We start from the raw sequence: 55259 nt of genomic DNA, 5'->3' as shown, positions 1-55259 counted from the left end.
CGCCGAGACCGAGCTCTGGCGCAACCCCGACACCCGACCCGACCCGCAGCCGCCCGACACCACCGGCCACTGGGGCACCCCACCCCAACCGACCGACGACGAAGCACCACCACCGTTCTGACGCCGCACCGATCTCACGCCGCACCGATCTCATGCCGCACCGTTCTGACGCCGCACCGTTCTGACGCCGACCTCGCTCGCCAGCCCGAGTGACACGCTTGTCATTCCGCGGCTCGTTGTGACACACTCGAGGCTGTCTCGAATTGTTCGACCGATGGGGAAGTCGCATCGAACGAGGGAGAGACGATGACTGCCGCGAACACGCTCCGACGACGTCCCGTTTCCACGACGGGGGTCGTCTGGATCCACGCGTCCCCGCGCGCCATGCGCACCCACTTGGAGTGGGCCGTCGGCAATGCCGTCGGCGACGCACTGCGCTTCGTGTGGCAGGGCCAGCCCGCCGCGCCCGGCATGGAGCGCACCGAGGTGCACTGGAACGGTCCCGCCGGCACCGGCGCCGCCATCGCGAGTGCCCTCGCCGGCTGGCGCGACGTGCGGTTCGAGGTCTCCGAGGATCCGACGCCCGGCAGCGACGGCATGCGGTGGATGCACACGCCGCAGCTCGGCATCACCGCCCGTCGCATCGACGCTGCCGGTTCCCTCGTCGTGCCCGAGGACCGCATCCGCAGCGCCATGGAGTCCGCCGGCACCGACGCGCGCGCCCTGCTGGCCGAGCTCGACGAGGCCCTGGGCGGCGCATGGGACCGCGAGCTCGAGGCCTACCGGCACGCCTCTGACGCATCGCCCGTCATCTGGCTGCACCGCGTCGGCTGACGCCTCTCGTCCGCAGACGCGCGTCGGCGGACCCACGAACGGCTGAGGGCCCCGCTGCGTACAGCGGGGCCCTCAGCATGTCGGTGTCAGACGGTCAGACCGACCGGATCGCGATGACGGCGTTGTGGCCGCCGAAGCCGAACGAGTTCGAGATCGCCAGCTGCGGTCCGTCGCCGAGCGGCATCGGCGTGCCCGAGATGCGCAGCGGCGCCTCCGGGTCCTGCTCCGTCACGTTGATCGTGGGCGGCGCGGTGCGCTCGACGAGCGCGAGCGCCGTGAACACGGCCTCGAGCGCGCCGGTACCGCCGAGCAGGTGGCCGTGGGCCGCCTTCGTCGCCGAGACCGGGATCTCGCTGATGCGGTCTCCGAAGATGCGGTGCATCGCGCGCACCTCGGCGACGTCGCCCACCGGAGTGGAGGTCGCGTGCGCGTTGATGTGCGTGACGTCGGCCGCCGTGGCGCCCGCCGCGGCGAGCGCCCTCTCGACCGCCCTGCTGGCGCCGAGGCCCTCGGGCTCCGGGGCGGTGATGTGGTACGAGTCGGCGGTCACGCCGCCGCCCGCGAGCTCGGCGTAGATCCGGGCGCCGCGCGCGAGCGCGTGCTCCTCGGTCTCGAGCACGAGCGCGGCCGCGCCCTCGGCCATGACGAAGCCGTCGCGGGTGATGTCGTAGGGGCGGGATGCGCCGGCCGGGTCGTCGTTGCGGCGCGAGAGCGCCTGCATCGACGAGAATGCCGCGAGCGTCATCGGGTGGATGGCCGACTCGCTGCCGCCGGCGATCACGACGTCGGCGAGGCCCTCCTGCAGGTGCGCGTAGGCGTGCACGAGCGCCTCGGTGCTCGACGCGCACGCCGAGGCGACGGTCTGCGCGTAGGCGCGCGCCTGGAAGTGCATCGAGACGGCCGCGGAGGGCGCGTTCGGCATGAGCATGGGCACCGTCATCGGCATGACGCGGCGCGGGCCCTTCTCGCGCAGCGTGTCCCACGCGTCGAGCAGCGTCCAGAGGCCGCCGATGCCGGTGGAGAAGTCGACGCCGAGGCGCTCGGGGTCGACGTCGGGAGAGCCCGCGTCGGCGAACGCCTCCTTGGCGGCGACGAGCGCGAACTGGCTCGAGGGGTCGAGTCGCTTGGCGACGGGTCGCTCGAGCACCGTGTCGGGGCGCACCTTGGCCTGCGCGGCGAACGTGACGGGAAGGTCGTACTTCTCGACCCAGTCGTGCTCGAGCGTGCTCGCGCCGGACTCGCCGGCCAGCAGCGCCTCCCAGCTCTCGCGGGCCGTGCCGCCGAGCGGCGACGATGCGCCGATGCCGGTGATGACGATCTTCTGCGTCATGGCTCTCCTCCAGAATGCCGCGTGCGGCCGGTCACCCGGCCGCACGCGAGTCGAAGCGAAGGCTCAGGCTGCCTGCGCGCCGGTGATGTAGTCGACCGCGTCCTGCACGGTCTTGAGGTTCTTGACCTCGTCATCCGGGATCTTGACGTCGAACTTCTCCTCGGCGTTCACGACGATCGTCATCATCGAGATCGAGTCGATGTCGAGGTCATCCGTGAACGACTTCTCGAGCTGCACGTTCTCGGTCGCGATGCCGGTCTCGTCGTTCACGAGATCGGCGAGTCCTGCGAGGACCTCGTCCTTGGTGAATGCCATCGGGTGTCTCCTTCTGTCTGGTGGACGGGTTGAAGTCTAGGGGAGGACGACGACCTGGGCGCCGTACACGAGGCCCGCGCCGAAGCCGATCTGGAGCGCGAGACCGCCCGAGAGCTCTGGCTGCTCCTCGAGGATGCGGTGCATCGCGAGCGGGATCGACGCCGCAGAGGTGTTGCCGGTCGTCGCGATGTCGCGAGCGATCACGACCGAGTCGGGCAGCTTCAGCTGCTTCGCGAACTCGTCGATGATGCGCATGTTCGCCTGATGCGGGATGAACGCGGCGAGGTCGGCCGGCTCCACGCCCGCGGCGTCGAGCGCCTCGCGCGCCTTCTTCGCCATCTCCCAGACGGCCCAGCGGAAGACCTTCTGGCCGTCCTGGCGCAGCGTCGGCCAGGCGGCGCCCTCGCGCATCGAGGCGAGCGGGTTCGTCATCCGGATCGTCTCCCACTGGGCGCCGTCCGAGCCCCACACGGATGGGCTGATGCCCGGCTCGTCGGAGGGGCCGATGACGACGGCGCCGGCGCCGTCGCCGAGCAGGAAGCTGATCGAGCGGTCGGTCGGGTCGACGATCTCCGAGAGCTTCTCGACGCCGACGACGAGCACGTGCTCGGCCATGCCGCTGCGCACGAGCGCGTCGGCCTGGGCGACGCCGTAGGCGTAGCCCGCGCACGCGGCGGAGATGTCGAAGGCAGGTGCGGGCGTCGCGCCCACGCGCTCGCACAGCAGCGAGGCCATCGATGGCGTCTGCACGGTGTTGCTGATGGTCGAGACGATCACCGCGTCGATGCGGGAGCCGTCGAGGCCAGCTCGCTCGAGCGCCTCGCGCGCGGCGGTCTCGGCGAGGTCGACGGCCTCGATGCCCTCTGAGGCGCGCACTCGGCTGATGATGCCGGTGCGCTGGCGGATCCACTCATCAGACGAGTCGATGGGCCCGACGAGGTCGTCGTTCGGCACATCGAGGTCGCCGCGCGCGGCGCCGACCGACAGGATGCGGGCGCCGTTGCGGGTGGGAAGGCTCGTCATCGTCGTCATGCTGCGGCTCCGCTCTCGAGCAGCGCCACGGCTGCGTCCAGGTCGTCAGGGGTGGTGATGCCGGCGGCGGGCACGCCGCGCAGGCCGCGCTTCGCGAGCCCGATGAGGGCGCCGGCGGGCGCGAGCTCCACGATGCCCGTCACGCCCGCATCCTGGAACGCCGCCATGCACAGGTCCCAGCGCACGGGGCTCGAGACCTGCCCGACCACGAGGTCGAGGAAGTCGGCGCCGGTCGCGACAGCGCTGCCGTCCCGGTTGGTCCAGAGCGTCGTGGTCGGGTCGGCGGTCGCCGTCGCGGCGGCCGCTGCCCGGAAGCGCTCGACCGCGGGCGCCATGTAGCCCGTGTGGAAGGCTCCCGCCGTCTGCAGCGGGATGACGCGCGCACGCGCCGGGGGAGCGGCGGCGAGCTCGCCGAGGGCATCGAGAGAGCCGGCGACGACGATCTGCCCGCCGCCGTTGTAGTTGGCGGGCTCGAGGCCGAGCTCGGCGAGCCGCGTCTCGAGCACGGTCTCCTCCGCACCGAGCACCGCGGCCATGCCGGTCGGCGTCTCGGCCGCCGCATCCGCCATCGCCCGGGCGCGCTCCCCGACGAGCGCCATGGCGGCCTGCGCCGTCAGCACGCCGGCCGCGACGGCCGCGGTGATCTCGCCCACCGAGTGACCCGCGACGCCGCCCGCGAGTGCCGCGCGCTCGCCGAGCGCATCGAGGGTGAGGATGCCTGCGGCGACGATGAGCGGCTGCGCGACGCGCGTGTCACGGATCGTGTCGGCGTCGCTCACGGTGCCGTGCTCGACGAGGTCGATGCCGGCGGCCTCGCCGAGGGCGCCGAGGCGCTCGCGCACGCCTGGCAGCTCGAGCCACGGGGCCAGGAAGCCGGGCTTCTGCGAGCCCTGGCCGGGAGCGACGATCACGATCACGGATTCATCCTTCCACTCACGACCTGCCCCGGCTTGCATGCCGGGTCGGGGTGGCGCTGCGCTGGGAGCGCTCGCGAGTCGCGTCGTGGATCGAGCCGAGGATGATCGCCGTGTGCAGCGCGAGCGCCTCGCGGGCACCCGTCGCGTCCCAGCCGATGATCTCGCTGATGCGCTTGAGGCGGTAGCGCACGGTGTTGGGGTGCACGAAGAGCTCCCGAGCGGTCGCCTCGAGCGATCGGCCGGTGTCGAGGTAGCACGCGAGGGTCGCGAGCAGGTCGCTCGAGTGGTCGCGCAGCGGCTGGTAGACGCCGCGCACGAGCTCCTGGCGCGCGAGCGGGTCACCCGCGAGCGCGCGCTCGGGCAGCAGGTCGTCGGCCCGCACGGGCCGGGGCGTGCGCCGCCAGGCGTCGGCGACCGCGAAGCCGGCGAGCGCGGCCTTCGCGCTGCGCGCCGCCTCGACGATGCTCGGCACGGCAGGCCCGAGCACGAGATGCCCGTCGCCGAAGCCCTCGGAGAGCTCACCCGCGATCGCGAGGAACTCGAGCGGCTCGTCGGTCGTCTCGTCGTCGTCGGCGGCAGCGCGCCCGATCACGACGACGAGCCGCGTGCCCTGCACGCCCACCAGCACGTCGCAGCCGGCGTGCCTCGCGCGTCGGCGGATGACGTCGACGTCGAGCACTCGCGGGGCGACGCCCACGAGCACGGCGCACTCGCCACGGCCGTGCCAGCCGAGCGCCGCCGATCGGCTCGGCAGCTCGTCGTCGTGCTCGCCCGTGAGGATCGAGTCGACGACGAGCGCCTCGAGCCGCGCGTCCCAGAGCCCCCGCGACTCGGCCGCGCGCGCGTAGACGTCGGCGGCCGCGAACGCGATCTCGCGCGAGTAGCGCAGGATCGGCTCGCGCATGAGCGGATCCGCGTCGCCGATGCGCTCCTCGAAGACCGACACCACCGTGCGGATCAGCTGCAGCGTCTGCTGCAGGCTCACGCTGCGCAGCAGCTCCCTGGGCGCCGCCGCGAAGACGTCGGCGGCGATCCAGGGCTGCGCCTCTGGATCCTCGTGCCAGGCAATGAACGACGTGATGCCCGACTGCGCGACGAGCCCCACCGCGCTGCGGCGCGATGGGGGCATCGTGCGGTACCAGGGCAGGCGGTCGTCGAGCGCCCGCATGACCTGGGTCGCGAGGTCGCCCGAGATGCGCCGCAGCCACCCGAGCTGCTGCGCCTTCAGCTCGGCGTCAGCGGACAGCGCGGGTCCTAGGACTCGCCGCCGGCGTTGCCCGACTGCCCCGCGTTCACGTCGTGCAGGCTGTACTTGTCGATCGCCTGCATCACCATGCCGAGCGGCACCTTCCCCTGCTTCGCGAGCGCCTCAAGGGCGCGCACGACCACCGAGTGGCTGTCGATCGTGAAGAAGCGACGAGCCGCGGCGCGGGTGTCGGCGAAGCCGAAGCCGTCGGCGCCGAGCGTCGCGTAGTCGCCGGGCACCCACTCGCGGATCTGGTCGGGCACGGCGCGCATGTAGTCGCTCGTCGCGATGAACGGGCCCTCCGCCGCCGAGAGGCGCTGCGTGACGTACGGCACCTTGGCGTTCGCCTGCGGGTTGAGCCAGTTGTGCTCATCCGCCTCGAGCCCGTCGCGGCGCAGCTCGCTCCACGAGGTGACCGACCAGATGTCGGCCGAGATGCCCCAGTCGCTGCCGAGCAGCTCCTGCGCGTGGTGCAGCCACGGCAGGGCGACGCCCGAACCGAGCAGCTGCACCTTGATCGGGTGGTGGTCGCTCACCGAGACGCGGTGGATGCCGCGGCGGATGCCCTCGACGTCGACGCCCTCGGGCTCGGCCGGCTGCACGTACGGCTCGTTGTAGACGGTGAGGTACATGATGACGTCCTCGGGCGTGTCCCCGTACATCCGCTCGAGACCCATCTGCACGATGTGCGCGATCTCATAGCCGTAGGCCGGGTCATACGCGAGCACGGCCGGGTTCGTGGATGCGATGAGCGGCGAGTGGCCGTCGGCGTGCTGCGTGCCCTCACCGGCGAGCGTCGTGCGGCCCGCGGTCGCGCCGATCAGGAAGCCGCGCGTCATCTGGTCCGCGGCCGCCCAGATCGAGTCGCCGGTGCGCTGGAAGCCGAACATCGAGTAGAAGACGTAGATCGGCACGAGCGGCTCGCCGTGCGTCGAGTACGACGAGCCGGCGGCGATGAAGGCCGCCATGGCGCCAGCCTCGTTGATGCCGACGTGCACGATCTGGCCGTCGGGCGCCTCGCGGTACTTGAGCAGCAGGTCACGGTCGACCGAGGTGTAGTTCTGGCCGTGCGGGTTGTAGATCTTCGCCGTCGGGAAGAACGCGTCGATGCCGAACGTGCGCGCCTCGTCGGGGATGATCGGCACGATGCGCTCGCCCCAGCCCTTGTCGCGCAGCAGGTCCTTGAGCAGCCGGACGAACGCCATCGTGGTGGCGACCTGCTGCTTGCCCGAGCCCTTCTTGGGCATGTCGTAGGTCTTCGCCTCGGGCAGCGGGATGATCGTGTGCTTCGAGCGGCGCTCGGGCGTGAAGCCGCCCAGCTCGCGCCGACGGTCCAGCATGTACTGGATCTCGGGGGAGTCGTCGCCCGGGTTGAAGTACGGCGGGTTGTACGGGTCGGCCTCGAGCTGCTTGTCGGAGATGTCGAGCTGCAGGTAGTCGCGGAAGGTCTTCAGGTCGTCGAGCGTGAGCTTCTTCATCTGGTGCGTCGCGTTGCGCGCCTCGAAGTGCTTGCCGAGGCCGTAGCCCTTGATCGTCTTCGCGATGATGACGGTCGGCTGGCCCTTGTGCTCGGCCGCCGCATTGTAGGCCGCGTAGACCTTCTGGTAGTCGTGGCCGCCGCGCTTCAGGCCCCAGATCTCGTCGTCGGTCATGTCCTTGACCAGCTCGAGCGTGCGCGGGTCGCGGCCGAAGAAGTGCTCGCGCACGAACAGACCCGACTCCGCCTTGTAGGTCTGGTAGTCGCCGTCGGGCGTGACGTTCATGAGGTTGCGGAGCGCGCCGTCGTGGTCGCGGGCGAGCAGGTCGTCCCACTCGCGGCCCCAGACGACCTTGATGACGTTCCAGCCCGCGCCGCGGAAGAACGACTCGAGCTCCTGGATGATCTTGCCGTTGCCGCGCACCGGGCCGTCGAGGCGCTGGAGGTTGGCGTTGATGACGAAGTTGAGGTTGTCGAGGCCGTCGTTGGCGGCGAGCTGCAGCGCGCCGCGCGACTCGACCTCGTCCATCTCGCCGTCGCCGAGGAACGCCCACACCTGCGAGTCGGCGACGTCCTTGATGCCGCGGTTGGCGAGGTAGCGGTTCGCCTGCGCCTGGTAGATGGCGCCGATGGGGCCGAGGCCCATCGACACGGTCGGGAACTGCCAGAAGTCGGGCATCATCCGCGGGTGCGGGTAGGAGGGGATGCCGTTGGGCCGCTTCGACTTCTCCTGGCGGAACGCGTCCATCTGCGACTCGCTCAGGCGGCCCTCGAGGAAGGCGCGCGCGTACATGCCGGGGGAGGCGTGGCCCTGGTAGAAGATCTGGTCGCCGCCGCCGGGGTGATCCTGGCCGCGGAAGAAGTGGTTGAGGCCGACCTCGTAGAGCGATGCCGAGGAGGCGTACGTCGAGATGTGGCCGCCGACGCCGATGCCGGGCGCCTGCGCCCGGTGCACCATGATCGCCGCGTTCCAGCGGATCCAGCGGCGGTACGTGCGCTCGATCGCCTCGTCGCCCGGGAACTCGGGCTCGTTGTCGGGCGAGATCGTGTTGATGTAGTCGGTCGTCGGCACCATCGGCACGCCCAGGTGCAGCTCCTTGGAGCGCTTGAGCAGGCTGAGCATGATCTCGCGACCGCGCTCGCTCCCGTTGGCGGCGACGAGCTGCGACAGCGACTCCTGCCACTCAGCGGTCTCGCTGGGGTCCATGTCGTCCGTGTGGCCCGAGTAGGGGTCCTGGTCGTTCAGCACCGATGCTCCTGACGTCGATTCTCGCGGCGCCCTGGGTGCGCGCGTCCGCGCATCCACTCTATCCACCGCGTCGAGCCGGACGCGTTCGTGCTGGGAACCATCGACGGGGCTCTGGCACGATGAGGCCATGGCACTCCAGATCGGCGAGGAAGCACCCGATTTCACGCTCACCGACCACACCGGCGAAGCGGTCACGCTCTCCGAGCTCCGCGGGCGTCCCGTGGTGCTCGTCTTCTACCCGGCGGCGTTCACCGGACGCTGCACGGGCGAGCTGTGCGCGATCCGCGACGAGCTCGCCGCGTTCGAGGACGCGGAGGCAGAGGTGCTCGCGATCTCGGTCGACACCGCGGCCTCGCTGCGCGTCTTCGCCGAGCAGGAGGGGCTGCGGTTCCGGCTGCTGAGCGACTTCTGGCCGCACGGCGCCGTTGCGCAGGCCTACGACGCGTTCCTGCCCGAGCGCGGCACCGCCACCCGCGCCACCTATGTCATCGACCGCGACGGCCGGATCGCCGCGCAGTTCCGCGTGAGCCCGTCGGCGTCGCGCGACATGGAGTCCTACAAGGAGGCGCTCGCGCTGGTCGCCTAGCGCCGTCGTGGCAGCAGCTTGATCGGCGCCGCGGGTGCGCAGTGTCAGGTAGTCGCTCGAGTGTCGCGACACCGGAGCACGACGTCGACACTCGCGCGGCGACCCATCCGCCCAGTGTCGAGGCGGTGCAGGAGTGTCGCGACACACGAGCAGCAAGCCGACACTCGCGCGCAGGAGGGCGGCAACGGCGGCGGCCCAGGCTCCGCGCCGCCGGCGAGAGCTTCAGTCGTGGGCGGTGCCGGGCTCGAACCGGCGACCCCTTCGGTGTAAACGAAGTGCGCTACCAGCTGCGCCAACCGCCCGACGGCCATCCTGCCATCACCCGAGCACTCGGGCGGTAGCGTGGCCGGGCGCCGACGGGGCGCGCGACGAGGAGGTCGATGTGGAGATCCGTGGTGCCGCCGCACTCGTGACCGGGGCGGCGTCGGGCCTGGGCGCCGCGACCGCCGCCGCGCTCGCCGACCGGGGAGCGCTCGTGGTCGGGCTCGACCTGCCGGCCGCGATCGAGCGCGCGGAGACGTCCGGGTCGATGCCGCGTGACGGCATCCGGCTGGTGCCGGGCGACGTGACGGTCGAAGCGGATGTGCAGCGCGCGGTCGACGAGGCCTCGGCGCTCGCGCCCCTGCGCATCGCCGTCTCGTGCGCCGGCATCGCGACCGGCAAGCGCCTCATCGGCCGCGACGGACCGCACGACCAGGCGGCCTTCGAGCGCACGATCGCCGTCAACCTCTTCGGCTCGTTCCAGGTGCTGCGGCTCGCCGCCGCGAGGATCGCCGAGGCCGACCCGCTCGAGGGTCGCGACGGCCAGCGGGGCATCGTCGTGCAGACGGCATCCGTCGCCGCCTTCGACGGCCAGATCGGCCAGGCCGCGTACAGCGCCTCGAAGGGCGCCGTGGCGGCGATGACGCTGCCGGCCGCCCGCGACCTCGCGCGCCACGGCATCCGCGTCATGACGATCGCGCCGGGCGTCGTCGACACCCCGATGATGGCCGGCATCGGCACCGAGGTGCGCGACGCGCTCGAGGCGACGGTGCCGTTCCCCGCGCGGCTCGCGCGTCCCGACGAGTTCGGGCAGCTGGTGGTCGCGGTCGTCGAGCACGACTACCTCAACGGCGAGACGATCCGCATGGACGGCGCGCTGCGGATGCCGCCTCGCTGATCGGGGCCGCGGCGCTGCCGCCGGGCGGGCGTCCGTAGGATGGGGCGCATGACGAGCGTCGCGGAGGTCCAGCGCGCGGTCGAGTCGCTCTGGCCGGCTGCGACCGCCGAGGACTGGGATGCCGTCGGGCTCATCGCGGGGGATCCCGCCGACCCGGTCGCGCGCGTGCTGCTGGCCGTCGACGCCGTCGACGCGACCGCCGCCGAGGCCGTCGAGCGCGGCGCCGACCTGCTGCTCGTGCACCACCCGCTGCTACTGCGCGGCGCCACGAGCGTCGCCGCCACCACGCCCGCCGGACGCGTCATCACTCGGCTCGTGCGCGAGCGCGTCGCGCTGCTCGCCGCGCACACGAATGCGGATGCGGTCGACCGGGGCACGAGCGGAGAGCTCGCGTCGATGCTCGGCCTGACCGACGCGACGCCCATCGTCGTCAATCGCGTCGACGACGCGCTCGGCCTGGGCCGGGTCGGCGACCTGCCCGAGCCGGTCGCGCTCGGCCAGCTCGTGCGGACGCTCGCGGCGCTGCTGCCCGCCGTCGCCGGGGGCATCCGTGCCGCGGGCGACCCGACCCGCGAGGTGCGGCGCGTCGCGATCTGCGGCGGCGCAGGCGACTCGCTGCTGCGCGAGCGCGCCGTGGCCGGCGCCGACGTCTACATCACGAGCGACCTCCGCCACCATCCCGCATCCGACGCGCGCGAGCGCCACGCGGCAGGCGAGGGCCCCGCCCTCGTCGACGTGTCGCACTGGGCGAACGAGTCGCTGTGGCTGCGGCCCGCCGCCGAGCAGCTGCGCGTCGCGCTGCCGGGCGTCGAGGTGCTCGTGAGCGAGATCCGGACGGACCCATGGGACTTCGCGGTCCCGCAGGAGGAGCAGGCATGGCACTGAAGGCGACGAACAGCGACCAGCGACGGCTGCTGACGCTCCAGGACGTGGACACCCGCATCGTGCGGCTGCAGGCGAAGGCGAAGGCGCTGCCGCAGACCAAGCGGATCGACGAGCTCGACGCGCTGCTCGCGACGCTCGACCGCGCCGTGCTCGAGCGCCTCGGCGCCCACGACGACGCGAGCGCGGAGGTCGCGCGCATCGAGAGCGACGTGCAGACGGTCGAGGCGCGGCTCGCGCGCGACCGCGAGCGCCTGCTGGTCGTGAAGGACGCGAAGACCGCGACCGCGACCGAGCACGAGATCGAGACGCTCGAGCGGCGCCGCAGCACGCTCGAGGACCTCGAGCTCGAGGCGATGCAGGTGCAGGAGGACGCCGCCGCGGCGCTCGCCGCCGCGCGTGCCGAGGTCGCCCAGGCGCGCGAGGAGCGGGACCGGCTCGCTGCGGAGCGCGCCGAGGTCGCCGCCGGCCTCGAGCGCGAGCTCGCCGAGGCCCGTGCGGAGCGCGCCGACCGCGTCAAGGCGGTCCCTGCCGACCTGCTCGCCCTCTACGACCGCCAGCGCGAGCGCTACGGCATCGGCGCGACCCTGCTGCAGCACCGCACCTCCGCCGCCTCGGGCGTCGAGCTCAACGCCTCCGAGATGCACCAGATCCGCCAGGCGGCTCCCGACGACGTGATCCTCGACCCGAACTCGTCGGCGATCCTGGTGCGCACGGAGGAGAGCGGCCTCTAGTCAGCCGCCCCCGCGTGCGGCATCCGTCGTACGATGCCGCATGGGGATGTCGCGATGAGGGTCGTGGAGGTCGCCGACGAGGCGGCGCTCGAGTCCTTCGTGCGCCTCGGCTACGAGACGCACGGCGGCATGGCCGTGCCGCTCTCGGAGCGCACCGTCCGCGCGTGGCATCGGGGGAGGCATCCGCACCCTCACCCCGTGCAACTGCTGCTCGCGTTCGACGGCGACCGCCCGGTCGGCCGCGCGATCACGCATCGCGACGACCGGCTGGATGCGCGGCTGGGCGGCCGCGCGCAGGTGTTCGGCGCGCTCGAGGCCGCCGGCCCGCAGGTCGTGCATGCCCTGCTCGACACGATCGAGGCGACGGGCGTCGCTGCGGGGGCCGACGAGCTCTTCGGCCCCGCGCAGCTGCTGCCCAACCAGTCGGGCGGCGTCATCACCGCCGGCTTCGAGGAGCGCGGCTTCCTCGACGCGCCCTGGAACCCGCCGTGGCTGCCGGAGGCGCTCGAGGAGCGCGGCATGCGCCGCTGGTACGAGGCCGACACCTGGATCGTCGACGTCGTCGACGAGGACGGCCCGAGCGACGACGAGCTCGACGCCGTCGGCATCCGCATCGACGAGGTCAGTCGTCTCGGGCTCGGCAGGGGGCTGCGGGCGCTGCTGCCGATGCTCAACGACTCGTTCGCGCAGTTGCCCTACTACACGCCGTTCACGCGGGCGGAGCTGCGGGTGCAGACGCGAGGCTTCGGTCTGCTGCACGAACCCGGGCTGTTCCTCATCGCCCGCGACGAGGAGGACCACCCGGTCGCCTTCGTCGTCGCCGTGCTCGACGCGTCACCGGTGCTGCAGCGCTCCGGCGGCCGCATCCGTCCGCAGGACGCGTGGTCGGTCCTGGCTCGCCGCCACGAGCTGCGCGGCGACGCGGTGCTCGTCATCCAGGGCGCCAGGCCCGATGCGCAGGGCAAGGGGATCGTCACCCTGCTGAGCCGCCGGCTGCACGCGAACCTCGCGGCGCGCGGCTGCCGCACGCTGCGCTCGACGCCGGTGGGGCGGCAGAACCCCGGCTCGGCGCGGCAGTTCTCGCGCTTCGGCGGCAGGCCGCTGCACTCGACCGCGTACTACCGCAAGCCGCTCGCGCCGCCTGCCTGAGCGCGGCGGTATCCTGGGAGCGCGAGCCGGTCGGCTAGGCGGTCGCGTCGCGAGGTCCTCCGGGGCATCGCGCCGAGGAACGTCCGGGCTCCGCAGAGCAGGGCGGTGGATAACGTCCACCCGGGGCAACCCGCGAGAAAGTGCAACAGAGAGCAGGTCCACCGGTCAGGGTCGCAAGGCCAGGGCCGGCCAGGAGTGAAACGGTGGGGCAAGAGCCCACCAGCGTCGCGTGCGAGCGCGGCGGCTAGGCAAACCTCGCCCGGAGCAAGACCAGACAGCGGATCACGGGGCTGCTCGTCCCATCCGCGGGTAGGTCGCTAGAGGGCTGCAGCAATGCATCCCGTAGAGAGATGACCGTCCACGACAGAACCCGGCGTATCGGCTGGCCGGTTCGCCCAACGCACGAGCTCCCCGAGGCCGCGAGGCCTCGGGGAGCTGTGTCCTGCGGTTGTGTCAGGCGGCCACGAGCGCGGGCTCGGCCGCGACCTCGGCGGCCGGCGACCTGCGCGCCCAGCGCTTCAGCGCGATGACCGCGAGCGCGGTGATGACCGTCCCGACGGCGATCGCGATCACGAACATCAGCAGGTTGCCGATCGCGAAGAACACGAAGAACCCGCCGTGCGGCGCCTGGCTCGTCACACCGAACGCCATCGAGATCGCGCCGGTCGCGGCCGAGCCGAGGATCGCCGCGGGGATGACGCGCAGCGGGTCGGCCGCCGCGAACGGGATCGCCCCCTCCGAGATGAACGACGCTCCCAGCAGCCACGCCGCCTTGCCGTTCTCCTGCTCTGCGGGGGTGAAGAGCCGCCGGTCGAGTGTGCTCGCGAGCGCCATGCCGAGCGGCGGAACCATGCCGGCTGCCATGACGGCGGCCATGATCATCCACGGCGAGAGGTTCTCGGGCGAGCCGGCTCCGAGGCCCGCGACGGCGAAGCCGTAGGCCACCTTGTTGAGGGGGCCACCGAGGTCGAACGCCATCATGGTGCCGAGCAGCAGGCCGAGCAGCACCGCGCCGGTGCCGGTGAGCGAGCTGAGCCAGCCGGTCAGCCCAGCCATGAGCGCGGCGATCGGGCCGCCGAGCAGCATCACCATGAGGCCGGAGGCGAAGATCGACGCGAGCAGCGGGATGACCACGACGGGCATGAGGCCGCGCAACCACGACGGCACCCGCCAGGTGCCGATCCACCAGGCCGCGAGCCCGGCGAGCAGTCCGCCGACGAGGCCGCCGATGAAGCCGGCATCCATGATCCCGGCGACGGCGCCCGCGACGAAGCCCGGGGCGATGCCGGGCCGGTCCGCGATCGCGTAGGCGATGTAGCCGGCGAGCGCTGGCACGAGGAAGCCCATCGAGGCCGCGCCGATGGAGAAGAGCACCGCGCCGAGGTACTGGCCGAGCCCGCCCTCTGGCAGGTTCAACAGGGTGTTCTGCACGATCACGTCGCCCGCGACCTCGGTGATGCGGAAGCCGCCGAGCAGGAAGCCGAGCGCGATGAGCAGGCCGCCGCCGGCGACGAACGGGATCATGTAGCTGACGCCGGTGAGCAGCGCTCGCTTGACCGTGCCGCCCAGCGAGCGAGTGCCGGAGTCGGTCGTCGCGGCCTCGCTCGCACCGCCGCCGGCGAGGCGCGGCCCGGATGGGTTGTCGGCGTGCCCGAGCGCCTCCTGGATGAGCGCATCCGCCGCATCGATGCCGCGCTTGACCGGCACCTGCACGTACGGCTTGCCCGCGAAGCGGCCGCGCTCGCGCACGTCCACGTCGACCGCGAAGACCACGGCGTCGGCCGCCGCGATCACCGCCGGGTCGAGGCGCTTCGTGCCGCTCGAGCCCTGCGTCTCGACATCGATGCGCACGCCCGCGCGCTCGGCCGCGGCCTTGAGCGCATCCGCCGCCATATAGGTGTGCGCGATGCCTGTCGGGCATGCCGTGACGGCGACGATGCTGCGGGCACCCTCGGCGACCGGCGCCGCGGCAGACTCGTCGCGGTCGGCGACGACGTCCTCGACGAGCGCGACGACCTCGGCCTGGCTCGACGCCGCGCGCAGCGCGTCGGTGAACTGCTCGTCGATGAGCGAGCCGGCGAGCCGCGAGAGCACCGCGAGGTGGGTCTCAGCAGCGCCGTCCGGCGCCATGATCATGAAGACGAGGTCGGCCGGGCCGTCGGGGGCGCCGAAGTCGACCGGCGGGCTGAGCCTGGCGAACGCCAGGCTCGGCTCGCGCACGGCCGCCGACTTGCAGTGCGGGATGGCGATGCCGGCGCCCATGCCGGTGGGCGTGAGCGCCTCGCGCTCGAGCACGGCGGCGGCGAGGCCGTCGCCGTCCGCGACGCGGTCGGTGCCCGCGGCACGAGCCGCGAGCGACCGGATGACGGCCTCCTTGTCGGCGCCGAGGTCGGCGTCGAGCACGACGAGGTCGGGGGTGAGGATCTGGGGCATCAGTGCTCCTGGGGTTCTGCGACGGCTGCCGCGTGGTCGAGGGTCTCGACGTCGACGCGGGTCGCGTCGGCGTCGTCGGGAGTGGGGAAGCCGGTGCCGGGCATCGCGGCCGCCGCGGAGCCGTGCGCGACGGCCTGGCGCAGCCGGCCGGCCGCGTCGTCGCCGCGGACGTGGGCGATGAGCCAGCCGGCGAGGCTGGCGTCGCCGGCGCCGACGGTCGAGCGCACGACGGTCGGCGGCGGGGTGGCGCGGAGGAGGGCGATGCCGTCCGCGAGGATCGCGCCGTCGCCGCCGAGTGTCAGCAGCACCGCGCCGACGCCTCGGCCGACGAGCGCCCGCGCCGCCGACGCCGCAGCACCCGGGCCGTCGATGGCGCCGTGGGTGAGGCCGAGCAGCTCCTCGAGCTCTTCGTCGTTCGGCTTCGCGAGGTCGATGCCGCCCGCGGTCACGGCGGCGGCGAGCGGCGCGCCCGAGGTGTCCACGGCGACGCGGATGCCGGGGCGCGCCGCGCGGGCGGCCGCGATGACGTCGACCACGAGTCCCGGTCGCGCGCCGACCGGCAGCGAGCCGGCGACCACGAGCCAGTCTGCGGAGGCCGCGTGCGCACTGACCGCAGCGAGCACGGCGGCGACAGCGCGGTCGTCGAGCGGAGCGCCGGGCTCGTTCACCTTCGTCGTCGTGCCGTCGGCCTCGGTGAGCGCGAGGTTCGTGCGCACGGGCGCGTCCACCGGCACGTGCACTGCGTCGACGCCGTCGGCCGCCAGCAGGGCGGCGAAGGCGTCGTCGTCGCGGGAGACGACGATGGCGCGCGAGCGCACGCCGGCCGCCGTGAGCACTCGGGTGACGTTGACGCCCTTGCCGGCCGCGACCTCGCTCGCGGCGGCGACGGCGCGCTGCACGGCGCCGCGCTCGAGCGGAGCGCCGAGCTCGACGGTGCGGTCGATGGAGGGATTGAGCGTGAGCGTGAGGATCATGCGACCTGCACCTCGCAGCCGGCGTCGTCCAGGGCCGCGGCGAGCGACGCATCCGGCGCCGCGTCGGTCAGCAGCACGTCGAGCTGCTCGAGGGCGGCGAAGCGCACGAGCGACGCCTCGCCGAGCTTCGTCGCGTCGGCGAGCACCGCCACGCGGCGGCCGGCGGCGACGATGGCCGACTTCACTGCGGCCTCGTCGGGGTCCGGGGTCGTGGCGCCGGTCGCGTCGAGGCCGTTGGTGCCGAGGATCACGACGTCAGGTCGGAGCGCCGCGATCGCCAGCACCGTCTGCGCGCCGACGGCGGCGCCCGTCACCGCACGGATGCGGCCGCCGATCGCGTGCACCTCGATCGACGGGTGCGCGGCGAGCAGCTGCGCGATGGCGGGGGAGTGCGTCGCGACCACCAGCCGCGGGCCTCCCGCGCCGGGCCAGGTGGCGACGAGCTCGGCGGCGACCGCGGCCGTGGTCGTGCCGGCGTCGAGCAGCACGCTCGTGGCGCCGGATGCCAGCAGGCGGTCGCACGCGAGGCGGGCGATGCGGCGCTTGCCCTCGGCGTTCGCGTCCTGCCGCTCGGCGATCCCCGTCTCGACGAGGCTCGAGCGGCTCGCGCTGACCGCGCCGCCGTGCACGCGGCGGGCGACGCCGGCGCGCTCGAGGGCGTCGAGGTCGCGCCGCACCGTCTCGGGGGTGATGCCGAGCTCGCGAGCGATGCCGGCGACGAGCACGCGGCCGTCGGACTGGATGCGCGCAGCGATCGTGTCGCGGCGCTGCGTGGCGAGCATCGGTGACTCCATACGAGCACCGTAGCACCGTTACGCAGACAAAGCCAGAGAAACGCAGAAGAACACAGATGGGGGGACGTGGGCGATCGATCGGGCGGGCGTAGGGCAGTTGTCCCGCTGCCCCGCCCTGCAGTCAGCGAGCCGCCACGGCGCCGGCTCGGCGCGTCGCGTCAGACCCCGCGGGCGAGCGCGGCTGCGCCGATGATGCCGGCGTTGTTGCGCAGCTTCGCGGGCACGATCGGGGTGTCGAGATGCAGCAGCGGCAGGAACAGGTCGGCCGACTTCGAGACGCCGCCGCCGACCACGAACAGGTCGGGGGAGAACAGGAACTCGAGGTGGCTGTAGTACCGCTGCAGCCGCTCGGCCCACGCCTCCCAGCTGAGCTCCTCGCGCTCGCGCGCCCGGTTCGACGCCCGCGACTCCGCGTCGTGGCCGTCCAGCTCGAGGTGGCCGAGCTCGGCGTTCGGGATCAGCACGCCGTTGTAGATGAACGCGCCCCCGATGCCGGTGCCGAGCGTCGTCATGATGACGAGGCCCGACGCATCCTTCGCCGCGCCGTAGTGGTCCTCGGCAAAGCCCGCCGCATCCGCGTCGTTGACGAAGTGGATGTCGCGGCCGAGCGCGCGCTCGAACAGCTGCTCCGCCTCGAGGCCGATCCACGCCTTCGAGACGTTCGCCGCGCTCATCGTGCGCCCGTGGCGCACGATCGCGGGGAAGGTGACGCCGATCGGCGTCGACGCGTCGGCATCGAGGCGCCCCACGAGCTCCACGACGGCGTCGCGGATCGCGTCGGGTTCGCCACCGGTGGGCGTCGGCAGCTTGATGCGGTCGCTGAGGAGCTCGCCCGACTTCACGTCGACGAGGGCGGCCTTGACGCCGGTCCCGCCGATGTCGACGCCGACGGCCTGGTGCTTCGACTTGGTCACGGCTCGCATCCTGCCACGGATGCGAGCCAGGGGCCGTTCAGGCGGAGGGAAGCGTGAGGATCTCGGCGCCCGTCTCGCGCACGACGATCGTGTGCTCGAACTGGGCGGTGATCGAGCGGTCGCGCGTGACGATCGTCCAGTCGTCGTCCCAGCCCTCCCACTCGTGCGTGCCGAGGGTGAGCATCGGCTCGATCGTGAAGACCATGCCCGGCACCATCTCGGTGTGGAAGCGGTCGGTGTCGTAGTGGGGGATGATCAGGCCGGAGTGGAACGACGTGCCGACCCCGTGGCCGGTGAAGTCGCGCACGACGCCGTACCCGAAGCGCTTCGCGTACATCTCGATCGCGCGACCGATGACGTTGACGCGGCGGCCTGGCATGGCCGCCTTGATGCCGCGGCGGAGCGCCTCCTCGGTGCGCTCGACCAGCAGCGCGACCTCATCGCTCGCCTCGCCGACGATGAACGTGCGGTTCGAGTCGCCGTGCACGCCGTCGCGGTAGGCGGTGATGTCGATGTTGACGATGTCGCCGGGCTCGAGCCGGGTGTCGTCGGGGATGCCGTGGCAGACGACCTCGTTGACGCTCGAGCAGATCGACTTGCGGTAGCCGCGGTAGCCGAGCGTGGAGGGGTAGGCGCCGTGGTCGGTGACGAACTCGTGACCGATGCGGTCGAGCTCGTCGGTCGTGACGCCGGGGCGCACGGCGGCGCCGACGGCGGCGATGGCATTCGCCGCGATCGTGCCCGCCGCCCGGATGCGCTCGATCGTCTCCTCGTCGTAGACGTCGCCGCCGATGTGCTTCGCCGGAGCCGGCTTGCCGACGTACTCGGGACGGGCGATGGATGCGTCGACGGGGCGCTCTGGGCCGATCCGGCCGGGGATCAGGTGACCTCTCACGTCCTTCGGCATACGATCCATCCTAGGCAGAACGATCCGCGGCAGCACCGAGGAGGCGCGCATGGCCGAGTACTGGTACAACCTCGAGACGGGTGTCGTCGAGGAGGGCATGGTCTCTCCCGGCTACGACCGCGCAGGGCCGTTCGCGACGCGCGAGGAGGCGGCGCGAGCGCCGGAGATCATCAAGCAGCGCTCGAGGGCGTGGGCGGAGGAGGACGCAGCGGCGGACTCGTGGGGCAAGCGCCCGAGCGGCGAGCCCCCGGCCGAGACTGAGGGGTAGCGCTCCGCCTCTTCCTGCTGGTTGAGCCGCTCCGTGCCCCTCTCCGCTGGTTGAGCCGCTCCGCGCGCGCAGCGCGCTGAGCGTGTCGAAACCGAACTGCTCGGCGAACCGGTTTCGACGCGCTCAGCCGCCTTCGGCGGCGGAGCGGCTCAACCAACGGGTAGGGCTGGTCGACACGGTCAGGGCGCTGGCGCGCCCGGACCGGCTCGACCAGCGGGGAGGGGCGGCGCTCAGGCCGCCGCCAGCACCTTCCGCAGCGTGCGCAGGTTCCGCGTCGTCGTGGTGTCCTTGCCGGAGCGCTCGGAGCCCTTCGCGATGCGCTCCGACGCCTTCGCGAAGCCGCTTGTCAGCGTCGTCCCCTTCGGATTCGACCAGTAGAGCACCCGGTCGCCCACGGCGATGGCCTCGTCCTCGGCCGTCTCGAGCCGCGCGAGCGCATCGACGACGCCGGGTTCGAGCTCGAAGATCACGTAGGGCGTGTGCTCGTCGTCCTCGCCGTGCGGGTAGGCGTCGACGATCTCCCGCAGCGCATCGATCGCGATGCCGAGCACGCGGATGCGCCTCCCGTACCGCTCCTCGAGCGCCGTCTCCGCCGCCCGCGCCGCCGCGGTCGCGCTCGTCGCGGTCACGACCGCGTTGCCGCTCGCCAGCACCGTGACGACGTCGCCGAGTCCCGCATCCGTCAGCACCGAGCGCAGGTCGGCGGAGCGCACCGTGACGCCCCCGACGTTGACGCCGCGCAGCAGGAGCGCGACCCGCTCGGTCACTGGTACTCGTGCTCGGGCGCCGGGTACGAGCCGCTCGCGACGTCCTCCCGGAACGACACGGCCGCCTCCTCGAGCGTCTGCGCGAGCTGCGCGTACTGCTTGACGAACTTGGGGATGCGGCCGCTCGTGAACCCGGCCCAGTCGCTCCAGACCAGCAGCTGGCCGTCGCAGTGCGGGCCGGCGCCGACGGAGATTGTGGGGATCGTTAGCGCCTCGGTCACGCGCCTCGCCGACTCCGACGGCACCATCTCGAGCACGACGGCGAACGCACCGGCCTCCTCGACCGCCTTCGCATCCCGCAGCAGCTGCTCGGCGCCGGCGTCGCCGCGCGCCTGGATGACGTGGCCGCCCAGCCCGTGCTCGGACTGCGGCGTGTAGCCGATGTGCGCCATCACCGGGATGCCGGCCTCGACGATGCGGCGGATCTGCTCGGCTGAGCGCTCGCCGCCCTCGAGCTTCACCGCGTGCGCACCCGTCTCCTTCATGAAGCGGATGGCCGTGTGCACCGCCTCGCGCGGGTTCGTCTCGTACGAGCCGAACGGCAGGTCGGCGACGACGAGCGCGCGCTTCGCGCCCCGCGCGACGGCGCGCGTGAGCGGGATGAGCTCGTCGACCGTGACCGGCAGCGTCGTGTCGTAGCCGAAGACGGTGTTGCCCGCCGAGTCGCCGACGAGCAGGAAGTCGATGCCCGCGCGGTCGAAGATGCCGGCGGAGAGGTAGTCGTAGCTCGTGAGCCCGACGATCTTCACGCCGTCGCGCTTCGCCTGCGCGAAGTGGCGCGTCCGGACGCGCTTCGGCCCGCTCGAGCCGCCGCCGTACGGGGCGGCCGCCTCCGTCGCATCGGCCGACGCCTGCTGTGCCGGGGTCCGATCGTCGTGTCCGGAACCGCGCTGCTGCGAACCATCCTGTGCCATGTGCCCGAGCCTAACCTCACGCAACTGGAGGCCCCACTAGCCTGTGGGGAGGCAGAGAGAGGTGCGGGATGGACAAGCAGCGGGACTTCGTGCTGCGCACGATCGAGGAGCGCGGCGTCAAGTTCGTGCGCCTCTGGTTCACGGATGTGCTCGGCACGCTCAAGTCGGTCGCGATCGCGCCCGCAGAGGTCGAGGGCGCCTTCACCGAGGGGCTCGGCATCGACGGCTCGTCGATCGAGGGGCTCTCGCGCTCCTCCGAGGCCGACGTCATCGCGAAGGCAGACCCGTCGACGTTCCAGATCCTCCCGTGGCGCGGCGAGGTCGACCCCACCGCCCGCATGTTCTGCGACATCTCCACGCCCGACGGCCAGCCCGCCGCCGCCGACCCGCGGCATGTGCTCAAGCGCACGCTCGCGAAGGCCGCCGACCGCGGCTTCAGCTTCTACACCCACCCCGAGTGCGAGTTCTACCTGCTCAAGTCGGCAGACGTCGCCAACCCCGAGCCCGTCGACCGCGCCGGCTACTTCGACAACGTCCCCGGCGGCACCGCGCACGACTTCCGCCGCGCGAGCGTGCGCATGCTCGAGGACCTCGGCATCTCGGTGGAGTTCAGCCACCACGAGGCAGGCCCGGGCCAGAACGAGATCGACCTGCGGTACGCCGACGCGCTCTCGACGGCCGACAACATCATGACCTTCCGCACGGTCGTGAAGGAGGTCGCGCAGGCCGAGGGCGTCTACGCCACGTTCATGCCGAAGCCCTTCGAGGGGCACCCCGGCAGCGGCATGCACACGCACCTGTCGCTGTTCGAAGGCGAGCGCAACGCGTTCTACGACGCATCCGGCCAGTACCGGCTGTCGAAGATCGGCCGTCAGTTCATGGCGGGCCTGCTGCACCACGCGCCCGAGTTCACGGCCGTCACGAACCAGTACGTCAACTCCTACAAGCGCATGTGGTCGGGCGACGAGGCACCGAGCTACGTGAGCTGGGGCCACAACAACCGCTCCGCGCTCGTGCGCGTGCCGCTGTCGAAGCCGAACAAGGCGCAGTCGGCCCGCATCGAGTACCGCGGCCTCGACTCGGCCGCGAACCCCTACCTCGCGTTCTCGGTGCTGCTCGCCGCCGGGCTCAAGGGCATCGAGGAGGGCTACGACCTGCCCGAGGAGGCCGTCGACGACATCTGGCAGCTCTCCGACAAGGAGCGGAAGGCGCTCGGCTTCACGCCGCTGCCCGCGAGCCTCGACCGCGCGATCGGCGCGATGGAGGAGTCGGAGCTCGTCGCCGAGACGCTCGGCGAGCAGGTCTTCTCGTACTTCCTCCGCAACAAGCGCGAGGACTGGCGCCGCTACCGCGCGCAGGTCACTCGCGTCGAGCTCGAGTCGAACCTCCTGACGCTCTAGCGCATGCGCATCCCGTCGCCCCGGACGCGCCTCGCGCGCCTGGGGTTCCGCGAGCCGAGCCGCGCCGAGGCGTGCCTGGCAGAGCTGCCTGAGGCGCTGCACGGGCTCGTCGCCGAGTGCGCGCACTCGGCCGACCCCGACACGGCGCTGCAGATGCTCGTGCGGCTCGTGCGGGCGGATGTCGACCTGGGCGACGCGCTCGACGACCCGGCCGCGCGCGCCTCGCTGCTGCGCGTGCTGGGCGGCTCGCTCGGCATCGCCGAGCACCTCGAGCGGCACGCCGAGGACATCGACGTCGCCGCCCGGCCCGCCTCGCCCACGACGGCCGACGGCTACCGCGACAGCCTGCTCGCGTCGGTCGCGGCCGACGAGGGGGTCGCCAGGATGCCGCGCGATCGGGCGATCGCCGCGATGCGCGGCCGCTACCGGCGGCACCTCACCGAGCTCGTCGCATGGGACCTCGGCCTCGACGACCCGGCGGCGTCCGTCGACACCGTCTCGGCCGCGCTCGCCGACCTCGCGGCCGGTGCACTCGAGGCCGGGCTCGCGATCGCTCGCGCGGCCGCGCGCGAGCGCTTCGGCGACGACGCCGACCGGGTGCGGCTCGCCATCATCGGCATGGGCAAGGCCGGGGCGCGCGAGCTCAACTACATCAGCGACGTCGACGTCATCTTCGTGCACGAGGCCGACGACGATGTCGACGACGCGCGCGCGACCCAGATCGCGACGCTGCTCGCGCGCGAGGCGTCCGCAGCCTGCGCGCAGTTCCAGTCGGCGCCGCCGCTGTGGGAGGTCGACGCCAACCTGCGCCCGGAGGGCAAGGACGGCGCGCTCACCCGCACCCTCGCATCCCACGTCGCCTACTACGACCGCTGGGCGAAGTCGTGGGAGTTCCAGGCGCTGCTGAAGGCCCGTGCGCTCGCGGGTGACGCCGAGCTCGGCGCCGCCTACGAGGCGTCGGTACGGTCGAAGGTCTGGGAGTCGTCGAGCCGCGAGGGCTTCGTGGAGTCCGTGCAGCGGATGCGCGAGCGCGTCACCGAGCACATCCCCGCCGACGAGGTGGCCCGGCAGCTGAAGCTCGGTCCCGGCGGGCTGCGCGACATCGAGTTCACGGTGCAGCTGCTGCAGCTCGTGCACGGCGCCGACGATGACTCGCTTCGGCAGCGTGGCACGCTCGAGGCGCTCGACGCGCTCGCCGCCCGCGGCACCATCGGGCGCGCGGACCGGCTCGAGTTCGGCGCGCACTACCGGTTCCTGCGCGTGCTCGAGCACCGCATCCAGTTCTGGCGCATGCGCCGCACGCACCTGATGCCGCTCGCCGATGACGACCTGCGCAGGCTCGCGCGCTCCGCCGGGCTGCCCGACGCCGACGCGCTCGAGCAGCAGTGGCAGGCGACACGGCGTGCCGTGCGAACGCTGCACGAGCGGCTCTTCTACCGCCCGCTGCTCGGCGCCACGGCGTCGCTCGGCCACGAGGACGTGCAGCTGACGCCCGAGCACGCCATGCGGCGCCTGCAGGCGGCCGGGTACGTCGACGGCAAGGGGGCGCTCGCGCACATCGGCGAGCTGACCGCGGGCGTGACGCGGCGCGCGCAGATCCAGCGGCTGCTGCTGCCGGTGCTGCTGGGCTGGTTCGCCGAGGGCGCGGACCCCGACATGGGGCTGCTCGCGTTCCGCAGGCTGAGCGAGGCGCTGGGGGAGAGCCCGTGGTTCCTGCGCATGCTGCGTGACTCGCCCGTCGCGGCGCAGCGGCTCAGCCGCCTGCTGTCGTCGTCGCGGCTCATCGCGCAGCTCATGGAGCGGATCCCCGAGGCCGCGTCGTGGCTCGATGGCGACGAGCAGCTGCGCCCGCGCACCGAGGAGGCGCTGCGCGACGAGGCGAGCGCCGTGCTGGCCCGGCACGACGATCCGGATGCGGTGCGGCAAGCGCTGCGCTCGCTGCGGCGCCGCGAGCACCTGCGGGTCGCGATGGCGAGCGCCCTGCAGCGCATCGACGAGAGCGTCGTCGGGGCGGCGCTCACCGCGATCGCCGCGGCGCTCGTCGACGCGGCCATCCGGCTGCATCGGCCCGAGGGGCTCGAGCTCGCCACGATCACGATGGGCCGCACGGGCGGCCGCGAGATCGGCTTCGGCAGCGACATCGACGTGCTGCACGTCGCGCGCGGCGAGGGCGACGCCGTCGCGGCCGCGACCAGCGTCATCCGACGTGTGCAGGAGACGCTCGCCGACCCGACGCTGCCGTTCGAGCTGGATGCGGGGCTGCGGCCCGAGGGCCGGCAGGGGCCGCTCGTGCGCACGGTGGACAGCTACCGCGCCTACTACGAGCGGTGGTCGGAGCCGTGGGAGGCGCAGGCGCTGCTGCGCGCGCGACCGTTCGCGGGTGACGCGGCCCTCGCCGACGAGCTCATGGCCGTGATCGACGAGCACCGCTACCCGGCGGAGTTCCCCGCGTCGTCGGTGCGCGAGGTGCGCCGCATCAAGGCGCGTGTGGAGTCGGAGCGGCTGCCGCAGAACGCCGACCGGCGCCGCCACCTCAAGCTCGGTGACGGTGCCCTCAGCGACGTCGAGTGGCTCGTGCAGCTGCTGCAGCTGCGGTTCGCGGGCCGCGTGCCCAGCCTCCGCACGCCGTCGACCCTCGAGGCCCTCGCCGCAGCCGGGCGGGAGGAGCTGCTCTCGGACCGCGATGTCGAGATCCTGCGGGAGGCGTGGAAGCTCGCCACGCGCATCCGCAACGGTCTCGCGCTGGCACGCGCGCGGTCGATCGACCTGCTGCCCGTCGACCGCGGCGAGCTCGAGGCCGTCGCGCGGCTCGTCGGCCTGCCGGCGGGCTCGGCGCGCGACCTCGAGGAGCACTACCTCGCGGCCACCCGGCGCGCGCGCCGCGTCTTCGACCGCCGCTTCTACGAGGACTGAGACGCATCGCTCGTCGAGCAGCCCCCTCCGTTTGTCGAGTAGCACCGAAGGCGCGTATCGAGACGCCCTCCCCGCTCGTCGAGCAGCACCGAAGGCGCGTATCGAGACGCCCTCCCCGCTCGTCGAGCAGCACCGAAGGCGCTCATCGAGACGCCCCCTCCGTTCGTCGAGTAGCACCGAGGGCGCGTATCGAGTCGCCCTCCCCGCTCGTCGAGTAGCACCGAAGGCGCGTATCGAGACGCCCACCCCGCTCGTCGAGTAGCACCGAAGGCGCGTATCGAGACGCTCCTGGCTCCCAGCAACCTGCGCCTACGCTGGCCCGATGTTCTTCATCTTCGGCTTCGGCAGCAAGCAGCACGACCTGGGTGCGGGGCAGACGCGCACGTGCGAGCGGTGCGGCAACACGACCGTGTGGAGTCGCATCCGCGAGGCGAAGCAGTTCACGCTCTTCTTCATCCCCATCGCCCGGTGGGGCCGCCGCGAGTACGAGGTGTGCGGCATCTGCGGCAACGCGGTCGCCGTCTGACCGACGGGCGTCAGGAGGCGTCGAGGCGGAAGACCGCGCACCGCGGAGCGGCTTCGGCGAATTCGTCCGCGCTCGCGTCCGGGCCCACTTCGAAGATCTGTGCGGCGATCTTCCTGCCCTGGCTGTGCTGGTGCCAGTAGGCCCGCAGCACCGACCCTCGCTCGTGCGGCTCCAGCTCCGTGAAGCGCACCGGCTCGCGGCGGCGGCCGCGCTGGATCGAACCGACTCCGGCGGCCCGAACGTTCTTGACCCAGGACATCCGTCGGCCGGCGACGACGTAGCGACTGCCGTCGATCCAGACGATTGAGACGGGTGTCGGTCGCGGCTCGCCGCTCGTGCGACCGGGCACATGCAGGATGTGCGGGGGTCCGATCGCCACGCCGGCGTTGTGCAGGAGCAGCATGACGCGGTTGGCGTGCTTGAGCCACGCGGGGAGCTTCGTGTCCTGCGCCATCCGGTCCGGGCCCTCTCTGTTCGGTACGGCGCGGTCGCGCCGTGACGGTCGTGCGACCAGCGTCCAGTATGGCTGGCGGAGGCCAGCAGGGCAGACGGCGGGCGCGAGATGGATCGCGCGGGGGCGCCGCCAAGTGCACCGCGCACGCAGAGGGGCCGGGTCCCCCCAAGGAACCCGGCCCCCGTCTGCGTGCGCGGTGGCGTCAGACCGTCAGACCCCGTAGTAGAGCTCGAACTCGAACGGGTGCGGGCGCAGCGCCATCGGCAGGATCTCGGTCTCGCGCTTGAGCGCGATCCACGTGTCGATCAGGTCCTTCGTGAACACGTTGCCCTCGAGCAGGAACTCGTGGTCCTGCTCGAGCGCGACGAGCGCCTCCTCGAGCGTGCCGGGCACCTGGGGGATGTCCTTCGCCTCCTCGGGCGGCAGCTCGTAGAGGTCCTTGTCGACCGGCTCGTGCGGCTCGATGCGGTTCTTGATGCCGTCGAGGCCGGCCATCATCTGCGCGGCGAACGCGAGGTACGGGTTCGACGCCGCGTCGGGGGCGCGGAACTCGATGCGCTTCGCCTTCGGGTTGGAGCCCGTGATCGGGATGCGGATGGCCGCCGAGCGGTTGCCGGCCGAGTAGACCAGGTTGACCGGCGCCTCGAAGCCCTTCACGAGACGGCGGTACGAGTTGATCGACGGGTTCGTGAACGCGAGCACCGCGGGCGCGTGGGCGAGCAGGCCGCCGATGTACCAGCGAGCGACGTCGGAGAGGTTGCCGTAGCCGTTCTCGTCGAAGAACAGCGGCTTGCCGTCGAGCCACAGCGACTGGTGCGTGTGCATGCCCGAGCCGTTGTCGCCGAAGAGCGGCTTCGGCATGAACGTCGCCGTCTTGCCCCACTCCTCGGCCGTGTTCTTGATGATGTACTTGAAGGCGAGCACCTCGTCGGCGGCCTTCACCATCGTGTTGAAGCGGTAGTTGATCTCGGCCTGGCCGCCGGTGCCGACCTCGTGGTGGCTGCGCTCGACCTGCAGGCCGATGCCCTCGAGCTTCAGCACCATGTCGTCGCGCAGGTCTGCCTGCTTGTCGACGGGGGAGACGGGGAAGTAGCCGCCCTTGTAGGGCGTCTTGTTGGCGAGGTTGCCGCCCTCCTCGACGCGACCGGTGTTCCAGGCGCCCTCCTCGGAGTCGACGCTGTGGAACGACTGGTTCTGCGTCACCGAGTAGCGCACGTCGTCGAAGACGTAGAACTCGGCCTCGGCGGCGAAGAACGCGGTGTCGGCGATGCCGGTGGAGGCCAGGTACTGCTCGGCCTTGTGCGCGACCTGGCGCGGGTCGCGGTGGTAGATCTCGCCCGTGCGCGGGTTGTAGATGTCGAAGATCATCACGAGCGTCTTGTTGTCGCGGAACGGGTCGAGGTACGCCGTCGTGACGTCGGGGATGAGCTGCATGTCCGACTCGTGGATGTTCGCGAACCCGCGGATCGACGACCCGTCGAACAGCTGGCCGACGGTGAAGAACTCCTCGTCGACGGTGGAGGCGGGGATGTTGAAGTGCTGCTGCACGCCCGGCAGGTCCGTGAAGCGGATGTCGAGGAAGAGCACCTCCTCGTCCTTGATGTAGGCGAGGACCTCGGACGAATCCTTGAACATGGTGCTCCTTGAACTGCGTTGGGGGTGGGCGAATGCCGTGCCGTCGACGCTACGCAGGAGCCATTGCCCGCCCGTGACGCCGATGTTTCGGCAGTGTTACGTCAGCGGGGGCGGCCGGGTCGCACGCGGCGCGGGTCGATGCCCTTCGGGATGGGCAGGCTCGCCTGGCCGAGCGACGTGAGCCGGTTCGCGACCGCCATCACCTCCGCGCGGCTGAGCGTGCGCTTCAGCCGCCGCATCGTCTTCGTGAGCTTGCGCAGCTCGAGCTCCGAGTCCGGGCCGATCTCGATGACGTGGATCGGCACGTTCGGCACGATGCGCTTGACCTTGCGCTTCTCCTCGCCCAGCAGCCGCGCCAGGCGCTCCTTGGGACCCTCGGCGATGAGCACGACGCCCGGCTTGCCGACCGCGCGGTAGACGGCGTCCTGGGTGCGGGGGTTGACGCCGACCGGCATCTCGCTCGTCGTCCAGTTGCCGCGCAGGCCGTTCTTCAGCACCGCGCCGACCGCTCCGGGACGGCCCTCGATCTGCGCGAACGCGATCTTCTCGGCTCGCCACGTGAGCGTCATCATCATCAGCATCAGGCCGATGAGCACGCCGCTGATGATCCAGAGGACGAGGAACAGCGGGTCCTGGCGGAAGACGATCGCCAGCACCGTGACGAGCACGATGGGGCCGAGCAGCGCGAGCAGCAGCAACGGCAGCGCGAGCCGGTCGTTCTTGCGGGTCATCTGGAAGATGGACCACATCGTCTTGAGCCTGCCGGGCTCCTTCTCGGTGTCGCGTGCCATGTGGACAGGATACCGGCGCGCGGGCCTCGCGCTCTCCACAGGTGGGGTCCGAGGGACGCCGGTCGCGGCGGCCGCAGTGGCATGGTCGCCGACGTGGATGACGTGGTCGGGATCGACGAGGAGGACGACGCCGACGGTGCCGCGCCGACGATCGCGGGCCATCCGCTCGTGCGCGCACTGCGGCGCGACGCGGCGCGGGAGGTGTGGGTCGCGACCGACGCGTCGGGCGCCGGGGTCGAGCTGCACCGCAGCCTGCCCGGGGAGGAGGCGACGCTCGCCCGAGAGGCCGAGGCGCTGCTGGTCGCCGAGCATCCGCACCTCGTGCCGATCCTCGACGTCGCGACGGATGCGGGCGTCGTGCTCGTGCGGCCGCTCCTGCCTCACGACCTGGCCGACTGGCTCCGCGAGCGAGGTGCTCCGCAGCCGGGCGAGGCCGTGACGGCGCTCGCGCCGATCGCGGCGGCGCTCGGGGCGCTGCACGCCGTCGGAGCCGCGGTCGGCGGCGTGACGGCCCAGCAGGTGCGGCTCGACACCGATGGCGCGCCGCTGCTGGTCGGCGAGGGCGCGAACGTCGAGACCGCGCGGCCGTCGCCCGCCTGGCGCGAGCGCAGCGAGGCGGTCGCTTCGGATGTCGCGGACTGGGCGGCCCTGGCCGAGGCGGTGCTGTCGGCGGGCGGCGCCGAGCTCCCCGACAGCGTCGCTCGGGCGCTCGACGCGCGCGACATCGCGGCCGCCGGCGAGGCCCTGCTCGCGGCGTGGCCGGCCCTGCCGCTCGGGATGCAGCCCGACGCGGCGCCGGTCGAGGTCGCCCGGCCACGGCTCCGCGATCGGGATCGGGCGGTCGGGCTCGACGCCGTCTGGGCCAGGGCAGCATTGCTGCTCGAGCGCCTGAGCGATCGGATGCCGACGCTGCGGTCCGGGCGCATGCCCCGCGCGTCCGCGATCGTGCGTGGCCTCCGCGCCGTCCGTGCACCGTTCTGGGCGGTGGCGGCGGCGAGCGCCGTCGCTTTCGCCGTCGCCGTCGCGGCGCTGCTGCCGCCGACTGCGGCGGGGGAGGCGCGGATGCCCGTCTCGCCGCCGGCCGCGGCGTCAGCCGTGCCGACCGCGTCGCCCGACACGTCGGGGCCGCCGCAGGCCGCTCCGGCGGCGGCACCGACCGACGACCCCGTCACGGGTGCCGCGATGCTGCTCGCCGAGCGGGAGGCGTGCCTCGACGCGGCGGATGCGGCGTGCCTCGTCGGCCTGCACGAACCCGACAGTCCGCAGCTCACCGCGGACCGGCCGTGGCGCATGCCAGCAGACGGTCGGCTCGAGCTCGTCCAGCGGCTCGGCGAGGCGTGGTTGCTGCGCGTGGTCTCGGACGACGAACCGGCCTCGGTGCTCGTGATGAGCTCCGAGGCCGGTTGGACGCTGCGAGACGCGTGGCCGGACTAGACCTCGAACGCGCCCGACTCGAGCCGGGCCTTGACCTGGCCCAGGTAGCGGGCCGCGTCGGCGCCGTCGATGATGCGGTGGTCGTACGAGAGGGCGAGGAACACCATCGAGCGGATGGCGATCGAGTCCTGCCCGTCGACCTGCACCACGACGGGGCGCTTCACGACCGTGCCGACCCCGAGGATGGCGCGCTGCGGCTGGAACACCACCGGCGTGTCGAACAGCGCGCCGCGCGAGCCCGTGTTCGTCAGCGTGAACGTGCCCCCGGCGAGCTCGTCGGGGCTCAGCTTGTTGTCACGGGTGCGCTGCGCCAGGTCGGCGATCTCGGCCGTCAGCTCGCGGATGCTCTTCGAGCTCGCGTCGCGGATGACCGGGGTCAGCAGTCCGCGCTCCGTGTCGACCGCCATGGCGAGGTTCTCGGTCGCCGGGTAGGTGATCTCCGCGCCGTCGTCCGTCGCGTTGATGAGCGGGTGCGACTTGAGCGCCTCGACGGCCGCCTGCGTGAAGAACGGCAGGAAGGTGAGCTTCTGCCCCGTCTCCTGCTGGAAGGCGGCCTTCTTCGACTCGCGGAGCTGCGCGACCTTCGTCACGTCGACCTCCACGACGGTCGTGAGCTGCGCGAGCGTCTGCATCGACTCGACAGCGCGCTTCGCGACCACCTTGCGGAGGCGCGACATCGGCGCGGTCGTGCCGCGCAGCGGCGAGACCTCGACCTCGACCGGAGCCTGCTGCGCGGGCGCCTCCGCGGCCGGTGCCTGGGCAGCCGACTCGGCGGCCGCCAGCACGTCCTCCTTGCGGATGCGTCCACCGACGCCCGTGCCCGTGAGCGACGCGAGGTCGACGCCCTTCTCGTTCGCGAGCTTGCGCACGATGGGCGTGACGTAGGGCGTGCCGGTTGCGGGCGCGGGAGCGGCCTGCGGCGCCGGCGCGGCGGGTGCCTGCTGCCGGGCGGGGGCGGCCGGGGCCTTCGGCTGCGCGGGTGCGGCCGGCGCCTTCGGCTGCGCGGGCGCGGCCTGCTCCTTCGGGGCCTCCTGCTTCGGAGCCTCCTGCTGCTGCGGAGCCTCCTGCGCGATGGCCTCCTTCGCGATCTCCTCCTGCTCGACGCCCACCTCTTCGGTGCCGGCGCCCTCGATCACGTCCTCCTCGGCGGGGACCGGCTGATCGCCGGACGCCTGCGCGGGCTGCTGCTCGGTCGGCTCGCCGGCGGCCGGCGCACCGGCTCCGCCGCCGATGCGAGCGATCACGGCGCCGACGTCGACCGTCTCGTCCTCCTGGGCGAGGATCTCGGTGAGCGTGCCGGCGACCGGCGACGGCACCTCGGTGTCGACCTTGTCGGTCGAGACCTCGACGATGGGCTCGTCGACGGCGACCTCGTCGCCCACGGCCTTGAGCCAACGGGTGATCGTGCCCTCGGTGACGCTCTCGCCGAGCGCCGGGAGCGTGATCTCCGCGCCGCCGTCGTCGGCGGGCTTCGTGCCTGCCTCGGGCGTCTCGGTCGGGGTGGTCTCGGCCTGCTGGTCCGCCTGCTGCGAGGGGGAGTCCTGCGCCTCGGCGGCCGACTCGGCGTCGGCCTCCTGATCGGGCTCGCTGTCGGTGCCCGCGGTCGCGACCGCAGCATCGGGAGCGTCCTCGGCGGGCGCCTGGGCAGCCGGCTCGGCCTCCGCGGGCGCATCGCCCGCATCGCCGACGCGCGCGATCACGGCGCCGACCTCGATGGTGTCGTCCTCCTGGGCGAGGATCTCGGTGAGCGTGCCGGCGACCGGCGACGGCACCTCGGTGTCGACCTTGTCGGTCGAGACCTCGACGATGGGCTCGTCGACGGCGACCTCGTCGCCCACGGCCTTGAGCCAACGGGTGATCGTGCCCTCGGTGACGCTCTCGCCCAGAGCGGGGAGCTGGATGTCAGTCATGCTTCGTGTCTCCTGTGGCTGTCGATCAGATGGCGTGCAGCGGCGTGCCCGCGAGCTTGAGCATGGTCTCGCCGAGCGCCTCGTGCTGCGTCGGGTGCGCGTGGATGAGCTGCGAGACGTCCTCGGGGTACGCCTCCCAGTTCACGATGAGCTGCGCCTCACCGATGAGCTCGCCGACGCGGCGGCCGATCATGTGCACGCCGACGACGGGGCCGTCCTTGACGCGCACGGCCTTGACCGATCCGGTGGTGCCGACGATCTCGCTCTTCGCGTTGCCACCGAGCGAGTACTCGTACGTCTCGATCTGGTCGGCACCGAATTGCTCCTTGGCCTTCGCCTCGGTGTAGCCGACGGATGCGACCTCGGGGTCGGAGTAGGTGACCTTGGGGATGTTGAGGTCGGCGACCGGGCGCGGGTCGAGGCCCGCGATCTGCTCTGCGGCGAAGATGCCCTGCTGGTAGCCGCGGTGCGCGAGCTGCAGGCCGGGCACGATGTCACCGACGGCGTAGACGCCGGGCACCGAGGTCTGCAGGCGCTCGTCGACGGTGACGAAGCCGCGGTCCATCTGCACGCCGACCTCCTCGTAGCCGAGGTTCGCCGTCACCGGGCCGCGGCCGACGGCGACGAGCAGCAGGTCGGCGTCGATCGTCTCGCCGGTCTCGAGCGAGACGTGCACGCCCGAGTCGTCCTGCGTGACGCCCGAGAAGCGGGCGCCGAGCTTGAACTGGATGCCGCGCTTCTTGTAGGCGCGCTCGAACTGCTTCGAGACCGACTCCTCCTCGTTGGGCACGAGGTGGGGGAGGCCCTCGATGATCGTCACCTCGACGCCGAAGGAGCGCCAGACGCTCGCGAACTCGACGCCGATGACGCCGCCGCCGAGGATCGCCGCGCGCTGCGGGATCCAGTCGAGCTGCAGCGCCTGCTCGCTCGTGATGACGTTGCCGGTGATCTCGAGGCCCGGGAGCGACTTCGGGTAGGAGCCCGTGGCGAGCACGATGTTCTTGCCCGTGATCGTCTGGTCGCCGACCTGCACGGTCGTGGGCGACGTCAGCTTGCCCTCGCCCTCGATGACCGGGATGCCCTTGGCCTTGATGAGGCCCTGCAGGCCCTTGAACTTCTTCGAGACGATGCCCTCGCGGAAGGCCGTCACGCGCTGGATGTCGATGCCCTTGAGCTCGGCCTCCACGCCGGACTCCTCCGCGTCGCGCACGACGTCGGCGACCTCCGCGGAGTGGAGCATGGCCTTCGTCGGGATGCAGCCCTTGTGGAGGCACGTGCCCCCGAGCTTGTCCTTCTCGACGATCGCGACGGTCTTGCCGAGCTGCACAGCGCGCAGCGCCACGGCGTACCCCGCGCTGCCTCCGCCCAGGACGACGATGTCAAAGCTCTGATCGGACACGCACTAGCTCCTTATGAGTCTTCATTGCCGCTCTGGTCTCGCGGCGGTGCACGGCAGGTCTTGCCCGTCCCACCCTAGTCGGATGCGCCTGCACGTCGGGCGTGCCCCGCGCGGGCGCATCCGGGCAGGGCTGCCTACTCGGCCGTGCGCGCCATCGCCGCGAGCGTGCGGATGAGCCCGCGCACGGTCACGCCGGTGGCACCGGAGGGCGTGTGGCCGAACGGCGAGCCGGTGTTCGTCGACGGGCCGGCGATGTCGAGGTGCGCCCAAGGGATGGGCGCGCCGTCGCGCTCGCCGACGAACTCCGCGAGGAAGGCCGCGGCGAGCAGCATCCCGCCGGAGCGACTGCCGACCTTCGCGTTCATGAGGTCGGCGACGTCGGAGTCGAGCATGGGCAGCATCTCCTCCGGGATCGGCATCGGCCACAGCTGCTCGCCCGCCGCTCGCGAGGCGGTCAGGATCGCGTCGATGAGGGCGTCGTCGTTGCCCATCAGCGCGCTCACCCGGTCGCCGAGCGCGACCTGCTGCGCGCCCGTGAGGGTCGCGACGTCGATGATGGCGTCGGGCTGCGCCTCGCTCGCGAGCGCGAGGCCGTCGGCCATCACGAGCCGGCCCTCGGCGTCGGTGTTCGTCACCTCGACGGTCGTGCCGCCCCGCATGGTGAGCACGTCGTCGGGGCGGGTGGACGTGGAGGAGACGAGGTTCTCGGCGAGGCACAGGTGCGCGGTGACGCGGATCGGCAGCTGCAGCGCGGCCGCGGCGACGGTCACGGCGTAGACGGTCGCCGCTCCCGTCATGTCGAACTTCATGTGCTGCATCGAGGCGGCGGGCTTGAGCGAGAGGCCGCCCGAGTCGAAGGTGATGCCCTTGCCGACGAGCACGACGTGCCGCGTCGCGCCCTCGGGGGCGTGCTCGACCGTGACGAGCCGCGGCGGGCGGCTCGAGCCCTGGCCGACGCCGAGGATGCCGCCGAAGCCCTCGCGACGCAGTCGCTCCTCGTCGCGCACGACGACCGTGAGGCCCGCCTCCGGCGCCTCGGCGGCGACGCGGTCGGCGAAGTCGACCGGGCTCAGCAGGTTCGGAGGCGTGTTGGCGAGGTCGCGCGTCGTCCACACGGCTCGAGCGGCGATCGTCGCGTCGGTGACGACGGATGCCGACACCTCCGCCTCGCCCGCGACGACGGCGATCTCGCAGATCCTGGGCGCCTCGGCGCGCTTGAGCCCGGCGAAGCGGTAGGCGCCGAGCGCGGCGCCCTCGAGCACGGCGAGCACGTCCTCGCTCGACCGGACGGGCAGCGCCAGCGCGAGCGACGGCACGTCGCGCAGCGAGCGCACTGCAGCGCCCGCGACCTCACGCAGGCGCGTCGGCGTGACGTCGTCGCCGAGCCCGGCGAACGCGACGCGGCGACCGTCGACGACGGCCCGCACGATCTGCTCGCGCTTGCCGGTGACGCCCAACGCCGCCAGCAGCTCGGTGTCGAAGCCCGGGGCCTCGGGCGTCTCGCCTGCGCGCACGCCGTGCACCACGAGCTCCGCCGTGGCGTCGTCGGGGCTGGCGATGATGGAGAGTGTCGGGAGGGGCATGGGTCACGAGGATACCGGCCGCCTGCAGGAGGGTGCCCCGAAGACGGCGACCTGCGGATGGGCAGCCCGGCCGATCACTAGGCTGGGACCGTGTTCGATCCGCGCGAGCTGACCCTGTCCCTCGAGGACCTCGAGACGGTCCCGCACGGCCTCGACCTCGTCATCGCGATCCACGGCTTCGTCGACGCGGGCGCCGCCGCCGAGGCTGCGGCCGCCGCGATCCTCGACACGCTGCCGCACCGCAGCATCGTCGAGTTCGACACCGACGTGCTGATCGACCACCGCTCGCGGCGTCCGCGCATCCTCTTCAACGAGGACAAGATCGAGGAGTACCTGCCGCACTCGCTCACGCTCCTGGTCGTGGAGGATGACGCCGGCGTGCCGTTCCTGCTGCTGACGGGGCCTGAGCCCGACTGGATGTGGGAGCGGTTCACGGATGCGGTGCTCGATCTGATCGAGCGGCTCGGCGTCGCGTCGACCACGATCATCACCTCGATCGGCATGCCGGTGCCCCACACGCGCCCGCTCGTGTCGACGGTCTCCGGCAACCGCGTGGAGCTCATCGAGCAGTACTCCGCGTGGCGGCCGGTCTCGCAGGTGCCCGGCTCCGTCATCCACCGCATCGAGCACCGCCTGCACCCGATCGCGCCGGTCGTGACCTTCACCGTGCTCGTGCCGCACTACGTCGGCGAGTCGGGTTCGGCCGGTCCCGCCCTCGCAGCCCTCGAGGGCGTGACGAGCGCGACGTCGCTCGCGTTCCGCACCGAGGAGCTGCGCCAGGCCGACCGCGAGTTCCAGCAGCTCGTCGCGCAGCAGATGGAGACGAACGAGGAGCTCGTGCGGATCGTGCGCACCCTCGAGGCGCGCTACGACGCGTTCATGGCGCAGTCGTCGGTGCGCTCGCCGCTCACCGACGAGGACGGATCGCTGCCGAGCGCCGACGAGATCGCCGAGGAGCTCGAGCGGTACCTGCAGCAGCGCCGGCGCCCAGGGGCGGACCCGCTCGGATGAACAGCGCCCGCTCCTGGTTCGTGTGGGGAGTGGGCGCGATCGCGTACATGGTCGCGATCCTGCACCGCTCCTCGCTCGGCGTCGCTGGCCCCGCGGCGGCGGAGCGGTTCGACGTGCAGGCGACCCTGCTCTCGACCCTCGGTGCAGTGCAGGTGGGCGTCTACGCGGTGATGCAGATCCCGGTCGGCGTGCTGCTCGACCGGTACGGACCGCGCATCCTCATCGCGAGCGGCGCGGCCGTGATGGTCGGCGGGCAGGTGATGGTGGCCGTCGCCGAGGAGCTGCCGATCGCCATCGCCGGCCGCATCCTGTTGGGCATCGGCGATGCGGCGACCTTCATCTCGGTCATCCGGCTGCAGTCGGGCTGGTTCCGCGGGCCGATCGTCGCGCAGATGTCGCAGTGGACCGCCACGAGCGGGCAGCTCGGCCAGCTGCTGTCGGTCGTGCCGTTCGCGTGGCTGCTGCACGAGGTGGGCTGGACGCTCTCGTTCGGCTCGCTCGCGGTCGTCGGCGCCGTCGCGCTCGTGCTCGTGCTCATCGTCGTCTTCGACGCGCCCAGGGGCGGGGCGCCCGCGACGGGCTCGATCGACGTGCCGGAGGGCTGGTGGCCGCGCCTGCGCAGCGCGATCCGCCAGCCCGGCACGAAGCTCGGCTTCTGGACCCACTTCTCGCTGCTCGGCTGCACGAACGTCTTCCTGCTGCTGTGGGGCTACCCCATGCTCGTCGAGGGGCTCGGCTACGAGCGCGGGGAGGCGGCCGGGCTCATGGCCATCGTGGTCGGCACCGGCATGGTGGTCGGCCCGATCGTCGGCATCGCGACCGCGCGCTTCCCGCTGCGGCGATCGACGCTCGTGCTCGGGATCGTCGGACTCGTCGTCGCGACCTGGACGACCGTGCTCCTCTGGCCCGGGCATCCGCCGCACTGGCTCGTCATCGTGCTCGTCGTCGTGCTCGGCATCGCCGGTCCCGGCTCGACCGTCGGCTTCGACTTCGCCCGCACCTTCAACCCGCTGCGGATCCTCGGCTCGGCCAACGGGGTCGTCAACGTCGGCGGGTTCCTCGCGTCGTTCGCGCTCATGCCCGCGATCGGCGTCATCCTCGACGCCGTCCACTCGGTCCGCAGCGCTGCGGGGGAGAGCGTCGGCGTCTACGACTGGGAGGGCTTCCGCATCGCGCTCGCCTCGCAGCTCGTCGTGCTCGCCGTCGGCGTCGTCATGATCGTGCGCACACGCCGCCTCACACGGTCGAAGATGCGCGAGGAGGGCATCGAGGTCGCGCCGGTCTGGACCGCGATCGCCCGGTGGATGCGGGACCGCAAGGGCTGAGTCGAGCCCCGGTCGGGCGGATCTGCGCCATATGGGAATGCCCATGCCATACCCGGCGCTATACTGTCAAGACCGACCCAGTCGAGATCGCGCTTGCTCGCGGACTTGACATGGGTCATTCGACTGCCCCGAAGCCTGGGTGCCCGAGATCTGCGGAGGACGCATGCCAGCCAAGGAAACGACCACGACCGCCCGTCGAACCTCGACGAAGGCCGCCGCTGCGACCGACGCCGCTTCGACCGACCCCGCTTCGACCGAGGCATCGCAGGCCGACGCGCCCGCGGCCAAGGCCCCAGCGGCCAAGACCGCCGCGGCGAAGGCGCCGGCGGCGAAGACCGCTGCCAAGAAGGCGCCGGCGGCCAAGACCACCGCCGCGAAGACCACCGCCACGAAGACGACGGCCGCCAAGGCCACCGCCGCCAAGACGGCGGCCGCGAAGAAGGCCGCCGCTGCGGCCGGCTCCGACGAGGCCGCCGCCAAGCCTGCTGCCGCGCGCGGCGGTCGCCGCAAGGCCGCCGCCACCACGGAGGAGCCGGAGACCGAGGAGACCACCGAGGAGCCCGAGGAGGCCGAGGAGGAGGAGACGGTCCACGTCGAGAAGCTCCCGACCGGCGCAATGCGCCTCTCGGGTGACGACGACGAGCCCGCCGCGACGGCGATCACCGGCGCCACGGCAGACCCCGTCAAGGACTACCTGAAGCAGATCGGCAAGGTCGCGCTGCTGAACGCCGAGCAGGAGGTCGACCTCGCGATGCGCATCGAGGCCGGTCTCTTCGCCGAGGAGAAGCTCTCGCTCGAGCCCGACCTCGACTGGCAGCTCAAGCGCGACCTCACGCGCATCGCCCGCGACGGCCAGCGCGCCAAGAGCCACCTGCTGGGTGCGAACCTGCGCCTCGTCGTGTCGCTCGCCAAGCGCTACACCGGTCGCGGCATGCAGTTCCTCGACCTCATCCAGGAGGGCAACCTCGGCCTCATCCGCGCGGTCGAGAAGTTCGACTACACCAAGGGCTTCAAGTTCTCGACCTACGCGACGTGGTGGATCCGCCAGGCCATCACGCGCGCCATGGCCGACCAGGCCCGCACCATCCGCATCCCGGTGCACATGGTCGAGGTCATCAACAAGCTCGCCCGCGTGCAGCGGCAGATGCTGCAGGACCTCGGCCGCGAGCCGAGCCCCGAGGAGCTGGCCCGCGAGCTCGACATGACCCCCGAGAAGGTCATCGAGGTGCAGAAGTACGGCCGCGAGCCCATCTCGCTGCACACACCCCTCGGCGAGGACGGCGACAGCGAGTTCGGCGACCTGATCGAGGACACGGAGGCCGTCGTGCCCGCCGACGCTGTCGGCTTCACGATGCTGCAGCGCCAGCTCGAGTCGCTGCTCGACTCGCTGTCGGAGCGCGAGGCGGGCGTCATCCGCATGCGCTTCGGCCTCGGCGACGGCATGCCGAAGACGCTCGACCAGATCGGCGACACGTTCGGGGTCACGCGCGAGCGGATCCGGCAGATCGAGTCGAAGACGATGGCCAAGCTGCGCCACCCCTCGCGGTCGCAGCAGCTGCGCGACTACCTCGAGTGATGCCCCGCTGGTCGAGCCACACGCGCAGCGCGTGCGTCGAGACCACCGCCGTCACCGATCGTCATGAGGCCCCCCGGAACATCCGGGGGGCCTCGCGGCGTTCTAGGATGTGTTGATACCCCCGAGAAGGAGCGCTCATGCCTCGACCCCGCACCACCATGTCCCGCCTCGCCCCGATCGCCGCTGTGGCCGCGGCGTCCGTCGCCATCGTCGGCTGCTCCACGGCTGCGGAGCCCGGCGCGACGGAGGCCCCGGAGGCCTCGACGGGCCTGACGATCGAGCAGGTGCAGGAGGAGGGCGTGCTCGTCGTGGGCACCGAGGGCACGTACTCCCCGTTCTCGTTCCACGAGGGCGGCGCGGGCGAGCTGACGGGCTACGACGTCGAGATCATCACCGCGGTCGCCGAGGAGCTCGGCGTCGAGGTCGAGTTCGTCGAGACCCAGTGGGACGCGATCTTCGCCGCGCTCGACGCGGGCCGGGTCGACGTCATCGCCAACCAGGTGTCGATCACGCCGGAGCGCCTCGAGCGCTACCTGTTCAGCCAGCCGTACACCTACTCGCCCGGCGTGCTCATCGTGGCCGAGGGCAGCGACATCGCGTCGTTCGACGACCTCGCGGGCCGCACGAGCGCGCAGTCGCTCACGAGCAACTGGGCAGAGGTCGCGACAGACGCCGGCGCCGACGTCGAGGAGGTCGAGGGCTTCGCGCAGGCGGCCGAGCTGCTGCGCACGGGCCGCGTCGACGCGACGATCAACGACCGCCTCACCTACCTCGACTACGTGCAGTCGCAGGGCGGCGAGACGGGGCTCGTCGACGTCGCCGAGACCGAGGAGACGAGCGAGAACGCGCTCGCGTTCCGCGCGGGCAGCGAGTCGCTCGTGACCGCGGTGGACGAGGCGCTCGCCGCGCTCGCCGCCGACGGCACGCTCGCCGAGATCTCGGAGCGCTACTTCGGCGAGGACGTCTCGCAGCCGTGACGCAGTCCAGGTCCTCCCTCGCGGCCCCGGCACTCGCCGGGGCCGCGTCGGCGCGCGCGGCGACCCGTAGGCTCGCGGCGTGAACTGGCAGCTCATCCTCGACTCGATCGGGCCGATCGCGCTCGGGGCCGTGGCGGGCACCATCCCGCTCGCGGCGGCGTCGTTCGTGCTCGGCCTGCTCGTCGCGATCGGCCTCGCGCTCGCGCGCATCTCGGGCATCCGATGGCTCTCCGGCATCGCCCGCGCCTACATCTCGGCGATCCGCGGCACTCCGCTGCTCGTGCAGCTGTTCGTGATCTTCTACGGCATGCCGCAGCTCGGCATCACGCTCGACCCGTGGCCGAGCGCCATCATCGCGCTGTCGATGAACGTCGGCGGCTACGCGGCCGAGATCATCCGAGCGGCGATCCTGTCGATCCCGCGCGGGCAGTGGGAGGCCGCGTCGATGATCGGCATGTCCCGGGGCCAGTCGCTGTGGCGCATCGTGCTGCCGCAGGCCGCGCGCGTCTCGGTCCCGCCGCTGTCGAACACGCTCATCTCGCTCGTGAAGGACACGTCGCTGGCCTCCGTCATCACGATGACCGAGCTGTTCCGCGTCGCGCAGCGCATCGCCGCGCCGAGCGGTGAGTTCCTCACCATCTACATCGTCGCGGCCGCCGTCTACTGGGTGATCTGCCTCGTGCTCGCGGGCGGCCAGGACCGCCTCGAACGGAAGCTGGATCGCTATGCAGTCTGACAACACAGCGCCGTCTGACCTCCTGCTCTCCGCGCGCGGCCTGCACAAGTCGTTCGGCGACAACCACGTGCTGCGCGGCGTCGACCTCGACATCGCACCCGGCACCGTGCATGCACTCATCGGGCCGTCCGGCTCGGGCAAGACGACCGTGCTGCGCTCGCTCAACGGCCTCGAGAGGCCGGAGGCGGGCACGCTGCGCATCGGCGACCTCGAGCTCGACCTCTCGAAGCCGCGCACCGGCCGCGAGCGCGCCGCGCTCCACCGCGCATCCGCCATGGTCTTCCAGCAGCACCACTTGTTCCCGCACCTCACGGTGCTCGGCAACGTCACGATCGGACCCATCAGGGTGCAGGGCCGTGGCCGCGACGAGGCGACGGCGGATGCGCTGGCGCTGCTCGAGCGCGTCGGCCTGCGCGAGAAGGCGGATGCGTATCCCTCCTCCTTGTCGGGCGGCCAGCAGCAGCGCGTCGGCATCGTGCGCGCGCTCGCGCTCCAGCCGTCGATGCTGCTCTTCGACGAGCCGACGTCGTCGCTTGACCCCGAGCTCGTCGGCGAAGTGCTCGCCGTGATGACCGAGCTCGCAGGGGAGGGCTGGACGATGGCGGTCGTCACGCACGAGCTGGGCTTCGCGCGCGAGGTCGCCGACGAGGTGTCGTTCTTCGACCAGGGCGTCGTGGTCGAGCGCGGCACGCCCGAGCAGGTCTTCGGCGACCCGCGCGAGGAGCGCACGCGGCGCTTCCTGCAGCGACTGCAGGGTCCGTTCGGGCGCTGAGGCGCGCCGCGCACTGCCGGGCACACGGAAGCGGCCCGCCCCTGTGGGGGCGGGCCGCTTCGTGGTCAGTGCTCGATGGTGGGCACCGAGGGGCTGATCAACGCTCCTGGAGCTTGGCCGTCTCGTCGTGCCACACCTTGGCGAGGGGCATCATCGCTTCGCGGTGCTTCGCCGCGTGGTGCGCGCAGAAGAGCAGGGTGCCGCTCTCCATCGTCGCGCGGACGTACGCCTGGGCGCCGCAGCTGTCGCAGCGGTCCAGCCCGCTGAGCGGGGCGTCTGGCTCCTCGATCTCGAGCGTCGTGGTCTGGGTGTCGTTCACGGTGCCCTCCTTCTTCCGTCCGTGCTCCATCGTGGCACGTCCGAGGCGCGAAACCGTGCCAATCCGATAACGGTTCGCCAGCGGCGCAACGCACAGCACGCCGCGCGCCCTGCCATGCGGGGTGGGCGCTCCGCCGTAGGCTGGCGGGCGCGGCAACCGGCAGCGGACCGCTCGACACGCACGGAGGGGGATCGGTTGGCAGTCGCATCCGACTACTCGGCACGGCACCTGACGGTGCTCGAGGGTCTCGAGGCGGTGCGCAAGCGCCCCGGCATGTACATCGGCTCGACGGATTCCCGCGGGCTCATGCATTGCCTCTGGGAGATCATCGACAACTCGGTCGACGAGGCGCTCGGCGGCCACGGCACCGAGATCACGGTCGTGCTGCACGCCGACGGCTCGGTCGAGGTGCGCGACCGCGCCCGCGGCCTGCCGATCGACATCGAGCCGCGCACGGGCCTGTCGGGCGTCGAGGTCATCTTCACGAAGCTGCACGCCGGCGGCAAGTTCGGCGGCGGCGCCTACAAGTCCTCCGGCGGCCTCCACGGCGTGGGCGCATCCGTCGTCAACGCCCTCTCGGAGCGCCTCGACGTCGAGGTCGACCGCGACGGCGCGACCTGGGCCATGTCGTTCCACCGCGGCGAGCCGGGCGAGTTCCTCGACTCGGGCGAGCCCTCGCCGTCGGCGACCTTCCTGCCGTTCACCGAGGAGTCGCACCTGCGCAAGGTCGGCAAGGTCGCGAAGGGCGTCACCGGCACCCGGGTGCGCTACTGGGCCGACCCGCAGGTGTTCACGAAGGGCGCCGAGTTCCTCGCCGACGAGCTCGCGAGCCGCGCGCGCCAGACCGCGTTCCTCGTGCCGGGGCTCGCGCTGCAGATCATCGACGACCGCGGTGCCGAGCGCGTCGTGCACGACTTCAAGTACGACGGCGGCATCAGCGAGTTCGTCGAGTACCTCGCGCCCGATCCCGCGCTGACCGGCACCTGGCGGCTCACCGGCGAGGGCGCGTTCCAGGAGACCATCCCGGTGCTCGATGAGGAGACCGGCCACATGGTCACGCGCGAGGTCGACCGAACGTGCGAGGTCGACATCGCGCTGCGCTGGGGCACGGGCTACGACACGGTCGTGCAGACCTACGTCAACATCATCGCGACGCCCAAGGGCGGCTCGCACCTTGCCGGCTTCGAGCAGTCGCTGCTGAAGCTCATCCGCGACCAGGTGGCCGCGAACTCGCGCAAGCTCAAGGTCGGCAACGACAAGGTCGAGAAGGACGACGCCCTCGCCGGGCTGTCGGCCGTCGTGACCGTGCGCCTGCCCGAGCCGCAGTTCGAGGGCCAGACGAAGGAGGTGCTCGGCACGCCCGCCGTGCGCCAGATCGTCGCGCAAGTGGTGCAGCGCGAGCTCGGCGCGATCCTGACGTCGTCGAAGCGCGATGAGAAGGCGCAGGCCGCGCAGCTGCTCGAGAAGGTCGTGAGCGAGATGAAGGCGCGCATCTCGGCGCGCTCGCTCAAGGAGACCGCCCGCCGCAAGACGGCGCTCGAGTCGTCGTCGCTGCCCGTCAAGCTCGTCGACTGCCGCTCGAACGACGTCGACCAGACCGAGCTGTTCATCGTCGAGGGCGACAGCGCGCTCGGCACCGCGAAGCCCGCCCGCGACAGCGAGTTCCAGGCGATCCTGCCCATCCGCGGCAAGATCCTCAACGTGCAGAAGGCGTCCGTCGCCGACATGCTCTCGAACGCGGAGTGCGCGGCGATCATCCAGTCGATCGGCGCCGGCTCGGGCCGCTCGTTCGACATCAGCGCCGCGCGCTACGGCAAGGTCATCATGCTGTCGGACGCCGACGTCGACGGGGCGCACATCCGCACCCTGCTGCTCACGCTCATCCACCGGTACATGCGTCCGCTCATCGAGGAGGGGCGCGTCTTCGCCGCCGTGCCGCCGCTGCACCGGGTCCTTGTCAAGCACCGCGGCAAGCCCGACGAAGCCGTGTACACCTACTCCGACGCCGAGCTGCACCGCACGCTCACGAAGCTCAAGAAGGCCGGGAAGACCTGGCACGAGCCGCCGCAGCGCTACAAGGGGCTCGGCGAGATGGACGCCGACCAGCTGGCCGAGACCACGATGGACCGCAGCCGCCGCACGCTGCGGCGCGTCACGATCAGCGACGCCGAGCGGGCGATCGAGGTGTTCGAGCTGCTGATGGGCAACGAGGTCGCGCCGCGCCGCGAGCTCATCGTCACGAGCCAGGTGGACCGCGACCGCATCGACGCGTAACCGTTACCGACGCGTGCCCCGTCGGCGGTCGCCCGGGCGCATACTGGCCGCATGAGAGCGGGGCGTCGCGTCCTCGCCGGGCTCGCGCTGACAGCGAGCCTGGTCACCGCGGCGTGCGTCGCACCGGGTCCGGGAGACACGACGGCACCGCCGTCGTCGGAGTCCCCGACCCGACCGAGCGCGACCCCCACAGTCGATCCCGCGCAACCGCCGACGACAGCGCCGAGCCAGCCGCCCGCACCGCCGACCGCGTCGCCGGCGCCGCCGAGCGCATCGCCGACGCCTCAACCCTCGCCGCCCCTGCCCACTCCGGCGCCGCCGCCAGCGCCGCCGCCCTCGACGAACCTGCCCGCGGCGTGGAGCGGTGTCGACCTCGAGCGCATCCCGACGGAGCGCAGCGTCGTCGCGCTGACCTTCGACGGCGGCAGCTCGGATGCGGCCGTCGGCGGCATCCTCGCGACGCTCGCCGAGCGGGACGTGCCCGCGACCTTCTTCGTCACGGGCGCGTTCGCACGCAGCTACCCGCAGCAGGTTCGCGCCATGGCGGCGGCTGGGCACCCGGTCGGGAACCACAGCGACGCGCACCTGTCGTATCCCGAGCTGACCGACGTGCGCATCAGAGCCGACCTGGCCGCGGCCGAGGCGGCGATCGTCGCAGCGAGCGGCCGCCCCGCGATGCCGCTCTTCCGCTTCCCCTTCGGGGCGCGCACCGCGCACGACATCCGCGTCGTCAACGACGCGGGCTACCTGCCGGTGCGCTGGAGCGTGGACTCGCTCGGCTGGAAGGGCACGAGCGGCGGCCTGACCGTCGACGAGGTCGTCGACGGCGTCGTCGGCACGGCGGTGCCCGGCCACATCGTGCTCATGCACGTCGGCGCCAACCCGGACGACGGCACGACCCTCGACGCTGACGCGCTGCCGCGCATCATCGACGGGCTGCAGGCACTCGGCTACGGCTTCGTCGACCTCGACGGGCTCGTCGGCTGAGGCTCAGCCGCCGAGCCGCGCCCCGATCGCGCCGATCGCGCCGTCGACCGACAGGCCGGAGCCGGCGCGCGCAGCGCCACCGGAAGGCAGCTGCCGCTGCGAGCCATCGGTGCCCACCGCGAGCGGCGACGGCCCAGCCCACGCGAGCGCCAGCCCTGCCTCGCCCTTGAGCAGCCGGTGCGCCTGCACGCCGCCCGTGCCGCGTCCTTTCGGCGGGAACTCCGCCAGGTCCGACACCTTCGCGCGCGGCTCGTCGAGGCCGGCGAGCGTCTCCGCCGGCTCGGTGACCGTCACGACCTCCGCGTCGTCGGCGACGACGCCGGCGAAGCGCACGGCGGCACCGGTCTTGAGGCCGATGCCCTTCATGCCCGCGGCGCCTGGGCCCTGCGGGTTCACCTGCCCGGCGGGGAAGCGCAGCAGCTGCGCGTCGCTCGTGATGAGCACGATCCAGTCGTCGTCGGGCGCCGGCGCGACGCCGACGACACGGTCGCCGTCCTTGAGCGCGATGACGGGCTCGCGGTCGCGGTCGCGCAGCTCGCTCGGGCGGATCCGCTTGACGATGCCCTGCGCGGTCGCGACGAGCCAGGGCTCTGCACTCGCGAGGTCGATGAGCGCGACCGCATCCTCGCCGCGCTCGAACGCGCCCAGGTCGCGCACCTTGATGCCGGCGGTGAGGCCGACGGATGCGGGCGGCACCGACGGCAGGTCGGCCGGCGTCAGGCGCAGCACGGCGCCCGAGGAGGTGACGAGCCCGAACGCGCCGCGCGTGGTGGTCGCGACGGTCGAGCGGATGGCGTCATGCCGGCTGCGTCGGGCGGGCGAAGGGATCGGCTCGTCGCCGTCGACCCGGACGACGCGGCCGGTGGCCGACAGCAGCACGCGCGTCGGCGCATCCGCGATCTCGAGGCTCGCTGCGGCCTTCGCCGCCGACGCTCGGCCGTTCGTCTGCTGCCCGTTCGCCTCGGTCAGCAGCGAGCGGCGCGGAGTGCCGAAGCGCTCGGCCACCTCGTCGAGCTCGTGGGCGACCACGGCATGCAGCGCCGCCTCGGTGCCGAGGATCCGCTCGAGCTCCGCGATCTGCACGAGCAGCTCATCCCGCTCCGCCTCGAGCTCGATGCGGCTGAACTTCGTCAGCCGGCGCAGCCGCAGCTCGAGGATGTGCTCCGCCTGCACCTCCGAGAGGTCGAACACGCTCTGCAGCCGGGAGCGCGCCTGCTCGCTGTCGTCCGAGGTGCGGATGACCTGGATGACCTCGTCGATGTCGAGCACCGCGATGAGCAGCCCCTCGACGAGGTGCAGCCGGTCGCGGCGCTTGCGCAGCCGGAACTCGCTGCGGCGGCGCACGACGCCGACGCGGTGGTCGAGGTAGACGCGCAGCAGGTCCTTGAGCCCGAGCGTCTCGGGCACGCCCTTGACGAGCGCGACGTTGTTGATCGAGAAGCCGTCCTCGAGCGGCGTCTGCCGGTAGAGCTGCTGCAGCACCGCCTCGGGGTCGAAGCCCGTCTTGACGCCCACGACGAGCCGCAGGCCGTGCTTGCGGTCGGTGAGGTCCTGCACGTCCGACAGGCCCTGCAGCTTCTTCGCGAGGACGCCCGCCTTGATCCTCTCGATCACGCGCTCAGGGCCGACGAGGTAGGGCAGCTCGGTGAAGACGATCGTCGTCTTCCGCCCCTGGCGCTCGATCGACGCTCGCGCGCGCGTGCGGAACGAGCCCCTGCCGCTCTCGTACGCCTCGCGCACGCCGTCGAGGCCCACGATGATGCCGCCGCCCGGCAGGTCGGGTCCCGGCACGTGCTGCATGAGGTCGGTGGTGGATGCGTCGGGGTGCGCGAGCAGGTGCTTGGCCGCCTGCACGACCTCGACGAGGTTGTGCGGCGCCATGTTCGTCGCCATGCCGACCGCGATGCCGCTCGCACCGTTGACGAGCAGGTTGGGGTAGGAGGCCGGCAGCACGTCGGGCTGCTGGTACGAGTTGTCGTAGTTGGGGATGAAGTCGACGACGTCCTCGTCGAGGCCCTCGGTGAGCGAGAGCCCGGCGGCGGCGAGGCGCGCCTCGGTGTAGCGCGCGGCGGCCGGCCCGTCGTCGAGGGAGCCGAAGTTGCCGTGCCCGTCGACGAGCGGCAGCCGCAGGCTGAAGTCCTGCGCGAGGCGCACGAGCGCGTCGTAGATCGCCGTGTCGCCGTGCGGGTGCAGCTTGCCCATGACGTCGCCGACGACGCGGGCGCACTTGACGTGGCCGCGCTCGGGGCGCAGCCCCATCTCCGACATCTGGAACAGGATGCGGCGCTGCACCGGCTTCAGGCCGTCGCGGGCATCCGGCAGCGCTCGGGCGTAGATGACCGAGTATGCGTACTCGAGGAACGAGTCCTGCATCTCGGCGGCGACATCGATGTCATCGATGCGCTCGGAGATCGGGGAGGAGGGCGAGGCAGTCATAGGCTGACGGAATGCTACCGACGCGAGCGCCCGGATCCCGGAGCCTTGCCGACGTTCTGGCGAGCTCGTCGCTCGCGATGCGCGGCGAGCAGAACGTCCTCGGGCTGCCGAAGGCGGCCGGCGCGATCGTGCTGCTCGTCGACGGGCTCGGCTCCTCGCAGCTCGGGCAGCGCTCCGGCCATGCCCGCACCATCGCGAGCGCGCCCGGCGGCTCGCTCGACTCCGGGTTCCCCTCCACCACCGCCGTCGCGCTCGCGTCGCTCACCACCGGCGCGCTCGCGGGCGCGCACGGCATCGTCGGCTACGACGCGCTCGTCCCCGGCTCCGGCGTGCGCAACCAGCTGCGCGACTGGGGCGGCCCGATGGACCCCGATGACTGGCAGCGGCTCCCGACGCTCTTCGAGTCGACACCGTCGATCGCGATCGGTGAGCCGCGGCACGCCCACGGCGGCTTCACGGGCGCCGTGCTCCGCGGCGCCGAGTTCCGCGGCGGCCGCACGATGGCCGATCGGTTCGAGCTCGCCGCGCAGGCGGCGCGCGAGCGGGCGCTCGTCTACCTCTACGTGCCAGAGCTCGACCGCGCCGGCCACGAGCAGGGCTGGCAGAGCGGCGCGTGGCTCGACGCGCTCGAGGAGCTCGACGCCCTCACGGCACGGCTCGTCGCCGGTCTGCGGCGCGACGTGGGCCTCATCGTGACGGCCGATCACGGCATGGTCGACGTCGACCCATCCGCCCATCGCATCGCGCCGCTCGAGCTGCTCGCGCCGATCGCGCACGTGGCGGGGGAGCCGCGCTGCCTGCAGCTGCACCTCGTCGACGGGGACGCGACGGATGCGGTGGCCGACGAGTGGCGCGCTTGGCTCGGCGACGGCGCTTGGGTCGCCACCCGGCAGCAGGTCGTCGACGCCGGCTGGCTCGGCGAGGTGCATGCGGACGTCGCTCCGCGGCTCGGCGACGTCTTCGTCGCCGCGCGAGGCCGGACGGCGGTCTACCTCGACGGCGATGACCCCGCGCGCGGCATGGTCGGCCAGCACGGCTCGCTCACGCCCGACGAGCTGCGCGTGCCGCTGCGGCGATTCGGCGCCTTCGCCTGAACGGCCCTTCCACCGCACGTCCAGGTTCCGGTGTGCAGGATGGGGTCCCGCACTCGGGTCAGGCTCGGGTCGGCCGATCCGGGCACCGCGCCCGGGCACCATCGAGGAGAGGAACCCATCATGCGCAGGTGGATCATCACGACCATCGCCACCGCCCTCGTCGGGTTCGTCGCCCGGAAGATCGGGGAGCGTCGCGACCGCGGCGCGAGCGGCGGCCGCCGCCGCCGCTGAACACCGAACTGCAGGATCCTCAAATCTGCGGATCCCTGTAGTAGCGTCGGCCGCACGATGGGCGACGGCGCCCGGAAGGCGGCGGCCATGGCACCTTGGCGGAAGCACGCGATCACCCTGACGGCAGCCCTCATGCTCGTCAGTTGCGCGAGCGATCCCGGTCCCGCGCCCATGTCGCAGGCGCAGCTCGACGACTTCAGCGCTCAGTACGACAAGGGCGATATGACGATCGGCGACGCCGTCGACATCGCGCCCGACGGGATGGTCGGCATGATCGATGTCCGCCAGGCGGCGGGCATCGGTGCCACCGAGGAGACTGTGCTCGGCACACCGCCGGCCGAGTTCCACGACTGGTCCGTCGTCGCACTCTGCTTCTACCCGCAGGACGTGCCCTCGGTCGAGGTCGCTGCCGTGCCGCCCGAGGACGCTCAGGCGTTCGCCGACGGCCCCGGCCTCAACCTCGTGTGCGACGGGCCCCCGGAGCAGCAGGGGCACGAGTAGCGCGTGCCGAGGGCTCGTCGAAGCAGCCGCGCGTCCGTCGGCGCCTGCGCTGCGGCACTCATCCTCACCGCGTGCTCGAGCGCAGGCCACGCGCCCATGACGCAGCACGAGCTCGACCTATTCTCGGCCGGGCTCGCGGCGGGCGAGATGACGGTCGCCGAAGCGCTCGCGCTCGCACCCGACGGCCAGGTCGGCATGATCGAGGTGCGCGTCGCTCCCGGTGGCGCCGCCGTGGAGCACGCGACGTACGGCTCGCCCCCGGACACGTTCGACGAGTGGCTCGTCGTGGGCTACTGCGGCGCGCCGCAGTCGGTGCCGTCGATCCAGGTCGCGGCTGTCGCGCCGTCGCAGGCGCAGGCATTCGCCGACACGACCGGCTTCCACCTGACGTGCGACGCAACCCCGGCGGGCCGCTAGCTGCCGCCCGCACGGGAGTCGCCTTCCTTCAGAACCGCACGACCTGCCGGATCGCCTTCCCGTCCGCGAGCGTGTCGAGCGCCTCGTTGAGACCGTCGAGCCCGATCTCGCTCGTCACGAGCGCCTCCACCGGGAGCCTGCCCTCCCGCCACAGCTGCTCGTAGCGCGGGATGTCGCGCGACGGCACCGCCGAGCCGAGGTACGAGCCGACGACCGTGCGCGCCTCGGCCGTGAACGTGAGCGGCGAGAGCGACGACCGGGCATCCGGATGCGGCAGGCCGACGGTCACGGTCGTCCCGCCCGGCGCGGTGAGCGCGAACGCGGTCTCGAACGCCCGCGGGTGGCCGGCGGCCTCGATCACGACGGGAGCGCGGAGCCCCTGCGCGATCGCGTCGTCGGGCGAGAGCGCGACGTCGGCGCCCAGCTGCAGGGCCGTCTCGAGCTTCGCGGGCACCGCATCCACGCCGATGACGCGTCCGAGCCCGAGCGACGCGGCGGCGAGCAGCGCGGCCATGCCGACACCGCCGAGCCCGACGATGATGATGTCGTCGCCCTCTCGCGGCTTGCCCGCGTTGATGACGGCGCCGCCGCCGGTGAGCATGGCGCAGCCGAGCACGGCCGCGACCTCCGGGGGCACGTCGGCGCCGACGGGCACGACCGAGCGCCGGTCGAGCACCGCGTGCGTCGCGAACGCCGAGACGCCCAGGTGGTGGTGCACATCCTGGCCGTCCTCGTGCAGCCGCCGCCCGCCGCCGAGCAGCTCGCCCGCCCCGTTCGACGCGGAGCCCCGCTCGCACGGCAGCCGGCCGTCGGTCGCGCACGCCGCGCACTCGCCGCAGCGAGGCAGGAAGGTCGTCACGATGCGGTCGCCGACCGCGACGTCGTCGATGCCCGGCCCGACCGCCTCGACGATGCCCGCCGCCTCGTGACCCAGCAGCATCGGCATGGGCCGCGGACGGGCGCCGTCGACGACCGAGAGGTCGCTGTGGCACAGGCCGGCGGCCTCGATGCGCACGAGCAGCTCGCCGGGCCCCGGCTCGTCGAGCTCGAGGTCGACCAGCTCGAGCGGCCGCGACTCGGCGAACGGGCGCTCAGCGCCGATCGCCCGCAGCACCGCACCGCGGATGCGCATCAGCGGCCGTCCCAGCCCTGCACGGTGCCGTCGGGGCTCGCCTCGCGCACGACGAGCGTGCAGTCCTTGCCGCCGAAGCCGTCGTCGAGCAGCCGCTGCAGCTGGTCGCGGATGAGCGTCGCCGCGGGCACGTGCACGCCCGCCGCCTCGGCGCCTGCGACCGCGAGCGTGACGTCCTTGTGGCACAGCATGGCCGAGAAGGATGCGTCGAAGTTCTGGTTCGACGCGGCGCCTGGCACGACCCCCGGCACGGGGTACCAGGTGCGCACGGCCCAGGAGTCGCCGGAGGAGACCCGCACGACGTCGAAGAAGGCCTTGGCGTCGAGGCCGAGCTGCTCGGCGAGCTGCGACCCCTCCGACATGGCGAGGATCGAGATGCCGAGCATCATGTTGTTGACGAGCTTCGCCGCGATGCCGTGCGTCGCCTCGCCCACCGCGAAGACGTTGCCGGCCATCGGCGTGACGATCTCCCTGGCGTCGGCGACGTCGTCCTCGGTGCCGCCGAGCATGAACGTGAGCGTGCCGGCCTGCGCGCCCTGCGTGCCGCCGGAGACGGGGGCGTCGACGAAGCGGAGGCCGAACGAGCCGGCCTGCCCGTGGCACCACTGCGAGGTCTCGATGTCGACGGTGGAGGTGTCGAGGATGAGCGTGCCCGGCGCGGCGTGCGCGAAGACGCCGCCCTCGCTCTCGAGCACCTGCCGCACGTGCTCGCCCTTCGGCAGGCTGAGGATCACCACCTCGGCGCCGTCGACCGCCTCGGCGACCGACCCCACCGGCGTGATGCCGTGCTCCGCCGCGCTCTCGCGCAGCGCATCCACGACGTCGAACCCACGCACGTCGTGACCCGCGGTGACGAGGTGTGAGGACATCCGGCTGCCCATGTTGCCGAGTCCGATCCAGGCGATTGACGTCATCGTCGATTCCTTCCGTAGGTGCTGCAACGCTATCTGCTGGGATGCGAACGGGCGGCGAGGATGTCCCCGCCGCCCGTCCGATCACCGAACCTGATCGAGGATCAGAGGGTGCCCTTCTCGGCGAGCAGTCGCTCGCGGTCCACGTCGTCGACGTCGTGCAGGGAGATGCCCTTCGTCTCCTTGAGCACGAGCACCGCCACGAGCGTGATGAGGCAGGCGATCACGAGGTAGATCGCGACCGGGATGTGGCTGCCGAACTGGCTGAGCAGCGCCGTGGCGATGATCGGCGCGAGCGAGCCCGCGACGATCGACGTCACCTGGTAGCCGAGCGAGACGCCCGAGTAGCGCATGCGCGTCGGGAACAGCTCGGCCATGATGGCCGGCTGGCCCGCGTACATGAGCGCGTGGAACAGCAGGCCGAGGATGATCGCCGACAGGATGACGATGTCGCTGCCCGTCTCGAACATCGGGAAGGCGATGAAGCCCCACGTCGCGCCCAGCAGCACACCGGCGAGGTACATCGGCTTGCGGCCGACGGTGTCGGTGAAGCGGCCCACGATCGGCACGAAGATGAAGTGCGCGATGTGCGCGATCGCCATGAGCCCGAGGATGCGGGAGACGTCGTACTCGAGGTACGTGCGCAGGTAGACGATCGAGAACGTGACCACGAGGTAGTAGAGGACGTTCTCCGCGAACCGGAGGCCCATCGCCGTCAGCACGCCCTTGGGGTAGCGCTTGAGCACCTCGAGCACGCCGTAGGACTGCGCCTTCGACTGCGCGACCTCGTCGCGCACCTGCTGGTAGATCGGGGCGTCGGTGACACGGGTGCGGATGTAGTAGCCGACCGCGACGATGACGACCGAGAGCCAGAAGGCGATGCGCCAGCCCCAGCCGAGGAAGTCCTCGTCCGAGAGCGTCCACTGCAGCACGAGCAGCACGACCGTGGCGATGAGGTTTCCGGCAGGCACAGCGGCCTGCGGGAACGACGACCAGAAGCCGCGCTCCTTGTTGGGGGAGTGCTCTGCGACGAGCAGCACGCCGCCGCCCCACTCGCCGCCGACCGCGAAGCCCTGGAAGAAGCGCAGGACGACGAGCGCAGCCGGAGCGAAGTAGCCGATCTGGTCGAAGGTGGGCAGGCAGCCCATGAGGAACGTGGCGACACCGACGAGGATGATCGCGAACTGCAGCATCTTCTTGCGGCCGTACTTGTCGCCGAAGTGGCCGAACACGATGCCGCCGAGCGGACGCGCGACGAAGCCGACCGCGTACGTCAGGAACGCGCTGATGATCGGGAAGTACGGATCGTCGCTCGCCGGGAACATGATGAGGTTGAAGACGATCGTCGACGCCGTGGCGTACAGGAAGAACTCGTACCACTCGACGACCGTGCCGGCCATGGCGGCCGTGACGACCCGGCCGAGGCCCTTGCGGTCGTTGTCGCGCTTGGTGTCTTGCGCGGGTGCTGTCATGCCTACCTCCTTGTAGGTGCACGGGACTGTGCGCCGCGAATCTAACATGACGCGCGAGTCAGGTGTGACTGCGGGGCCGCGACACGCCAAGAGGGAGGGCGCCCGGCTGGGCGGCCCTCCCTCTGGTGGTGCTGCGGTCTAGCGGTCGTCGTCGGTGCGCGAGCCGAAGACGATCTCGTCCCAGCTCGGCATCGAGGCGCGCGAGCCGCGCTTGCGGTTGCCGACCGGCCCGGTCGCCGACGCCCGCTGCGGGCGCTGCTCCTCCTGCTCGGCGGACTCCTGCTCCTGCTGCTGCTTGGCCTGCGCCTCCGCCTCGAACAGCGACGGCTCGGTCTCGGCCGTCCGGAGGGCGGCCTCGCGCTCGCTGCGGCGGCGACGGAGCGCGTCGAGCAGCTCCGCCGTGTGGTTCGGCTGCGTGGATGCGGCGGGCCGGTTGATGGCGGCCGCCTGCACGTTCTCGGGCTGGGTGCCGATCTCGCCGCTGCGGCGACGCAGCCACGGGTTGTCGGCCTTCGTCGGCTCGCGGCGCTCCTCGACCGAGCTCTCGACGGCGGCCGACGAGGAGACGGCCTCCTCGAGGCCTACGCCCGGCTCTACCGGCTCGGGCGCCGATCGCGACGTTCCGCGCTGGATGCGGAACGCATCCGAGTCGAAGCGACCGGTGTTGTTGCTCACCGTGTCGTGCGTCGCGGCGCGCTGCGAGATCGGGGGAGCGGGCTGCTCAGACGTCGGCGCAGGCGGCGATGCGGGGGCGGCGTCGCTCGGCTCGGGCGCGCTCGCCGGAGCGGCCGGCCGCGACTGGCGGTCGATCGCGCGGAGCCGGGGCACGAGCACGCTCGACGCGTCACCGGACTGGCTGAGCGAGATCGCCTCCTTGCCGCGCGGCGTGAGCGCCGCCTTCTTCGCCTCGTAGCCCCAGAGCGCCTCGTGCTTGATGCCCTCGGTCGTGAAGCGCAGGCGCACGGTCCACGCGCCTCCCTCGGCGTCCTTCCACGACGACCACGAGCGGTCGGATGCGTGCAGGTCGTCGAGCCGCTCCTCGATCGCCGCGCCGAAGGTGGTCTCCTGGGCGAGGGGGTCGATGTCGCCGGACGCGACCGGGATCGAGAGCGCGGAGTCGAGCACGTGCGCGCGCTCGGCGAGCACCGGGCCCTCGAAGCGCTCGACGTATGCGAGCTCCTCACCCGTCGACGAGGCGACCTGCTCGGCGGTCATGCCGCCGCGGATGAGCGACTGGATGTCGCGCGGGGTCGCCTTGCGCTCCCGGTGCGGGATGGCGACCGGCGGCTTCCGGCGCTCGGGCAGTGCCTCGACGGGCACGCTGAAGCGCTCGCCGGAGTCGGACTCGAGGATGAGCACGTCGTCCTCGACGCCGATGACGCTCAGCTGCTGCATGTTCGTCGATCCTTCCTGGCGGTGTCGGTTCGGACCAGCATCCCATGCGGTGTCGCCGCCGCGCGGGAATGGTGCGGGCGCGCCGTGCGTTCGGACGGATGCACTGCCGCGTGCAGCATCGACCGGTCGAGGCGCGCGGAGGGTGCTAGATATCTGATTTGCTCCGGGGACGGGTTTCGTGCAGAATGTGCGCCGACGCCGCTCCCCACCCCAAGCAAGGACAGCCCTGATGGCCACCGATTACGATGCCCCGCGCAAGACCGACGACACCGAGAACGAGTCGATCGAGGCGCTCAAGGAGCGTGTGCCCGCGAAGAGCGTCGCCACGGACGACGACGCCGACAACCCGGGCAGCTTCGACCTCTCCGCAGCCGACCTCGCCGACGTCGAGCTCGACGTCGTCGTGCTGCCCCCGCAGGAGGACGAGTTCACGTGCGTGAACTGCTTCCTCGTGAAGCACCGCCTGCAGTTCGACCACGAGACGAAGCTCGGGCCGATGTGCCGCGAGTGCGCGCACTGAGCTGACTCGACCCAGCGCCCGTCGCCCCACGGCGACGGGCGCTGTGCTGTGCGGGCACCGCTCCCAGCCTCCGACGGCGGAACCGGCTTCGAGCCGGTCCGGGCGCGCAGCGCCCTGACCGTGTCGAAACCACCGCGCTCCGCCGACCGGTTTCGACGCGCTCTGCGCCTTCGGCGCGGAGCGGCTCAACCAACGGAGGGGCGGTGTGCCGCCGGCTCCGACTGCTCGCGCTGGTCCAGACGCGCAC

Annotated in this window: 48 protein-coding genes, 1 tRNA gene and 1 other RNA gene; 24 read left to right on the top strand and 26 right to left on the bottom strand. The window is 72.2% G+C overall.

The window, feature by feature from the left end; all coding sequences use genetic code 11:
• The first annotated feature begins 306 nt into the window (after positions 1–306).
• Positions 307–834 (top strand): DUF3145 family protein, encoded by a 528-nt coding sequence (locus ACLQ21_RS03255; protein ID WP_425661379.1) that lies wholly within the window; start codon positions 307–309, stop codon positions 832–834.
• Positions 835–928: 94 nt separating this feature from the next.
• Here the strand turns inward: ACLQ21_RS03255 and ACLQ21_RS03250 are convergent, their stop codons facing one another.
• The 6 genes from ACLQ21_RS03250 to aceE form a co-directional block, all read right to left on the bottom strand.
• The gene (locus ACLQ21_RS03250) at positions 929–2164 is read right to left on the bottom strand and encodes a beta-ketoacyl-[acyl-carrier-protein] synthase family protein (RefSeq protein ID WP_425661377.1); all 1236 of its coding nucleotides are present in this window, start codon (positions 2162–2164) and stop codon (positions 929–931) included.
• A gap of 63 nt (positions 2165–2227) precedes the next feature.
• The gene (locus tag ACLQ21_RS03245) at positions 2228–2479 is read right to left on the bottom strand and encodes an acyl carrier protein (RefSeq protein WP_343916685.1); all 252 of its coding nucleotides are present in this window, start codon (positions 2477–2479) and stop codon (positions 2228–2230) included.
• A 36-nt stretch (positions 2480–2515) separates the two neighbouring features.
• The gene (locus ACLQ21_RS03240; RefSeq protein ID WP_425661375.1) at positions 2516–3502 is read right to left on the bottom strand and encodes a beta-ketoacyl-ACP synthase III; all 987 of its coding nucleotides are present in this window, start codon (positions 3500–3502) and stop codon (positions 2516–2518) included.
• 5 nt (positions 3503–3507) lie between these two features.
• Positions 3508–4428, bottom strand: coding sequence for an ACP S-malonyltransferase (locus ACLQ21_RS03235; RefSeq protein WP_425661373.1), 921 nt, complete (start codon positions 4426–4428; stop codon positions 3508–3510).
• A gap of 16 nt (positions 4429–4444) precedes the next feature.
• The gene (locus tag ACLQ21_RS03230; RefSeq protein WP_425661371.1) at positions 4445–5596 is read right to left on the bottom strand and encodes a PucR family transcriptional regulator; all 1152 of its coding nucleotides are present in this window, start codon (positions 5594–5596) and stop codon (positions 4445–4447) included.
• A gap of 86 nt (positions 5597–5682) precedes the next feature.
• Positions 5683–8358, bottom strand: a complete 2676-nt coding sequence (gene aceE / locus ACLQ21_RS03225; RefSeq protein WP_425661427.1) for a pyruvate dehydrogenase (acetyl-transferring), homodimeric type — start codon at positions 8356–8358, stop codon at positions 5683–5685.
• Positions 8359–8527: 169 nt separating this feature from the next.
• Here aceE and ACLQ21_RS03220 point away from each other — a divergent pair, with 169 nt between their 5' ends.
• Positions 8528–8986, top strand: a complete 459-nt coding sequence (locus ACLQ21_RS03220; RefSeq protein ID WP_425661370.1) for a peroxiredoxin — start codon at positions 8528–8530, stop codon at positions 8984–8986.
• Positions 8987–9215: 229 nt separating this feature from the next.
• Here the strand turns inward: ACLQ21_RS03220 and ACLQ21_RS03215 are convergent.
• Positions 9216–9288, bottom strand: a tRNA-Val gene (locus tag ACLQ21_RS03215).
• An 80-nt stretch (positions 9289–9368) separates the two neighbouring features.
• Here ACLQ21_RS03215 and ACLQ21_RS03210 point away from each other — a divergent pair.
• From ACLQ21_RS03210 to rnpB, 5 genes are all read left to right on the top strand, one after another.
• On the top strand, positions 9369–10145 hold the full coding sequence (locus ACLQ21_RS03210) for an SDR family NAD(P)-dependent oxidoreductase (protein ID WP_425661368.1): 777 nt from the start codon (positions 9369–9371) through the stop codon (positions 10143–10145).
• A 48-nt stretch (positions 10146–10193) separates the two neighbouring features.
• Positions 10194–11030 carry a Nif3-like dinuclear metal center hexameric protein gene (locus ACLQ21_RS03205; protein ID WP_425661366.1) on the top strand — a complete coding sequence of 279 codons (837 nt, stop codon included), beginning with the start codon at positions 10194–10196 and terminating at the stop codon, positions 11028–11030.
• The gene (locus ACLQ21_RS03200; RefSeq protein ID WP_425661364.1) at positions 11021–11761 is read left to right on the top strand and encodes a zinc ribbon domain-containing protein; all 741 of its coding nucleotides are present in this window, start codon (positions 11021–11023) and stop codon (positions 11759–11761) included. Before ACLQ21_RS03205 ends, ACLQ21_RS03200 begins: the two co-directional genes overlap by 10 nt.
• A gap of 54 nt (positions 11762–11815) precedes the next feature.
• Complete coding sequence (locus ACLQ21_RS03195) at positions 11816–12910, top strand: hypothetical protein (RefSeq protein ID WP_425661362.1); 1095 nt, start codon at positions 11816–11818, stop codon at positions 12908–12910.
• Positions 12911–12936: 26 nt separating this feature from the next.
• Positions 12937–13304, top strand: an RNA gene (gene rnpB / locus ACLQ21_RS03190) — RNase P RNA component class A.
• A 59-nt stretch (positions 13305–13363) separates the two neighbouring features.
• Here rnpB and ACLQ21_RS03185 read toward each other — a convergent pair.
• From ACLQ21_RS03185 to map, 5 genes are all read right to left on the bottom strand, one after another.
• Entirely contained in the window at positions 13364–15343 is a 1980-nt protein-coding gene (locus ACLQ21_RS03185) for a PTS fructose transporter subunit IIABC (RefSeq protein ID WP_425661360.1), read from the bottom strand.
• Positions 15343–16317: a 1-phosphofructokinase family hexose kinase gene (locus ACLQ21_RS03180; RefSeq protein WP_425661358.1), complete on the bottom strand. Its 975-nt coding sequence runs from the start codon at positions 16315–16317 to the stop codon at positions 15343–15345. The genes ACLQ21_RS03185 and ACLQ21_RS03180 overlap by 1 nt, the downstream gene beginning before the upstream one ends.
• Positions 16314–17111: a DeoR/GlpR family DNA-binding transcription regulator gene (locus ACLQ21_RS03175; RefSeq protein WP_425661356.1), complete on the bottom strand. Its 798-nt coding sequence runs from the start codon at positions 17109–17111 to the stop codon at positions 16314–16316. Before ACLQ21_RS03175 ends, ACLQ21_RS03180 begins: the two co-directional genes overlap by 4 nt.
• A 158-nt stretch (positions 17112–17269) precedes the next feature.
• On the bottom strand, positions 17270–18034 hold the full coding sequence (gene ppgK, locus ACLQ21_RS03170) for a polyphosphate--glucose phosphotransferase (RefSeq protein ID WP_425661354.1): 765 nt from the start codon (positions 18032–18034) through the stop codon (positions 17270–17272).
• A 28-nt stretch (positions 18035–18062) separates the two neighbouring features.
• On the bottom strand, positions 18063–18932 hold the full coding sequence (gene map / locus ACLQ21_RS03165; protein ID WP_425661352.1) for a type I methionyl aminopeptidase: 870 nt from the start codon (positions 18930–18932) through the stop codon (positions 18063–18065).
• Between the two features lie 49 nt (positions 18933–18981).
• On the opposite strand from map, the gene ACLQ21_RS03160 reads away from it, so the two are divergent.
• A complete protein-coding gene (locus ACLQ21_RS03160) occupies positions 18982–19200 on the top strand; it encodes an SPOR domain-containing protein (protein ID WP_425661350.1) in 219 nt (72 codons plus the stop codon).
• 230 nt (positions 19201–19430) lie between these two features.
• Here ACLQ21_RS03160 and ACLQ21_RS03155 read toward each other — a convergent pair whose 3' ends face one another.
• Positions 19431–19967, bottom strand: a complete 537-nt coding sequence (locus tag ACLQ21_RS03155; RefSeq protein ID WP_425661348.1) for a DUF1697 domain-containing protein — start codon at positions 19965–19967, stop codon at positions 19431–19433.
• The gene (gene panB / locus ACLQ21_RS03150) at positions 19964–20881 is read right to left on the bottom strand and encodes a 3-methyl-2-oxobutanoate hydroxymethyltransferase (protein WP_425661346.1); all 918 of its coding nucleotides are present in this window, start codon (positions 20879–20881) and stop codon (positions 19964–19966) included. Before panB ends, ACLQ21_RS03155 begins: the two co-directional genes overlap by 4 nt.
• A gap of 68 nt (positions 20882–20949) precedes the next feature.
• Here panB and ACLQ21_RS03145 point away from each other — a divergent pair, with 68 nt between their 5' ends.
• The 3 genes from ACLQ21_RS03145 (at position 20950) to ACLQ21_RS03135 (ending at position 25720) form a co-directional block, all read left to right on the top strand.
• Positions 20950–22281, top strand: coding sequence for a glutamine synthetase family protein (locus tag ACLQ21_RS03145; RefSeq protein WP_425661344.1), 1332 nt, complete (start codon positions 20950–20952; stop codon positions 22279–22281).
• Between the two features lie 3 nt (positions 22282–22284).
• Positions 22285–25194: a bifunctional [glutamine synthetase] adenylyltransferase/[glutamine synthetase]-adenylyl-L-tyrosine phosphorylase gene (locus ACLQ21_RS03140; protein ID WP_425661342.1), complete on the top strand. Its 2910-nt coding sequence runs from the start codon at positions 22285–22287 to the stop codon at positions 25192–25194.
• Between the two features lie 322 nt (positions 25195–25516).
• Positions 25517–25720, top strand: coding sequence for a zinc-ribbon domain-containing protein (locus tag ACLQ21_RS03135; protein ID WP_425661340.1), 204 nt, complete (start codon positions 25517–25519; stop codon positions 25718–25720).
• 10 nt (positions 25721–25730) lie between these two features.
• Here the strand turns inward: ACLQ21_RS03135 and ACLQ21_RS03130 are convergent, their stop codons facing one another.
• The 3 genes from ACLQ21_RS03130 to ACLQ21_RS03120 form a co-directional block, all read right to left on the bottom strand.
• Complete coding sequence (locus ACLQ21_RS03130) at positions 25731–26174, bottom strand: nitroreductase family deazaflavin-dependent oxidoreductase (RefSeq protein WP_425661338.1); 444 nt, start codon at positions 26172–26174, stop codon at positions 25731–25733.
• A gap of 210 nt (positions 26175–26384) precedes the next feature.
• Positions 26385–27809, bottom strand: a complete 1425-nt coding sequence (glnA, locus tag ACLQ21_RS03125) for a type I glutamate--ammonia ligase (protein ID WP_425661336.1) — start codon at positions 27807–27809, stop codon at positions 26385–26387.
• Between the two features lie 101 nt (positions 27810–27910).
• Positions 27911–28600 (bottom strand): DUF4191 domain-containing protein, encoded by a 690-nt coding sequence (locus ACLQ21_RS03120; RefSeq protein WP_425661334.1) that lies wholly within the window; start codon positions 28598–28600, stop codon positions 27911–27913.
• Positions 28601–28693: 93 nt separating this feature from the next.
• Between ACLQ21_RS03120 and ACLQ21_RS03115 the strand changes: the two genes are divergently transcribed.
• Positions 28694–30034 carry a hypothetical protein gene (locus ACLQ21_RS03115; RefSeq protein ID WP_425661333.1) on the top strand — a complete coding sequence of 447 codons (1341 nt, stop codon included), beginning with the start codon at positions 28694–28696 and terminating at the stop codon, positions 30032–30034.
• Here the strand turns inward: ACLQ21_RS03115 and sucB are convergent.
• The 3 genes from sucB to ACLQ21_RS03100 form a co-directional block, all read right to left on the bottom strand.
• The gene (sucB, locus tag ACLQ21_RS03110) at positions 30031–31944 is read right to left on the bottom strand and encodes a 2-oxoglutarate dehydrogenase, E2 component, dihydrolipoamide succinyltransferase (RefSeq protein ID WP_425661331.1); all 1914 of its coding nucleotides are present in this window, start codon (positions 31942–31944) and stop codon (positions 30031–30033) included. The two genes, ACLQ21_RS03115 and sucB, sit on opposite strands and share 4 nt — an antisense overlap.
• 25 nt (positions 31945–31969) lie before the next feature.
• A complete protein-coding gene (gene lpdA / locus ACLQ21_RS03105; protein WP_425661329.1) occupies positions 31970–33343 on the bottom strand; it encodes a dihydrolipoyl dehydrogenase in 1374 nt (457 codons plus the stop codon).
• Between the two features lie 134 nt (positions 33344–33477).
• The gene (locus ACLQ21_RS03100) at positions 33478–34926 is read right to left on the bottom strand and encodes a leucyl aminopeptidase (protein ID WP_425661327.1); all 1449 of its coding nucleotides are present in this window, start codon (positions 34924–34926) and stop codon (positions 33478–33480) included.
• A gap of 90 nt (positions 34927–35016) precedes the next feature.
• On the opposite strand from ACLQ21_RS03100, the gene ACLQ21_RS03095 reads away from it, so the two are divergent.
• From ACLQ21_RS03095 to ACLQ21_RS03070, 6 genes are all read left to right on the top strand, one after another.
• Entirely contained in the window at positions 35017–35937 is a 921-nt protein-coding gene (locus tag ACLQ21_RS03095; RefSeq protein ID WP_425661325.1) for a PAC2 family protein, read from the top strand.
• Complete coding sequence (locus ACLQ21_RS03090; RefSeq protein WP_425661324.1) at positions 35934–37262, top strand: MFS transporter; 1329 nt, start codon at positions 35934–35936, stop codon at positions 37260–37262. Before ACLQ21_RS03095 ends, ACLQ21_RS03090 begins: the two co-directional genes overlap by 4 nt.
• Before the next feature lie 163 nt (positions 37263–37425).
• Positions 37426–38838: an RNA polymerase sigma factor gene (locus ACLQ21_RS03085; RefSeq protein ID WP_425661323.1), complete on the top strand. Its 1413-nt coding sequence runs from the start codon at positions 37426–37428 to the stop codon at positions 38836–38838.
• A gap of 137 nt (positions 38839–38975) precedes the next feature.
• A complete protein-coding gene (locus ACLQ21_RS03080) occupies positions 38976–39815 on the top strand; it encodes an amino acid ABC transporter substrate-binding protein (RefSeq protein WP_425661321.1) in 840 nt (279 codons plus the stop codon).
• Positions 39816–39894: 79 nt separating this feature from the next.
• Positions 39895–40551 carry an amino acid ABC transporter permease gene (locus ACLQ21_RS03075; protein WP_425661319.1) on the top strand — a complete coding sequence of 219 codons (657 nt, stop codon included), beginning with the start codon at positions 39895–39897 and terminating at the stop codon, positions 40549–40551.
• Positions 40541–41323 carry an amino acid ABC transporter ATP-binding protein gene (locus ACLQ21_RS03070; protein WP_425661317.1) on the top strand — a complete coding sequence of 261 codons (783 nt, stop codon included), beginning with the start codon at positions 40541–40543 and terminating at the stop codon, positions 41321–41323. The genes ACLQ21_RS03075 and ACLQ21_RS03070 overlap by 11 nt, the downstream gene beginning before the upstream one ends.
• A gap of 97 nt (positions 41324–41420) precedes the next feature.
• Here the strand turns inward: ACLQ21_RS03070 and ACLQ21_RS03065 are convergent, their stop codons facing one another.
• Positions 41421–41642, bottom strand: coding sequence for a DUF7455 domain-containing protein (locus tag ACLQ21_RS03065; RefSeq protein ID WP_425661315.1), 222 nt, complete (start codon positions 41640–41642; stop codon positions 41421–41423).
• A 195-nt stretch (positions 41643–41837) separates the two neighbouring features.
• Here ACLQ21_RS03065 and ACLQ21_RS03060 point away from each other — a divergent pair, with 195 nt between their 5' ends.
• Together ACLQ21_RS03060 and ACLQ21_RS03055 are read left to right on the top strand one after the other, a co-directional pair.
• Entirely contained in the window at positions 41838–43916 is a 2079-nt protein-coding gene (locus ACLQ21_RS03060; protein WP_425661313.1) for a DNA gyrase/topoisomerase IV subunit B, read from the top strand.
• A gap of 51 nt (positions 43917–43967) precedes the next feature.
• Complete coding sequence (locus ACLQ21_RS03055; protein ID WP_425661311.1) at positions 43968–44903, top strand: polysaccharide deacetylase family protein; 936 nt, start codon at positions 43968–43970, stop codon at positions 44901–44903.
• 3 nt (positions 44904–44906) lie between these two features.
• Here ACLQ21_RS03055 and ACLQ21_RS03050 read toward each other — a convergent pair whose 3' ends face one another.
• Positions 44907–47339, bottom strand: a complete 2433-nt coding sequence (locus ACLQ21_RS03050) for a DNA gyrase/topoisomerase IV subunit A (RefSeq protein WP_425661309.1) — start codon at positions 47337–47339, stop codon at positions 44907–44909.
• Between the two features lie 77 nt (positions 47340–47416).
• Between ACLQ21_RS03050 and ACLQ21_RS03045 the strand changes: the two genes are divergently transcribed.
• The 3 genes from ACLQ21_RS03045 to ACLQ21_RS03035 all read left to right on the top strand — a co-directional run bounded on the left by ACLQ21_RS03045 (position 47417) and on the right by ACLQ21_RS03035 (position 49582).
• Entirely contained in the window at positions 47417–48433 is a 1017-nt protein-coding gene (locus ACLQ21_RS03045) for an alkaline phosphatase family protein (protein WP_425661307.1), read from the top strand.
• 318 nt (positions 48434–48751) lie between these two features.
• Entirely contained in the window at positions 48752–49165 is a 414-nt protein-coding gene (locus ACLQ21_RS03040) for a hypothetical protein (protein WP_425661305.1), read from the top strand.
• 96 nt (positions 49166–49261) lie between these two features.
• Positions 49262–49582 (top strand): hypothetical protein, encoded by a 321-nt coding sequence (locus ACLQ21_RS03035; RefSeq protein ID WP_425661303.1) that lies wholly within the window; start codon positions 49262–49264, stop codon positions 49580–49582.
• 28 nt (positions 49583–49610) lie between these two features.
• Here the strand turns inward: ACLQ21_RS03035 and ACLQ21_RS03030 are convergent, their stop codons facing one another.
• The 4 genes from ACLQ21_RS03030 to sepH form a co-directional block, all read right to left on the bottom strand.
• Positions 49611–50714 carry an alcohol dehydrogenase catalytic domain-containing protein gene (locus ACLQ21_RS03030; protein ID WP_425661302.1) on the bottom strand — a complete coding sequence of 368 codons (1104 nt, stop codon included), beginning with the start codon at positions 50712–50714 and terminating at the stop codon, positions 49611–49613.
• Positions 50714–51628 carry an NAD(P)-dependent oxidoreductase gene (locus ACLQ21_RS03025; RefSeq protein ID WP_425661300.1) on the bottom strand — a complete coding sequence of 305 codons (915 nt, stop codon included), beginning with the start codon at positions 51626–51628 and terminating at the stop codon, positions 50714–50716. The genes ACLQ21_RS03030 and ACLQ21_RS03025 overlap by 1 nt, the downstream gene beginning before the upstream one ends.
• Before the next feature lie 101 nt (positions 51629–51729).
• Complete coding sequence (locus tag ACLQ21_RS03020) at positions 51730–53097, bottom strand: MFS transporter (RefSeq protein WP_425661298.1); 1368 nt, start codon at positions 53095–53097, stop codon at positions 51730–51732.
• A 138-nt stretch (positions 53098–53235) separates the two neighbouring features.
• Positions 53236–54492 (bottom strand): septation protein SepH, encoded by a 1257-nt coding sequence (sepH, locus tag ACLQ21_RS03015; RefSeq protein ID WP_425661296.1) that lies wholly within the window; start codon positions 54490–54492, stop codon positions 53236–53238.
• A 229-nt stretch (positions 54493–54721) separates the two neighbouring features.
• On the opposite strand from sepH, the gene ACLQ21_RS03010 reads away from it, so the two are divergent.
• Positions 54722–55012 (top strand): DUF4193 domain-containing protein, encoded by a 291-nt coding sequence (locus ACLQ21_RS03010; protein ID WP_425661294.1) that lies wholly within the window; start codon positions 54722–54724, stop codon positions 55010–55012.
• Positions 55013–55259: the final 247 nt, after the last annotated feature.

The organism is Agrococcus sp. DT81.2 (assembly GCF_049844935.1).
Classification (GTDB): Bacteria; Actinomycetota; Actinomycetes; order Actinomycetales; family Microbacteriaceae; genus Agrococcus.
Note: the sequence above shows the minus strand (reverse complement) of the source record. Positions and strands in the feature narration are given on the sequence as shown.

What these genes read in the sequence shown, in the direction of transcription:
- ACLQ21_RS03255 (WP_425661379.1), top strand. Translation starts at nt 307, where the DNA reads ATGACTGCCGCGAACACGCTCCGACGACGTCCCGTTTCCACGACGGGG.
- ACLQ21_RS03250 (WP_425661377.1), bottom strand. Translation starts at nt 2,164, where the DNA reads ATGACGCAGAAGATCGTCATCACCGGCATCGGCGCATCGTCGCCGCTC.
- ACLQ21_RS03245 (WP_343916685.1), bottom strand. Translation starts at nt 2,479, where the DNA reads ATGGCATTCACCAAGGACGAGGTCCTCGCAGGACTCGCCGATCTCGTG.
- ACLQ21_RS03240 (WP_425661375.1), bottom strand. Translation starts at nt 3,502, where the DNA reads ATGACGAGCCTTCCCACCCGCAACGGCGCCCGCATCCTGTCGGTCGGC.
- ACLQ21_RS03230 (WP_425661371.1), bottom strand. Translation starts at nt 5,596, where the DNA reads ATGCGGGCGCTCGACGACCGCCTGCCCTGGTACCGCACGATGCCCCCA.
- aceE (WP_425661427.1), bottom strand. Translation starts at nt 8,358, where the DNA reads ATGGACCCCAGCGAGACCGCTGAGTGGCAGGAGTCGCTGTCGCAGCTC.
- ACLQ21_RS03220 (WP_425661370.1), top strand. Translation starts at nt 8,528, where the DNA reads ATGGCACTCCAGATCGGCGAGGAAGCACCCGATTTCACGCTCACCGAC.
- ACLQ21_RS03205 (WP_425661366.1), top strand. Translation starts at nt 10,194, where the DNA reads ATGACGAGCGTCGCGGAGGTCCAGCGCGCGGTCGAGTCGCTCTGGCCG.
- ACLQ21_RS03200 (WP_425661364.1), top strand. Translation starts at nt 11,021, where the DNA reads ATGGCACTGAAGGCGACGAACAGCGACCAGCGACGGCTGCTGACGCTC.
- ACLQ21_RS03195 (WP_425661362.1), top strand. Translation starts at nt 11,816, where the DNA reads ATGAGGGTCGTGGAGGTCGCCGACGAGGCGGCGCTCGAGTCCTTCGTG.
- ACLQ21_RS03185 (WP_425661360.1), bottom strand. Translation starts at nt 15,343, where the DNA reads ATGCCCCAGATCCTCACCCCCGACCTCGTCGTGCTCGACGCCGACCTC.
- ACLQ21_RS03180 (WP_425661358.1), bottom strand. Translation starts at nt 16,317, where the DNA reads ATGATCCTCACGCTCACGCTCAATCCCTCCATCGACCGCACCGTCGAG.
- ACLQ21_RS03175 (WP_425661356.1), bottom strand. Translation starts at nt 17,111, where the DNA reads ATGGAGTCACCGATGCTCGCCACGCAGCGCCGCGACACGATCGCTGCG.
- ppgK (WP_425661354.1), bottom strand. Translation starts at nt 18,034, where the DNA reads ATGCGAGCCGTGACCAAGTCGAAGCACCAGGCCGTCGGCGTCGACATC.
- map (WP_425661352.1), bottom strand. Translation starts at nt 18,932, where the DNA reads ATGCCGAAGGACGTGAGAGGTCACCTGATCCCCGGCCGGATCGGCCCA.
- ACLQ21_RS03160 (WP_425661350.1), top strand. Translation starts at nt 18,982, where the DNA reads ATGGCCGAGTACTGGTACAACCTCGAGACGGGTGTCGTCGAGGAGGGC.
- panB (WP_425661346.1), bottom strand. Translation starts at nt 20,881, where the DNA reads ATGGCACAGGATGGTTCGCAGCAGCGCGGTTCCGGACACGACGATCGG.
- ACLQ21_RS03145 (WP_425661344.1), top strand. Translation starts at nt 20,950, where the DNA reads ATGGACAAGCAGCGGGACTTCGTGCTGCGCACGATCGAGGAGCGCGGC.
- ACLQ21_RS03140 (WP_425661342.1), top strand. Translation starts at nt 22,285, where the DNA reads ATGCGCATCCCGTCGCCCCGGACGCGCCTCGCGCGCCTGGGGTTCCGC.
- ACLQ21_RS03135 (WP_425661340.1), top strand. Translation starts at nt 25,517, where the DNA reads ATGTTCTTCATCTTCGGCTTCGGCAGCAAGCAGCACGACCTGGGTGCG.
- ACLQ21_RS03130 (WP_425661338.1), bottom strand. Translation starts at nt 26,174, where the DNA reads ATGGCGCAGGACACGAAGCTCCCCGCGTGGCTCAAGCACGCCAACCGC.
- glnA (WP_425661336.1), bottom strand. Translation starts at nt 27,809, where the DNA reads ATGTTCAAGGATTCGTCCGAGGTCCTCGCCTACATCAAGGACGAGGAG.
- ACLQ21_RS03120 (WP_425661334.1), bottom strand. Translation starts at nt 28,600, where the DNA reads ATGGCACGCGACACCGAGAAGGAGCCCGGCAGGCTCAAGACGATGTGG.
- sucB (WP_425661331.1), bottom strand. Translation starts at nt 31,944, where the DNA reads ATGACTGACATCCAGCTCCCCGCTCTGGGCGAGAGCGTCACCGAGGGC.
- ACLQ21_RS03100 (WP_425661327.1), bottom strand. Translation starts at nt 34,926, where the DNA reads ATGCCCCTCCCGACACTCTCCATCATCGCCAGCCCCGACGACGCCACG.
- ACLQ21_RS03090 (WP_425661324.1), top strand. Translation starts at nt 35,934, where the DNA reads ATGAACAGCGCCCGCTCCTGGTTCGTGTGGGGAGTGGGCGCGATCGCG.
- ACLQ21_RS03085 (WP_425661323.1), top strand. Translation starts at nt 37,426, where the DNA reads ATGCCAGCCAAGGAAACGACCACGACCGCCCGTCGAACCTCGACGAAG.
- ACLQ21_RS03080 (WP_425661321.1), top strand. Translation starts at nt 38,976, where the DNA reads ATGCCTCGACCCCGCACCACCATGTCCCGCCTCGCCCCGATCGCCGCT.
- ACLQ21_RS03070 (WP_425661317.1), top strand. Translation starts at nt 40,541, where the DNA reads ATGCAGTCTGACAACACAGCGCCGTCTGACCTCCTGCTCTCCGCGCGC.
- ACLQ21_RS03055 (WP_425661311.1), top strand. Translation starts at nt 43,968, where the DNA reads ATGAGAGCGGGGCGTCGCGTCCTCGCCGGGCTCGCGCTGACAGCGAGC.
- ACLQ21_RS03050 (WP_425661309.1), bottom strand. Translation starts at nt 47,339, where the DNA reads ATGACTGCCTCGCCCTCCTCCCCGATCTCCGAGCGCATCGATGACATC.
- ACLQ21_RS03045 (WP_425661307.1), top strand. Translation starts at nt 47,417, where the DNA reads ATGCGCGGCGAGCAGAACGTCCTCGGGCTGCCGAAGGCGGCCGGCGCG.
- ACLQ21_RS03040 (WP_425661305.1), top strand. Translation starts at nt 48,752, where the DNA reads ATGGCACCTTGGCGGAAGCACGCGATCACCCTGACGGCAGCCCTCATG.
- ACLQ21_RS03035 (WP_425661303.1), top strand. Translation starts at nt 49,262, where the DNA reads ATGACGCAGCACGAGCTCGACCTATTCTCGGCCGGGCTCGCGGCGGGC.
- ACLQ21_RS03030 (WP_425661302.1), bottom strand. Translation starts at nt 50,714, where the DNA reads ATGCGCATCCGCGGTGCGGTGCTGCGGGCGATCGGCGCTGAGCGCCCG.
- ACLQ21_RS03025 (WP_425661300.1), bottom strand. Translation starts at nt 51,628, where the DNA reads ATGACGTCAATCGCCTGGATCGGACTCGGCAACATGGGCAGCCGGATG.
- ACLQ21_RS03020 (WP_425661298.1), bottom strand. Translation starts at nt 53,097, where the DNA reads ATGACAGCACCCGCGCAAGACACCAAGCGCGACAACGACCGCAAGGGC.
- sepH (WP_425661296.1), bottom strand. Translation starts at nt 54,492, where the DNA reads ATGCAGCAGCTGAGCGTCATCGGCGTCGAGGACGACGTGCTCATCCTC.
- ACLQ21_RS03010 (WP_425661294.1), top strand. Translation starts at nt 54,722, where the DNA reads ATGGCCACCGATTACGATGCCCCGCGCAAGACCGACGACACCGAGAAC.